General features: G+C 64.5%; 51 protein-coding genes and 1 pseudogene (1 of these 52 only partly in view). 27 read left to right on the top strand and 25 right to left on the bottom strand.

Going from position 1 to position 57,105, the window contains the following annotated elements:
* The 3 genes from H7A76_RS28070 to H7A76_RS28060 form a co-directional block, all read left to right on the top strand.
* Positions 1-1,576 carry the final stretch of a type I restriction endonuclease subunit R gene (locus H7A76_RS28070; protein ID WP_185701537.1) on the top strand. 1,628 nt of this gene lie to the left of the window's left edge, so the window shows 1,576 of its 3,204 coding nt (coding positions 1,629-3,204); its start codon lies off the left edge, out of view; its stop codon occupies positions 1,574-1,576.
* A gap of 2 nt (positions 1,577-1,578) precedes the next feature.
* Positions 1,579-1,755, top strand: coding sequence for a winged helix-turn-helix domain-containing protein (locus H7A76_RS28065; protein ID WP_185701536.1), 177 nt, complete (start codon positions 1,579-1,581; stop codon positions 1,753-1,755).
* A 316-nt stretch (positions 1,756-2,071) separates the two neighbouring features.
* On the top strand, positions 2,072-2,992 hold the full coding sequence (locus H7A76_RS28060) for a restriction endonuclease (protein ID WP_185701535.1): 921 nt from the start codon (positions 2,072-2,074) through the stop codon (positions 2,990-2,992).
* Between the two features lie 347 nt (positions 2,993-3,339).
* On the opposite strand, the gene sigJ is transcribed toward H7A76_RS28060, so the two are convergent.
* The 4 genes from sigJ to H7A76_RS28040 form a co-directional block, all read right to left on the bottom strand.
* A complete protein-coding gene (gene sigJ, locus H7A76_RS28055) occupies positions 3,340-4,230 on the bottom strand; it encodes an RNA polymerase sigma factor SigJ (protein ID WP_185701534.1) in 891 nt (296 codons plus the stop codon).
* 2 nt (positions 4,231-4,232) lie between these two features.
* Complete coding sequence (locus H7A76_RS28050) at positions 4,233-4,673, bottom strand: carboxymuconolactone decarboxylase family protein (RefSeq protein ID WP_185701533.1); 441 nt, start codon at positions 4,671-4,673, stop codon at positions 4,233-4,235.
* Positions 4,674-4,773: 100 nt separating this feature from the next.
* Positions 4,774-5,790 carry a YhcG family protein gene (locus tag H7A76_RS28045; RefSeq protein ID WP_085596365.1) on the bottom strand — a complete coding sequence of 339 codons (1,017 nt, stop codon included), beginning with the start codon at positions 5,788-5,790 and terminating at the stop codon, positions 4,774-4,776.
* Between the two features lie 123 nt (positions 5,791-5,913).
* Complete coding sequence (locus H7A76_RS28040) at positions 5,914-6,324, bottom strand: hypothetical protein (RefSeq protein ID WP_185701532.1); 411 nt, start codon at positions 6,322-6,324, stop codon at positions 5,914-5,916.
* 221 nt (positions 6,325-6,545) lie between these two features.
* Between H7A76_RS28040 and H7A76_RS28035 the strand changes: the two genes are divergently transcribed.
* From H7A76_RS28035 to H7A76_RS28020, 4 genes and pseudogenes are all read left to right on the top strand, one after another.
* Positions 6,546-9,767: an efflux RND transporter permease subunit gene (locus H7A76_RS28035; RefSeq protein WP_185701531.1), complete on the top strand. Its 3,222-nt coding sequence runs from the start codon at positions 6,546-6,548 to the stop codon at positions 9,765-9,767.
* Positions 9,757-10,923, top strand: coding sequence for an efflux RND transporter periplasmic adaptor subunit (locus H7A76_RS28030; protein ID WP_185701530.1), 1,167 nt, complete (start codon positions 9,757-9,759; stop codon positions 10,921-10,923). Before H7A76_RS28035 ends, H7A76_RS28030 begins: the two co-directional genes overlap by 11 nt.
* A complete protein-coding gene (locus H7A76_RS28025; RefSeq protein WP_185701529.1) occupies positions 10,907-12,322 on the top strand; it encodes an efflux transporter outer membrane subunit in 1,416 nt (471 codons plus the stop codon). The genes H7A76_RS28030 and H7A76_RS28025 overlap by 17 nt, the downstream gene beginning before the upstream one ends.
* 7 nt (positions 12,323-12,329) lie before the next feature.
* Positions 12,330-12,473: pseudogene (locus H7A76_RS28020) on the top strand (IS110 family transposase); the annotation flags it as partial.
* A gap of 124 nt (positions 12,474-12,597) precedes the next feature.
* Here the strand turns inward: H7A76_RS28020 and H7A76_RS28015 are convergent.
* The 7 genes from H7A76_RS28015 to H7A76_RS27985 all read right to left on the bottom strand — a co-directional run bounded on the left by H7A76_RS28015 (position 12,598) and on the right by H7A76_RS27985 (position 20,953).
* Positions 12,598-12,864: a hypothetical protein gene (locus H7A76_RS28015; RefSeq protein WP_185701528.1), complete on the bottom strand. Its 267-nt coding sequence runs from the start codon at positions 12,862-12,864 to the stop codon at positions 12,598-12,600.
* Positions 12,865-13,166: 302 nt separating this feature from the next.
* Positions 13,167-13,631 carry a peptide-methionine (S)-S-oxide reductase MsrA gene (msrA, locus tag H7A76_RS28010; RefSeq protein ID WP_260498099.1) on the bottom strand — a complete coding sequence of 155 codons (465 nt, stop codon included), beginning with the start codon at positions 13,629-13,631 and terminating at the stop codon, positions 13,167-13,169.
* Positions 13,628-14,671, bottom strand: coding sequence for a glycine betaine ABC transporter substrate-binding protein (locus H7A76_RS28005; protein WP_221775400.1), 1,044 nt, complete (start codon positions 14,669-14,671; stop codon positions 13,628-13,630). Before H7A76_RS28005 ends, msrA begins: the two co-directional genes overlap by 4 nt.
* A gap of 8 nt (positions 14,672-14,679) precedes the next feature.
* Positions 14,680-16,755 (bottom strand): ATP-binding cassette domain-containing protein, encoded by a 2,076-nt coding sequence (locus H7A76_RS28000; protein ID WP_185701526.1) that lies wholly within the window; start codon positions 16,753-16,755, stop codon positions 14,680-14,682.
* Between the two features lie 113 nt (positions 16,756-16,868).
* Positions 16,869-17,837: an aliphatic sulfonate ABC transporter substrate-binding protein gene (locus tag H7A76_RS27995; protein ID WP_185701525.1), complete on the bottom strand. Its 969-nt coding sequence runs from the start codon at positions 17,835-17,837 to the stop codon at positions 16,869-16,871.
* Positions 17,838-18,023: 186 nt separating this feature from the next.
* Positions 18,024-19,298 carry a Zn-dependent hydrolase gene (locus tag H7A76_RS27990; protein WP_185701524.1) on the bottom strand — a complete coding sequence of 425 codons (1,275 nt, stop codon included), beginning with the start codon at positions 19,296-19,298 and terminating at the stop codon, positions 18,024-18,026.
* A gap of 167 nt (positions 19,299-19,465) precedes the next feature.
* A complete protein-coding gene (locus H7A76_RS27985) occupies positions 19,466-20,953 on the bottom strand; it encodes an NCS1 family nucleobase:cation symporter-1 (RefSeq protein WP_185701523.1) in 1,488 nt (495 codons plus the stop codon).
* Positions 20,954-21,571: 618 nt separating this feature from the next.
* On the opposite strand from H7A76_RS27985, the gene hydA reads away from it, so the two are divergent.
* From hydA to preA, 3 genes are all read left to right on the top strand, one after another.
* Positions 21,572-23,011, top strand: coding sequence for a dihydropyrimidinase (gene hydA, locus H7A76_RS27980; RefSeq protein WP_185701522.1), 1,440 nt, complete (start codon positions 21,572-21,574; stop codon positions 23,009-23,011).
* Positions 23,012-23,166: 155 nt separating this feature from the next.
* Positions 23,167-24,534 carry an NAD(P)-dependent oxidoreductase gene (locus H7A76_RS27975; protein WP_185701521.1) on the top strand — a complete coding sequence of 456 codons (1,368 nt, stop codon included), beginning with the start codon at positions 23,167-23,169 and terminating at the stop codon, positions 24,532-24,534.
* A complete protein-coding gene (gene preA / locus H7A76_RS27970; RefSeq protein ID WP_185701520.1) occupies positions 24,531-25,832 on the top strand; it encodes an NAD-dependent dihydropyrimidine dehydrogenase subunit PreA in 1,302 nt (433 codons plus the stop codon). Before H7A76_RS27975 ends, preA begins: the two co-directional genes overlap by 4 nt.
* Positions 25,833-25,898: 66 nt before the next feature.
* Here preA and H7A76_RS27965 read toward each other — a convergent pair whose 3' ends face one another.
* Positions 25,899-26,519, bottom strand: a complete 621-nt coding sequence (locus tag H7A76_RS27965; RefSeq protein WP_185701519.1) for a TetR/AcrR family transcriptional regulator — start codon at positions 26,517-26,519, stop codon at positions 25,899-25,901.
* Positions 26,520-26,774: 255 nt separating this feature from the next.
* On the opposite strand from H7A76_RS27965, the gene H7A76_RS27960 reads away from it, so the two are divergent.
* Genes H7A76_RS27960 through copD form a run of 3 tightly spaced genes read left to right on the top strand, consistent with a single transcriptional unit; the run spans position 26,775 to position 28,493 of the window.
* A complete protein-coding gene (locus tag H7A76_RS27960; protein WP_185701518.1) occupies positions 26,775-27,209 on the top strand; it encodes a GNAT family N-acetyltransferase in 435 nt (144 codons plus the stop codon).
* Between the two features lie 57 nt (positions 27,210-27,266).
* A complete protein-coding gene (gene copC / locus H7A76_RS27955) occupies positions 27,267-27,635 on the top strand; it encodes a copper homeostasis periplasmic binding protein CopC (protein WP_185701517.1) in 369 nt (122 codons plus the stop codon).
* Positions 27,636-27,638: 3 nt separating this feature from the next.
* Positions 27,639-28,493: a copper homeostasis membrane protein CopD gene (gene copD, locus H7A76_RS27950; protein WP_185701516.1), complete on the top strand. Its 855-nt coding sequence runs from the start codon at positions 27,639-27,641 to the stop codon at positions 28,491-28,493.
* Between the two features lie 138 nt (positions 28,494-28,631).
* On the opposite strand, the gene H7A76_RS27945 is transcribed toward copD, so the two are convergent.
* Both H7A76_RS27945 and H7A76_RS27940 read right to left on the bottom strand, forming a co-directional pair.
* On the bottom strand, positions 28,632-29,762 hold the full coding sequence (locus H7A76_RS27945) for an HlyD family secretion protein (RefSeq protein ID WP_185701515.1): 1,131 nt from the start codon (positions 29,760-29,762) through the stop codon (positions 28,632-28,634).
* On the bottom strand, positions 29,759-31,414 hold the full coding sequence (locus H7A76_RS27940; RefSeq protein ID WP_185701514.1) for an MFS transporter: 1,656 nt from the start codon (positions 31,412-31,414) through the stop codon (positions 29,759-29,761). Before H7A76_RS27940 ends, H7A76_RS27945 begins: the two co-directional genes overlap by 4 nt.
* 234 nt (positions 31,415-31,648) lie before the next feature.
* On the opposite strand from H7A76_RS27940, the gene dapF reads away from it, so the two are divergent.
* Positions 31,649-32,443: a diaminopimelate epimerase gene (gene dapF / locus H7A76_RS27935; RefSeq protein WP_185701513.1), complete on the top strand. Its 795-nt coding sequence runs from the start codon at positions 31,649-31,651 to the stop codon at positions 32,441-32,443.
* A gap of 24 nt (positions 32,444-32,467) precedes the next feature.
* On the opposite strand, the gene H7A76_RS27930 is transcribed toward dapF, so the two are convergent.
* The gene (locus H7A76_RS27930) at positions 32,468-33,952 is read right to left on the bottom strand and encodes a DASS family sodium-coupled anion symporter (RefSeq protein ID WP_185701512.1); all 1,485 of its coding nucleotides are present in this window, start codon (positions 33,950-33,952) and stop codon (positions 32,468-32,470) included.
* 345 nt (positions 33,953-34,297) lie between these two features.
* Here H7A76_RS27930 and H7A76_RS27925 point away from each other — a divergent pair, with 345 nt between their 5' ends.
* The gene (locus H7A76_RS27925; RefSeq protein WP_185701511.1) at positions 34,298-35,920 is read left to right on the top strand and encodes a methyl-accepting chemotaxis protein; all 1,623 of its coding nucleotides are present in this window, start codon (positions 34,298-34,300) and stop codon (positions 35,918-35,920) included.
* 129 nt (positions 35,921-36,049) lie between these two features.
* Positions 36,050-37,264 (top strand): HD-GYP domain-containing protein, encoded by a 1,215-nt coding sequence (locus H7A76_RS27920; RefSeq protein WP_185701510.1) that lies wholly within the window; start codon positions 36,050-36,052, stop codon positions 37,262-37,264.
* Positions 37,265-37,267: 3 nt separating this feature from the next.
* Here H7A76_RS27920 and bkdR read toward each other — a convergent pair whose 3' ends face one another.
* Positions 37,268-37,756 carry a Bkd operon transcriptional regulator BkdR gene (gene bkdR, locus H7A76_RS27915; RefSeq protein WP_185701509.1) on the bottom strand — a complete coding sequence of 163 codons (489 nt, stop codon included), beginning with the start codon at positions 37,754-37,756 and terminating at the stop codon, positions 37,268-37,270.
* Positions 37,757-37,952: 196 nt separating this feature from the next.
* On the opposite strand from bkdR, the gene H7A76_RS27910 reads away from it, so the two are divergent.
* The 5 genes from H7A76_RS27910 to H7A76_RS27890 all read left to right on the top strand — a co-directional run bounded on the left by H7A76_RS27910 (position 37,953) and on the right by H7A76_RS27890 (position 44,255).
* Positions 37,953-39,188, top strand: coding sequence for a 3-methyl-2-oxobutanoate dehydrogenase (2-methylpropanoyl-transferring) subunit alpha (locus H7A76_RS27910; protein WP_185701508.1), 1,236 nt, complete (start codon positions 37,953-37,955; stop codon positions 39,186-39,188).
* 1 nt (position 39,189) lies between these two features.
* Positions 39,190-40,248 (top strand): alpha-ketoacid dehydrogenase subunit beta, encoded by a 1,059-nt coding sequence (locus H7A76_RS27905; protein WP_068584462.1) that lies wholly within the window; start codon positions 39,190-39,192, stop codon positions 40,246-40,248.
* Positions 40,249-41,547, top strand: coding sequence for a dihydrolipoamide acetyltransferase family protein (locus H7A76_RS27900; protein ID WP_185701507.1), 1,299 nt, complete (start codon positions 40,249-40,251; stop codon positions 41,545-41,547).
* A gap of 3 nt (positions 41,548-41,550) precedes the next feature.
* Positions 41,551-42,942, top strand: a complete 1,392-nt coding sequence (lpdA, locus tag H7A76_RS27895) for a dihydrolipoyl dehydrogenase (protein ID WP_185701506.1) — start codon at positions 41,551-41,553, stop codon at positions 42,940-42,942.
* Between the two features lie 293 nt (positions 42,943-43,235).
* Complete coding sequence (locus H7A76_RS27890) at positions 43,236-44,255, top strand: branched-chain amino acid aminotransferase (RefSeq protein ID WP_185701505.1); 1,020 nt, start codon at positions 43,236-43,238, stop codon at positions 44,253-44,255.
* Positions 44,256-44,323: 68 nt separating this feature from the next.
* Here H7A76_RS27890 and H7A76_RS27885 read toward each other — a convergent pair whose 3' ends face one another.
* Positions 44,324-45,157 (bottom strand): TIGR03915 family putative DNA repair protein, encoded by an 834-nt coding sequence (locus H7A76_RS27885; protein WP_185701504.1) that lies wholly within the window; start codon positions 45,155-45,157, stop codon positions 44,324-44,326.
* Positions 45,154-46,374, bottom strand: coding sequence for a putative DNA modification/repair radical SAM protein (locus tag H7A76_RS27880; protein WP_185701503.1), 1,221 nt, complete (start codon positions 46,372-46,374; stop codon positions 45,154-45,156). The genes H7A76_RS27885 and H7A76_RS27880 overlap by 4 nt, the downstream gene beginning before the upstream one ends.
* Positions 46,375-46,547: 173 nt before the next feature.
* Between H7A76_RS27880 and H7A76_RS27875 the strand changes: the two genes are divergently transcribed.
* Positions 46,548-47,195: a sel1 repeat family protein gene (locus tag H7A76_RS27875; protein ID WP_185701502.1), complete on the top strand. Its 648-nt coding sequence runs from the start codon at positions 46,548-46,550 to the stop codon at positions 47,193-47,195.
* Between the two features lie 9 nt (positions 47,196-47,204).
* Here H7A76_RS27875 and H7A76_RS27870 read toward each other — a convergent pair whose 3' ends face one another.
* Entirely contained in the window at positions 47,205-48,140 is a 936-nt protein-coding gene (locus H7A76_RS27870; protein ID WP_185701501.1) for a DMT family transporter, read from the bottom strand.
* Positions 48,141-48,260: 120 nt separating this feature from the next.
* Between H7A76_RS27870 and H7A76_RS27865 the strand changes: the two genes are divergently transcribed.
* On the top strand, positions 48,261-48,659 hold the full coding sequence (locus H7A76_RS27865) for a hypothetical protein (RefSeq protein WP_185701500.1): 399 nt from the start codon (positions 48,261-48,263) through the stop codon (positions 48,657-48,659).
* A 286-nt stretch (positions 48,660-48,945) separates the two neighbouring features.
* Here the strand turns inward: H7A76_RS27865 and H7A76_RS27860 are convergent, their stop codons facing one another.
* Together H7A76_RS27860 and H7A76_RS27855 are read right to left on the bottom strand one after the other, a co-directional pair.
* Positions 48,946-49,278, bottom strand: coding sequence for a hypothetical protein (locus tag H7A76_RS27860; protein ID WP_185701499.1), 333 nt, complete (start codon positions 49,276-49,278; stop codon positions 48,946-48,948).
* Positions 49,279-49,299: 21 nt separating this feature from the next.
* On the bottom strand, positions 49,300-50,322 hold the full coding sequence (locus H7A76_RS27855; protein WP_185701498.1) for a hypothetical protein: 1,023 nt from the start codon (positions 50,320-50,322) through the stop codon (positions 49,300-49,302).
* A 679-nt stretch (positions 50,323-51,001) separates the two neighbouring features.
* On the opposite strand from H7A76_RS27855, the gene H7A76_RS27850 reads away from it, so the two are divergent.
* Positions 51,002-51,799, top strand: a complete 798-nt coding sequence (locus H7A76_RS27850) for a helix-turn-helix domain-containing protein (protein ID WP_185701497.1) — start codon at positions 51,002-51,004, stop codon at positions 51,797-51,799.
* Positions 51,800-51,815: 16 nt separating this feature from the next.
* Here H7A76_RS27850 and H7A76_RS27845 read toward each other — a convergent pair whose 3' ends face one another.
* Positions 51,816-52,331 (bottom strand): AAA family ATPase, encoded by a 516-nt coding sequence (locus tag H7A76_RS27845; RefSeq protein ID WP_185701496.1) that lies wholly within the window; start codon positions 52,329-52,331, stop codon positions 51,816-51,818.
* A 32-nt stretch (positions 52,332-52,363) separates the two neighbouring features.
* On the bottom strand, positions 52,364-53,122 hold the full coding sequence (locus H7A76_RS27840; RefSeq protein WP_185701495.1) for an ArsR/SmtB family transcription factor: 759 nt from the start codon (positions 53,120-53,122) through the stop codon (positions 52,364-52,366).
* An 81-nt stretch (positions 53,123-53,203) separates the two neighbouring features.
* Between H7A76_RS27840 and H7A76_RS27835 the strand changes: the two genes are divergently transcribed.
* Entirely contained in the window at positions 53,204-54,322 is a 1,119-nt protein-coding gene (locus H7A76_RS27835) for a cytochrome P450 (RefSeq protein WP_185701494.1), read from the top strand.
* An 88-nt stretch (positions 54,323-54,410) separates the two neighbouring features.
* Positions 54,411-54,905 carry a DUF1543 domain-containing protein gene (locus H7A76_RS27830; RefSeq protein WP_185701493.1) on the top strand — a complete coding sequence of 165 codons (495 nt, stop codon included), beginning with the start codon at positions 54,411-54,413 and terminating at the stop codon, positions 54,903-54,905.
* A 15-nt stretch (positions 54,906-54,920) separates the two neighbouring features.
* On the opposite strand, the gene H7A76_RS27825 is transcribed toward H7A76_RS27830, so the two are convergent.
* The gene (locus H7A76_RS27825) at positions 54,921-55,868 is read right to left on the bottom strand and encodes a LysR substrate-binding domain-containing protein (protein WP_185701492.1); all 948 of its coding nucleotides are present in this window, start codon (positions 55,866-55,868) and stop codon (positions 54,921-54,923) included.
* A gap of 118 nt (positions 55,869-55,986) precedes the next feature.
* On the opposite strand from H7A76_RS27825, the gene H7A76_RS27820 reads away from it, so the two are divergent.
* Positions 55,987-56,622 (top strand): LysE family translocator, encoded by a 636-nt coding sequence (locus H7A76_RS27820; protein WP_185701547.1) that lies wholly within the window; start codon positions 55,987-55,989, stop codon positions 56,620-56,622.
* A 4-nt stretch (positions 56,623-56,626) separates the two neighbouring features.
* On the opposite strand, the gene H7A76_RS27815 is transcribed toward H7A76_RS27820, so the two are convergent.
* Positions 56,627-57,105, bottom strand: a 479-nt coding sequence (locus H7A76_RS27815) for a cation diffusion facilitator family transporter (protein ID WP_185701491.1), incomplete at its 5' end; no start/stop codon positions are given.

The raw sequence follows: 57,105 nt of genomic DNA, 5'->3' as shown, positions 1-57,105 counted from the left end.
GACCTACAGCACCGCCTGGAAGATCGCCCACCCGGAGGGCGAAGACGATGAGGTGGACAGCAAGAAAGCGCGTATCAAACTGGCGCGCTGGGTGCGTTTGCACCCGTACAACATCAGCCAAAAGGTGGAAGTGATCGTCGAGCACTTCCGCGCCAATATCCGCAAGCTGCTCAATGGCCAGGCCAAGGCCATGGTGGTCACCGGTAGCCGCCAGGAAGCGGTGCGCTACCAGTTGGCGGTGCGGGCCTACGTACAGCAGATGGGTTACAAGGATGTGCACCCGTTGGTGGCGTTCTCCGGCAGCGTGCTCGCGGATGAAGTGATCCCCGAAGAGGTCACGGAAAACAGCCACCTGCTTAACCCCGGCCTGAATGGCCGCGACCTGGCAGTGGCCTTCGACACCCAAGACTTCAACGTGATGATCGCCGCCAACAAGTACCAAACCGGTTTCGATCAGCCCAAGCTGTGCGCCATGTACGTAGACAAAAAGCTGCAAGGCGTGGACTGCGTGCAGACCTTGTCGCGGCTGAACCGCACTTTCGGTGACAGCAAAGAAACCTTCATCCTCGACTTCTTCAACGAGCCACAGGACATTCTCGATGCCTTCTTGCCTTACTACACCAAGGCCGAGCTGACCGATGTCACCGACCCGCAGATCATCTATGACCTGCAGAAAAAGCTGGATGCCGAGGGGATCTATCACTGGCAAGAGGTCGAGGCATTCGCCATGGCCTTCTTCGACCCCAAAGCGGCGGCCAGCAAGCTCAGCTACTACTGCACACCCGCCAAAGAACGCTTTGCCAAGCGCTACGCCTTTTCGCTGGAGTCGCACCAGCAAGCGCTTGATTACAAACGCACCGCCGAAGCCAATGGCGACAGTGCTGGCTTGAAAAAAGTCGAGCATGCGCTGAAAGAAGCCGGTGAACAGATCGATCAGCTCGACTTGTTCCGCAAGAACCTGCAGAGCTTTGTGCGCCTGTATGAGTTCCTCTCGCAAATCATCCCCTATGAGGATCGCGAACTGGAGCAGCTCTGCGTGTACGCCAAGCACCTGCATCCGCTGCTGCGCTTGGATCGCTTGCAACAAGACGATGTCGATGTGGGCGAGCTGCAACTAAGCCACTACCGCCTAAGCAAGCGTGCTGAGCACCAGTTGCGCCTGAGCGAAGAAAAAGGCGAATACATGCTCAAGCCCGGCAGTGATGTGGGCAGCGGCAAGCCCCACGACCCGGAGAAAAAGCGCCTGTCGGAAATTATCGATGCGCTGAACGATATCTTTGGTGCCGAAACGCAAGATGACGACCAACTGCATTTTGCTACGGGAATCACCCAACGCCTCCTGCGCCAAGATGATTTGATGGCTCAAATAAATAGCCACTCGGTGGACCAAGTGATGCACGGTCTGCTGCCCAAGCGCGTACTGGATACCGTATTGGACGCAATGACAGACAATGAAAAGTTGTCGTTGGAGGTGCTGGATAACGAAACCAAGAGCCGAGCGTTTGCCCTGGTGATTTTGAAGATGTTGAAGTCGGCGGCAGGCCTCGCTGAGAGCGACCAATGGGTTAAGGAGTGACCATGCCAATTCCGGACTTTCAAAGCGTGATGCGGCCGGTACTGGTCACCGGGCAGAATGGCCTAGCGCTGCCACTCAGCGAACTGCGCGAGCGCATTGCTGATCAGTTCCAACTGACCGAGGAAGAGCGCAAAGAGCACCTTCCTTTTGGGCGTCAGACGGTGATCAATAAGCGTTAAGCAGGTGTACGAGGTAAAAAAGCTAGACAGCGATTACTTTGCCGAGGAGTAAGTCACGACCGTTCGGCTGGCTCCCGAAATTCAACAGGCAGCCCAACACAGAGCTGAGAATGACTGGGCAGCAGGGACTGCCCAGATCACCATTTCGAATCAATAAAAGCTAACAGATCAATACAAGCCAAGACTTGAAGGTACGCAAAAACACTTTGACCGCAGAAGAGTAAGGTGCCTCAAACTTCAAATTTGATCAAAGCCTCAAGACTGAAGAATCACCGCCCAGCAAGCACTAGAGCATAGCCATCACAGGGAAGCGTCCATGTCCGTTCCAACTTACGACCAGTTCATCGAGCCTGTACTACGTTTTTTAGCGACCAAGCCTGAAGGAGCTCCTACTCGGGATGCACAAGAAGCAGCTGCGAAGATGCTGCATCTGAATGAAGAACAACGGCAGGAGTTGATCGCCAGCGGCCAAGCGACCTACAAAAACCGTGCAGGTTGGGCACATGACCGCCTCAAACGTGCGGGCCTCTCCAGCAGCGCAAAGCGAGGTTATTGGAAGCTGACCGATGCGGGGATCAGCTACGCAAAAGAACACGCGGCGCCTCTTCCTAACGATGAAGTCGAACATTTGGCTATTGGTTACATGAATGTGAAGCTTAAAGTCGCAACCGATGCAGCTCCGCTAGATGATCAGACTCCGATTGAACCTGATGCCACATCAGCCACCGCCAGCCCCGACGACCGACTTGAGCAAGCACTGCAAGAGCTACGTGAAGCTACCGCCGCCGATCTGCTGGATAACCTGTTACAGGTCACTCCTAATCGTTTTGAAGTGATAGTTCTGGATGTGCTGCATCGTCTGGGATATGGAGCCAGTCGCAATGATCTTCAGCGTGTTGGGGGCTCAGGTGACGCCGGTATCGACGGCATTATCTCGCTCGACAAACTTGGACTTGAGAAGGTCTATGTTCAGGCCAAGCGTTGGCAGAGCACTGTTGGTCGTCCTGAACTCCAAGCTTTCTATGGTGCCCTTGCAGGGCAGAAAGCAAAACGTGGAGTGTTCATCACAACTTCAGGTTTCACCGCTCATGCAATCGACTTTGCCAAATCAGTTGACGGAATTGTCTTGGTGGACGGTAACCGTCTGGTGAACTTGATGATGGACAACGAGGTTGGTGTTACCTCTCGACTACTGAGGCTTCCGACATTGGACCGTGATTACTTCGACGATGAATGAGGAAAGAGCAGTATTGAGCGCAATTTGGTCAGCTGACTGCTGACCAAATTAATTCTCCATCCAAGCGGGCTCACTTACCGCCCAGGACCTACGGCAATCGGGCTACTTGGTCGGTTACTTGATCGCTTACTTGGTCGCTTTGGCTGGGACCAGTCGACGCTCGACTGCCCGCGATGGGCTTGAAAACGTCGCGTTTATCCAGTCAATACACGGTTATCGTTAACGACCATCGCGAGCAATCGAGCGTCGACCGGCTGCTCCTACAGTGGATCACCTTCGCTTAACTGAATGGCATTAGTGGCCTCGGGTTTGTTGGCCCGCAGCCCCAGCGCTGCGCAATGTGAGCCTCACACCAACCCCCCCCTCCCCAACCCCACCAACTTATCCGGATTACGCATGATAAAGACGCGGTTCACCCTTCCCCCCGCGTCATACCCAAAACTCACCACCGCCACTACTTCCTCTCCCTCCCCCCGCAACACCACCCCACGCCCGCCATTGATCTCCACCTCCTGCCACTGATACTCCCGCCAGTACCGGCTCAAGGACTCACCCACAAACGCCAACACCGCCTCCAGCCCATACAGCGTCTCGCGAATGGCACTGGCCTTGCCGCCACCATCGGCGCACAGCTCAACGTCTTCGGACAACAACGCCGCCAACCCCTGGGTCGACCCACTGGCAATGGCAGCATGAAAGGCGCTCAGCAGTTCCTGCTGGCGGGACGGTTCCGGTTGGTGGCGGACCTGAGTATTACCCAGGCTGGCCTTGGCGCGGGACACCAGTTTGCGGCAGGTGGCTTCCTGAACATCGAGAGCAGCAGCGACCTGGGGGTAGTCCAGGTCGAAGATGTCATACAGCAGATAAGCAGCGCGTTCCTTGGGTGTCAGGCGCTCGAGCAATAGCAGAAAGGCGGTGGACAGCGACGAGGCCAGTTCATGGCTTTGTTCGGGGGATTCGTGGTGCAGGGTGTGGATCGGTTCCGGCAGCCAGGTGCCGATGTAGTCGACCCGGGCGCGGCGGGCGGAGCGCAGCAGGTCGATGCAGTGGCGGGTGCAGGCGGTGGTCAGCCAGGCGGCGGGGTTGGCGATGGAGGCCTGGTCGGCCTCCAGCCATTTGATGAACAGGTCTTGCACCACGTCTTCGGCTTCGGCGTGGGAGCCGAGGAGGCGGTAGGCCAGGCCCAGCAGGAAGCTGCGACGGCTTGCGAACACCGTCGCGTCATCGATTCGATCCATCCTCAGTGCCTCGACACCTGCATGCGATTCCACAGGTTGATCATGCCGATATCGGCCGTCAAGGCGGCGATCTGCGCGTCGCTGAAATGTTCGCGCAGGGCCGCGCGCAGCGGGCCGAAGTCGGTGCCTTCGTGCAGCACGGTGAGGGCTTCGGTCCAGGCCAGGGCGGCGCGTTCGGCGGCGCTGAAGTCGCTGACGCGGCGCCAGACCACCAGGCGGTCCAGGCGCTCGTTGCTTTCGCCGTCTTCCCGGGCTTCGCGGGTGTGCATCTTCACGCAGAAGCCGCACTGGTTGATCTGCGAGGCGCGCAGCACCACCAGGTGATGCAGCTTGCGATCCAGGCCATGGGCGTCGATCAGGCCGTGGATCTGGCCCAGGCTGTCGAAGATCTCGGGGATGGTTTGCAGCAGGTTGACGGCTTGGGTGGGGTGGCTGGATGACATGGGGTGGCTCCGTTAATTGAGGGATACATCGACATGACGGGCCAGCCGGGGGGGTTGTGACGGGGTGGCGGAAAAATAATTCGGGCGCCGATAACGCGATTCAATCCACCTGAGGATTCAGCGCATAAAACTCATGCAGCTTGGCCTGCAGCAGCTTCTTGTCCGGCAGTTGGGTCTGGTACTCGGCGATCAAGGCCGGTGAGAGTGAGCGGTTGAGGGCGTACTCGACCACCTCATCGTCCTTGCTGGCGCAGAGCAACACGCCCAGGGCCGGGTTTTCATGGGGTTTGCGCACCTGGCGGTCCAGGGCCTCGAGGTAGAAATCCAGCTTGCCAAGGTATTCAGGTTCGAAACGCCCGACCTTGAGCTCAATGGCCACCAGGCAATTCAGTCCGCGGTGGAACAGCAGCAAATCCAGCACGAAATCGCGCCCGCCGACTTGCAGGGGATAGCGCGAGGCGACAAAGCAGAAGTCACGCCCCATTTCGATCAGAAAGTCTTTGAGTTGCCGCACCAGCCCTTGATGCAAGTCGGCTTCGTTATGCCCCTGGGCCAGGTCGAGAAACTCCACCACATAGGCATCCTTGAACACCTGTAGCGCCTCGGGATGAAATTGTCTCAACGCTGTCGAGACTTTTGCCGGGCGGGTCAGCGAGCGTTCAAAGAGGGCTGATTTGATCTGGCGCTCCAGTTCCCGGGTTGACCACCGTTCCTGGATTGTCATGCGCAGATAAAACTCGCGCTCTTCTGGGCGTTTTCCTTGCGCAAGAATGATCAGGTTTTGGGTCCAGGATAATTGTGTCAGCAGTGCTGACACTTTCTCCTCGTCTCGATAAGCCTCATAGAACTGACGCATGCGGAACAGGTTGCGCCGGGTAAACCCTCGCAGCCCCGGCTGCTGCCGCGCCAGATAATCCGCCAGTTGCGGCACCACCCCATCGCCCCACTCCGCCGTCTCGATCTTGCGACTGATATAGGCACCGACCTGCCAATACAACTCCAGCAGCTCGGTATTCACCGCCCGCACCGCGCGTTGGCGCGCGGCGGCGATCATTTGCGCCACTTCGCTGAAGGCCGCATCGGTGGAAGTCGGCTTGGCTCCGGCGGGTTGAGTCATAAACAGGGCTCCGCTTGAAGGATTCAGGTCCTCATCATTGGACCTCCCTCCCTGAACGTGCAGTCAGCCGCTTCTCTTTCTATTGAGCGAAATGTCCTGGTTTGCGCAGTGCCAGAGGCGCCGTCACCCCGGCATACACCTGAACCCACTCGTACTGGCCACTTGCTTGCCCTGCCCGTCATACAGCCGCGCCCGCACTTCGGTGCCCAGGGTCGATTCCACCAGTTTGTAGTGCTCGCCGGCCTTGAAGCCGCTGTAGCTGACATGCCCATTGCAGTCTTGCTGGTTGGAGTCGCCGGTGCTGTCTTCGAACAGGGTCACGTCCAGGCGGTGGGCGCCGGGGCGGACCTGGAAGTAGCGGCCGTCGTCGACGTTCTTGCCGTCCACGCGTTCGGCCATCAGGTCGCTGGGGGCTTCTTCCTCGAGGCTGATCCAGGCGTCGTTGGGGTCGGCCTTGGGCATCGGGCCGGCGCAGGCGGAAAGCGCCAGCACCAGGCTCAGGGCGGGAATCAGCAGCAGCGGTTTGGCATTCATGGCAGGTACCTCGGCAGTGAGAAGGAACACGGGGTGCGACCGCAAACGCCAGCCGCGCCGGATTGCCATCCAGCTTGTCGAGGCCCGGCAACGAGGACAAATGAATCCCCATGAAAGGAAGTTAAGGCCCAACCTAAAACTTCCTTCACCTGGCTGAAAGCCGCGTGTTAGGTGGGTCGCCGGAGACTGCCGAGCCTCGTTTCCGTCTCGGAGGTCCACCCATGCTCGGGCTGGTCAAGACCGCTCTGCTCAAGCCCTACACGTTTATCGTGCTGGCGATCTTCATCTGCATCATCGGGCCGCTGGCGGCCCTGCGTACGCCCACCGACGTATTCCCGGATATCGGCATCCCGGTGGTGGCGGTGGTCTGGCAGTACAACGGCTTGTCGCCGGACGCCATGGCCGGCCGGGTGATCTACACCTACGAGCGCTCGCTGAGCACCACGGTCAACGACATCGAACACATCGAGTCGCAGTCGCTGCCGGGCATGGGCATCGTCAAGATCTTCTTCCAGCCGGGGGTGGACATCCGCACCGCCAACGCCCAGGTCACCGCGGTGTCGCAGACGGTGCTCAAGCAGATGCCGCCGGGCATCACTCCGCCGCTGATCCTCAACTACAGCGCCTCGACGGTGCCGATTTTGCAGATGGCGTTTTCCAGCCCGACCCTGTCCGAAGCGAAGATTCGCGACCTGGTGCAGAACAATATCCGCCTGCCCCTGAGCGCCCTGCCGGGTCTGGCGATGCCCACGCCCATGGGCGGCAAGCAGCGGCAAATCACCCTCGACCTCGATCCCCAGGCGCTGGCGGCCAAGGGCCTGTCCGCCCAGGACGTGGGCAACGCCCTGGCGGCGCAGAACCAGATCATCCCGGTGGGCACCGCCAAGCTCGGTGGCAATGAATACACGGTGCTGCTGAACAACAGCCCCACTGCCATCGACGAGCTCAACGACCTGCCGATCAAAACCGTCGACGGCGCCTTGATCACCATCGGCCAGGTGGCCCACGTGCGTGACGGCTCGCCGCCGCAGACCAATATCGTGCGGGTCGACGGCCACCGCGCGGTGCTGATGCCGGCGCTGAAGAACGGCAATATCTCCACCCTGTCGATCGTCGATGGCATCCGCCAGATGCTGCCGCGCATCGACGAAACCCTGCCGCCCGCGCTGAAGACTTCGCTCTTGGGCGATGCCTCGGTGTTCGTCAAGCAGTCGGTGGGCAGCGTGGCCCAGGAAGGCATCATCGCCGCGCTGCTGACCAGCGCGATGATCCTGCTGTTCCTCGGCAGTTGGCGCTCGACGCTGATCATCGCCGCCTCGATTCCCCTGGCGGTGCTCGCCGCCATCGCCCTGCTGGCCGCCAGCGGCCAGACCCTCAACGTGATGACCCTGGGCGGCCTGGCCCTGGCGGTGGGGATCCTGGTGGACGACGCCACGGTGACCATCGAGAACATCAACTGGCACCTGGAACAGGGCAAGACGGTGAAGGACGCGATCCTCGACGGCGCCAAACAGATCGTCGGCCCGGCGTTCGTCTCGCTGCTGTGCATCTGCATCGTCTTCGTGCCGATGTTCCTGCTGCAGGGCATCGCCGGCTACCTGTTCCGGCCCATGGCCCTGGCGGTGATCTTCGCCATGGCCAGCTCCTTCCTGCTGTCGCGGACCCTGGTGCCGACCCTGGCCCTGTACCTGCTCAAGCCCCACGTGCCGGAAGCCGGCCCAGGCCATCACCCGGAAGATGCCTTCATCAACCACCACGAAGGCGAGCAGCACGCCCCGCCCCGGCATGCCCTGGTACGCGCGCTGCTGGGGTTCCAGCAAGGCTTCGAGCGGCGCTTTTCCAATGTGCGCGACACCTACCACGGCCTGCTGCGACTGGCCTTGGCCAGGCGTCGGCCGTTCCTCCTGGGTTTCCTCGCCTGTGTGCTGGCCTCCTTCGCCCTGCTGCCGAGCCTGGGCCAGGACTTCTTCCCCGCCACCGATGCCGGGGCCCTGGCCTTGCATGTGCGCCTGCCCCTGGGCACGCGGATCGAGGAAAGCGCGGCGGCCTTCGACCGCATCGAAGCGCGGATCCGCGAGGTGATCCCGCCCGAGGAGCTGGACAGCGTGATCGACAACATCGGCATCCCCCTGAGCGGCATCGACATGGCCTACAGCAACAGCGGCACCATCGGCCCCCAGGATGGCGATATCCAGGTCACCCTCAAGCCCGGCCACGCCCCCACCGCCGATTACGTGAAGCGCTTGCGCGAGGCCTTACCGGAGAGTTTCCCCGGTAGCCAGTTCGCCTTCCTGCCGGCGGACATCAGCAGCCAGATCCTCAATTTCGGCGCACCGGCCCCGTTGGACGTGAAGGTCTCCGGGCCTGACGATGCAGCCAACCGCGCCTACGCCCTGGAGCTGCAACGGCGCCTGCGCCATGTGCCGGGCATCGCCGACTTGCGCCTGCAGCAGCCCACCGGCTATCCGTCCCTGGCGGTCAAGGTCGATCGCCTGCGGGCCAATGGCCTGGGGATCACCGAGCGCGACGTGACCAACAGCATGGTCGCCTCCCTGGCCGGCAGTTCACAGGTGGCGCCGACCTTCTGGCTCAACCCGAAGAACGGCGTGTCCTACTCCATCGTCGCCGCCACCCCGCAGTACCGCCTGGACAGCCTGCCAGCCCTGGAGGCCTTGCCGGTCACCGGCAGCAACGGCCAGGCGCAGATCCTCGGTGGCCTGGCGAATATCTCCCGCGTTGACAGCCCGGCGGTGGTGAGCCACTACAACATCCAGCCGACCCTGGACCTGTACGCCAACGTCCAGGGCCGCGACCTGGGCGCGGTGGCCCACGACATGCAACAGGCGCTGGACGACGCCGCGGCCCTGCGGCCCAAGGGCGCCACGGTCAGCCTGCACGGGCAGATCGACGCCCTGCACCAGGCCTTCAGCGGCCTGAGCCTGGGGCTGCTGGGTGCTGTGGTGCTGATCTACCTGCTGATCGTGGTCAACTTCCAATCCTGGCTCGACCCGCTGGTGATCATCAGCGCGCTACCGGCGGCCCTGGCCGGCATCGTGTGGATGCTGTTCCTCAGCGGCACCTCGCTGTCGGTGCCGGCGCTGACCGGGGCCATCCTGTGCATGGGCGTGGCCACCGCCAACTCGATCCTGGTGGTGAGCTTCTGCCGCGAGCGCCTGGCGGAACACGGCGATGCCCTGCTGGCCGCCCTGGAAGCCGGCTACACGCGCTTTCGCCCGGTGTGCATGACCGCCCTGGCGATGATCATCGGCATGCTGCCCCTGGCCCTGTCCGAGGAGCAGAACGCGCCCCTGGGCCGGGCGGTGATCGGCGGCCTGCTGCTGGCCACCGTCGCCACCCTGATCTTCGTCCCCGTGGTCTTCAGCCTGGTCCACGGTCGCCGTTCCCACCCCGCTGTCGCTGGAGAAACCACCCATGTCGCCTGACCACACCCCTTCGCGCAAACGCCTGATGCTGCTGGGCATCGGCGGCTTGAGCCTGGCCGCCCTGCTGGTGGCGAGCGGCCTGGCCGCGCGCACCCGGCATGAGCGGGCCGTCGCCGCCTGGACCGAAACCGCCGCCGTGCCCCAAGTGCTGGCGGTGCAACCACAACCCAACGCCCAGGGCGACAGCCTGCGCCTGCCGGCCCACCTGGAAGCCTGGAGCAAGGCGCCGATCCACGCCCGGGTCAGCGGCTACCTCAAGGACTGGAGCGCCGACATCGGCACCCAGGTCGCCGCCGGCCAGGTGCTGGCCCACATCGACAGCCCCGACCTGGACCAGCAAGTGGCCCAGGCCCGGGCACGGATGCTCCAGCAGCAAGCCACCGCGCGGCTGGCGCAGACCACCGCCGCACGCTGGCAGAACCTGGTGGCCAGCCACTCGGTATCGCGCCAGGAAGCCGACGAAAAACGCGCCAACGCCACCGCCGCCCAGGCCAGTGCCGCAGCGGCCGCCGCCGACTACGCGCGGCTCTCGGCCCTGGAGGACTACAAGACCATCCGCGCACCGTTCGCCGGCGTGGTCACGGCCCGCCATACCGACATCGGCCAGCTGGTCAAGGCCGACAGCGACAGCGATCCGCAACTGTTCGACCTGTCCGATACCCACAAGCTGCGGCTGTACGTGCCCATTGCGCAAAACTACGCCAGCGTGATCCGCCCCGGCCTCACGGCCCGGCTGACGGTGCCCGAGCACCCCGGCCAGCAGTTCAGCGCCCAGTTGGTGGGCGACTCCTGCGCCGTCGATCCGCGCTCCGGCACGCTGCTGGCGCAGTTCGTCGCCGCCAACCCCGACGGCGCCCTGCATCCTGGCGACTACGCCGAAGCGAGCCTGGCGCTGGCGGCCGACACCCATGGCCTGAGCATCCCCGCCAGCGCCCTGATCTTCCGCGCCCAGGGCACCCAGGTGGCGCTCATCGACAGCGCAAAACACGTGCACCTGCGCAGTATTCATATCGGCCTCGACCTGGGCGACCGCCTGGTGATCGACCAGGGCCTGCAAGCCACGGATCAGGTCATCGACAACCCGCCCGATGCCCTGCGCGAAGGCGACCGGGTGCAACTGGCCGACGCCGGAGGTGCCCATGGGCCCAAGGCTTAAACCCCTCGCCGCGCTGGTGCTGCTGACGCTGCACGGCTGCTCCCTGGCGCCGCATTACCAGGCGCCGGAGGTGGCGTTGCCAGCGCAGTTTCGCGAACAGAGCGCCGCCGGGCCCTGGCACCCGGCCACGCCCCAGGTCCTCGACGCACACTGGTGGCGGCTCTACCACGACCCACGGCTCGACGACCTGCAACAGCGCCTGCTCCAGGCCAACCCGGACCTCGCCGCGGCCCTGGCCCACTATGACGGCGCCCAGGCCTACGCCAGCCAGCTGCATGCCGGGCTGTTCCCGCAGATCAGCGCCAGCGCCCAGCCCTTGCGCCAGCGCCAGTCGGACAGCCGACCGCTGCGCGGCGGCAGCCAGCCCTCGGTGTACAACAGCAACAGCGCCGGCTTTACATTGGACTTCGACCTCGATCTCTGGGGCCGGCTGCGCAACCAGGCGCTGGCGGGCGATGCCCAGGCCCAGGCGTCCGGTGATGACCTGGCGGCGGCGCGCCTGAGCCTGCAACGCCAGCTGGCCCTGCTCTATGTGCAACTGGTCGGCCTGGACGCGCAAAGCCGGATTCTCAGCCGCTCCCTGGAGGACTACGGCCAGGCCCTGCAACTGACCCGTGACCGCTACCAGGGGCAGATCGCCTCGGAGCTGGACCTGACCCGGGCCCAGAGCCAGCTGGCCAATGCCGAGGCCGACCTGGACGAAGTCCGGGCCCAGCGCAACCTCACGGAACACGCCATCGGCGAGCTGGTGGGCGAACCGGCCAGCCAGTTCCGCCTGGCGCCCACCACCCAGGCGCTGGGCCTGCCGGAAGTCCCCCGGCAACTGCCCAGCAGCCTACTGCAACGCCGGCCGGACATCGCCGCCGCCGAACGCCGGGTATTCGCCGCCAATGCCGGCATCGGCGTGGCACGAGCGGCCTGGTACCCGGACTTCAGCCTCACCGGCCTGCTCGGCGGCCAGACCCAAGGCAGCGGCAACCTACTGGCGGCGGGCAATCGCTACTGGGCCCTGGGGCCGCTGATGACCCTGCCGCTTTTCGACGGTGGCAGGCTCAGTGCCAACGAGCGCCAGGCCCATGCCGAATTCGAGGAGGCCGCCGCGCATTACCGTGGGCAAGTGCTGCGAGCGGTGCGCGAGGTGGAAGACAACCTGGGGCAACTGCGTGACCTGCAACAACAAGCGCTGGATCGGCAAGCGGCGGTGAATGCGGCGCTGCACACCCAGTCCCTGGCGATGAACAGCTACCAGGCCGGTGCCGTGAGCTACCTGGATGTGGTCACCGCGCAAACCGCCGCGTTGCAAGCCCAACGCAGCCTGCAAGCCCTGCAGACAAGGCAGTTGCAGGCGAGCGTGGGGTTGGTGGTGGCGTTGGGAGGTGGGTGGGAGGGTGGGGCCTGAGGCCCGCATGGCGATGAAAGAGCGGCTGCGCGCCAAGGGTAAAGCGGGCGAGCAGATCGTCTGTGCGGTGATGCGCAAGATGCTGCATATCGTGTTTGGCGTGCTGAAATCGGGCCATCCTTATGACCCGAAATTGGCGCTTGCCTGGTAACGGGCAAGACGGTATCTACACAAAGTGTGTCAGACGGAAGAGTCATCATATGGCGAAAGGTTGTGCCTGGGCTTCGACCTTGCTCTTGAGCTACCGGCCCGTCCCAAAAACAACACAAAAACATCTACCTGAGGGGCAAAAGCAGCCAGCTGTACCTTGCCTTTGCCTTTGCCTTAGCCTTTGCCTTTGCCTTAGCCTTAGCCTTTGCCTTTGCCTTTGCCTTGGCCTTGGCCTTGGCCTTGGCCTTTGCCTTGGCCTTGGCCTTGGCCTTGGCCTTTGCCTTTGCCTTTGCCTTTGCCTTGGCCTTGGCCTTGGCCTTGGCTTTGGCTTGTGATCTTGATCCACCCGCCCCGTTCCCAGAGGCCGAACGCAGGTCTTGCGCAGGGGGCAACTCGGCAGGGATGCCGAGTTAGCCGCACGGGGCCAGGGATGGCCCCTTGCGGCGGCCCCCGGAGCCAGACCGGAGTGAGGGTATACCGAGCCTAGGCGAGGCACCGAATGGAGGGGCAAGCGTTTTTTTTTCCTTTTTTTGGCGTTTGAAAAAAAGGGACTCGCCGTAAGGGCGAAACCATAAGCAGCCGTGACCGCAGCAACGGATATGTACCCCATCCAAAAAATGCAGCGCCAGAGCCGACACCATCGCGGGCAAGTCGGATCGCCGCCCGCTCGCTCCTACAGAGGCGTCCCACCCACTCAGATATGGCAACTGCTCAACCCATTCTTCTCCAGATACCGCTGGTGCGCTTCATCCGCCAGGTCGAAGCGGCCCAGGGGCACGATCACCGTGGCCACAGGCTTACCCAAACGCCCCGACTCGTGCAGGGCCAACTTGGCCAACTGCGCCTGTTCCGCCTGCACGGTATTGGCATAGAAGATCGCCGAGCGGTACTTCACTCCGCCATGCTCGCCTTGGCGATCCACCGAGGTCGGATCATGCAGGCCCCAGAAGTGTTCGATCAGGCGGCTGTAAGCCAGCAGTCGCGGGTCGAAGTCCACCTGCACCACCTCGATCTGCACCGCCTCGTCGCCCGCCTCCACGGCATAACCCACCCGGGTATCCAGCACTCCCGGCAGTGCGCGGAACGCCGCTTCCGCGCCCCAGAAGCAGCCGGCACCGAAGGTCGCCTGTTCCAGGCTATTCAGCGGCGCTCCGCTCATTGCGCCACCCCCACCTTCTCGCCGCTGGCGCCCAGCCAGCCGTCGACGACCTGCGGGTGCGCCGCCACCCAGGCCTTGGCCGCCTGCGCCGGCGGTTGCTGCTCTTTCTCGATCTTCAGAATCAGGTCGTTGAGCGCCTGCGGGTCAATGCTGAAGTTCTCCAGGAACGCCGCGATCCGTGGCGCGCGTTTTTGCAGGGCGGTGGACGCCAGCACATACACCCGGGCATCGGGGTAGGCACAGGTGATCTTGCTCTGGGCCAGCCAGTCGGCGCTCACCGTCGGGCTGATGAATTTCCAGCAGCCGTCGGCCTTGTACAGCGGGTCGCCCTTCTTGTTGTCCTGGGCGTAGCCGTCGAACGCCGGTTCTTCCAGGCGCCGAAGGTCGAAGGCGGAGAAGATCCAGTCCGGGGTGTAGGCGTAGAACACCACGCCGCGCTGGGCCTTGTAGGCGCTGGCGAGCTTGGCGTAGGTCACCGCGGCTTCGGTGGACACCGATTCGAATTTATCGGCGAAACCGAAATCCTTGGCCTTGACCTGGCCGATATAGGTCGACTCCCAGCCCGCCGGGCCCACCAGCAACTGCGCCTTGCCGCCGCCCAGGGGCTCGAAGAGTTTCGCCACCTCGGGTTTCTGCAGGTCGTAGACCGACTTCACCCCGTACTTGTCTTGCAGGTAACCGGGGATATAGAAGCCCTGCACCCCGAGGTACGGCTGCTTGTTCGGCACCAGGGAACGGCTGCCGCCGCTGACGTACTTGGCCCAGGCGGCGGACTGATTGGGCAGCCAGATATCGGTCAGCACGTCCACCGAGCCGTCGCCCTTGGCCGCGGCGGCGAACAGCACCGGTACGTCGCCGGCCAGGTACGACACATCGCCGTCGAGGCGGGTCTTGATCACCTCGCCGAGGATGTTCTGGATGGCGATGGCGCCGGTCCAGTTCTGCTCGCCGATGACGATCTTGTCCTTGGCCAGGGCTGGCAGGGCAAGCCCCAGTGCCAGGGTGGCGGCGCCGAGGGTACGGAAAAGGGAATGACTCAAGGAACACCTCACTTGTGCTGGAAGGCGCGATCCCGCTGGCGCAGGGTCGCTTGAATGATGCGGTCGGGAATCAGCGCGCAGAACACGATGGCCGCGCCGGCCAACATGCCCTCGCCGCCCTTGATGTTGCGCAGCGCGGTCATCACGTCGTAGCCCAGGCCGCCGGCGCCGATCAGCGCCGCGACCACCACCATCGACAGGCTCATCACCAGGGTCTGGTTGATCCCCAGCAGCAGCGAGCCGGCGGCCAGGGGCAGCTCGACCTTGGTCAGGATCTGCCACGGCGTGGCGCCATGGGCCAGGGCCGCTTCGACGGCGGTCCGGGGCACTTCCTGGATGCCCAGGGCGGTGAGACGAATCATCGGCGCCAGGGCGAAGATCACCGTGGCGATCACCGCCGGGGTCTTGCCCACCGAGAAGAACGCCACCGCCGGAATCAGGTACACGAAGGTCGGCAGGGTCTGCATCACGTCCAGCAACGGCGTGATCAGGCGCCGGGCCAGGGCGCGCTTGGCCAGGAGGATGCCGGCGGGAACGCCGATCAGCAGCGACAGCAGCACCGAGGAACCCACCAGGGCCAGGGTGGCGATGGTGCGCTCCCAGAAACCGAACAGGCCGATATAGAGCAAGGCCGCCGCGCTGGTCAGGGCCAGGGCCGCGCCGGCCGAGCGCCAGGCCAGCAGCACCAGGGCCAGCGCCGGCACCGGCCAGGGCAGCCAGCCGAGCAGGCTTTCGGTGCTTTCGATCACCGTGCGCACGGCGACTATCACGCCGACGAAGGTGCTTTCGAAGGTGACCTGGGACCAGCCGATCAACTGGTCGATGGCCGCCGCGGTACTCAGCAGGGCCTGGCGATCGGCGGGAAATTGCAGCCAGGGCCCGCTGGCGTCGACCGCCAGCACGCGCCACAGCACCAGGCCCTGGCACAGCAGCAACACCAGCCACGGCAGGCGCCAGTCGGAGCGCCCCTGGCGGCTCGGACGGCGGGCCAGGGTCACGCTGAGCAGGCGGCTGAGCAGCAGGCCGAGCAGCGCCAGCCCGGCCCAGCCCAGGCCGGCGGTTGCCAGCCACTGGCCCAGGGCGCTGGCCGCCGCCAGTTCCAGGGCGAAGCCCAGCCAATACAAGGCGCCATGCCCGCTGGCGGCCAGGGCCGCCGGCCCCAGCAGCAACGCCTGCCAGAAGGCAAAGCCCGGACGCACCGGCGCCGGCGCGAGCGTGGCTTGCCGCGCCGCCAGCGGCGTTGCCGCCACGGTATCGCTGCGCGCGCCATGCTCCTGGAAGAAGTCCGCCACCTCGGCATCCGCCGGGTGTTCGAGCAACTCATCGGGCGTGCCCAACTGGATCAGCCGGCCCTGGCGCAGCACCGCGATGCGGTCGGCCAGGCGCAGGGCCTCGGCGGGGTCGTGGGTCACCAGCAAGGTGGTGATGCCACGCTCGCGCACCAGGCCCAGGAAGTGCCCCTGCAACTCGCGGCGGATGGTCGGGTCCAGCGCGCTGAAGGGCTCGTCCATCAGCAGGATGTCCGGTTCGCTGACCAGCGCCCGGGCCAGGCCGACCCGCTGCTGCATGCCGCCGGACAGTTCATGGGGGTAATGCTCGCCCCAGCCCGCCAGGCCCATGGCGTGCAGTTGCACATCGGCCGCGGCCTGGCGCAGCGCCTCGGGTTCGCCGCGCAGTTCCAGGGGCAAGGCGACGTTGTCGCGCACGTTGCGATGGGGCAGCAGGCCAAAGTGCTGGAACACCATGCCGATGCGCCGCGAGCGCAGGGTGCGCAGGTCCCGGGGCACCAGTTGGCCGATGGCGGTGCCGTCGATCAGCACCTCGCCGCTGCCGGGTTCGATCAGGCGATTGATATGGCGCAACAGCGTCGACTTGCCGCTGCCGGAGGTGCCCATCAGGCACAGCAGCTCGCCACGCCGCACGCTGAGGCTGACCTGCTGCACCGCCGGCGCGCTGCTTCGGTCGCGGCGGCTGGCGTAGGTCTTGGTCAGGTTGCGCAGCTCCAGCACCACTTCGGCGTTGTCCGCAAGGAGGGTGGACGAGGCTGGAACGGCAAAAGCCTCTTGGGGTTGAACGGCAGACACGGGAACTCCTGGCGCCGGGCGCGGGATGGCGTGGCCGGCGGTGACAAAGAAAAAGGGAGGGACCTGCTTGGCTGTAGGCGCCGGCCTGTCGGCGAAAGCGGCCTAACGCCCCACTACAAGGATGTGGGACTCCACAATTGCACCGCCCGGGCATCCACCGGCTTGGGCAGGAGCTTTTCCTGGTAGAAGGCATCGGCGATCTTCTGCTGCTCGCCCAGGGCGTCGGGCTTGACCGCTTCCACCTGATAGGTGCGGCGGCTGTTGGCCAGCTCCACCGTGGGCACGTCGAGGTTGCCCCACAGCGGCCCGAGCAACTGCGCCGCCTGTTGCGGGTGCGCCTTGACCCAGGTGCCGGTCTTCTGCAACTCGCTGAACACCTGCCGCAGGACTTCGGGATGGGCCTTGGCATAGTCACTGGACGCCAGGTAGTAGCGGCGGTAGCTGGCCAGCCCCTGGCCGTCGTGCAGCACCCGTGCGCCTTGCTGGCGCTCGGCGCTGGCGACGAAGGGTTCCCAGGTGACCCAGGCATCGACCTTGGCGGTTTCCAGGGCGGCGCGGCCATCGGCGGGGGTCAGGTACACCGGCTGGATATCGGCGAAGCTCAAGCCCGCCTCGCGCAATGCGGCGATCAGCAGGTAATGGCTGCCGGCGGCCTTGGTCACGGCGATGCGCTTGCCCTTGAGATCGGCCAGGGACTTGAGCGGCGAATCCTTGCCGATGACGATGGACTGGGCCGCGGGCGATGGGGTCTCGGTGGCGAAGTAGGTCAACCGGGCGCCGGCGGCCTGGGCGAACACCGGCACGGTGTCGGCGACATCGGCGCTGATATCGACATTGCCCACGTTCAGCGATTCGGCCAGGGGCAGGCCGCTGGTGAACTCATGCCAGGTAATGTTCACCCCCTGCCCCGCCAGTTGTTTTTCCAGGGTGCCCTGGGCCTTGAGCACCGCCAGCAGGGTCGAGGATTTCTGGTAGCCGATGCGCAGGCTGGTGTCGGCCAGGGCGTTGCAGGCCATGCCCAGCGCCAGCACGGCAAGGACGGAGAGCGACAAGCGACGAGGCGAAACATGGGGCTGGCGCATGGGGGCGGACCTTCTGGGAGAGGAAAGTCACTAAAAGCTAATCGATCTAATAAATCTAAAATAAATAATTTTTAGGAATTAGCTTAGTGTCAGCCAAACGTTCGTCACCCATGCAAACCTGTAGCCGCTGCTGAGCCTGCGAAGCTGCGCACGAGGACGCAGTCCTCGCAGGCCGGGAATCGGCAGTCAGGATTTCAGACTGACGGCCTGGGAGGCGGCGAGCATGGCGCGTAGCAGCACCGCGCAGCCGGCGGCCAGGTCGTCGGGGTCGGCGTTCTCGATTTCGTTGTGGCTGATGCCGCCTTCGCAGGGCACGAAGATCATCCCCGCCGGGCCCAGTTCGGCGACGAAGATCGCGTCGTGCCCGGCGCCACTGACGATGTCCATATGCGACAGGCCCAGGCCCTCGGCGGCGTCGCGCACGGCCTCGACGCACTCCTTGTGGAAGTACAGCGGCGGGAAGTCCGCCGTCGGGGTCAGCTCGAAACTCAGGCCATGTTCCTCGCACGTGTGCTCGATCACCTGGCGCACCTCGGCGATCATCGAGTCCAGGCGCGCGGGCTCCAAGTGCCGGAAGTCCAGGGTCATGCGCACCTCGCCGGGAATCACGTTGCGCGAGCCCGGGTAGGCCTGCAGGCAACCGACGGTGCCGCAGGCGTGAGGCTGATGGCCGAGGGCCGCGCGGTTGACCGCCGCCACCACCTGCGCGGCACCGACCAGGGCGTCCTTGCGCAGGTGCATCGGGGTCGGGCCGGCATGGGCCTCGACCCCGCGCAGCTTGAGGTCGAACCACTTCTGCCCGAGGGCGCCGAGCACCACGCCGATGGTCTTGCGCTCGTCTTCGAGAATCGGCCCCTGCTCGATGTGCGCCTCGAAATAGGCCCCCACCGGATGCCCGCTCACCGGCCGGCTGCCGGCATAACCGATGGCGTCCAGCGCCGCGCCGACGCTGATGCCCTCGGCATCGGTCCTGGCCAGGGTGTCCTGCAGGGTGAACTTCTCGGCGAACACCCCGGAGCCCATCATGCACGGCGGGAAGCGCGAGCCTTCCTCGTTGGTCCACACCACCACTTCCAGGGGCGCTTCGGTTTCCAGCTTGAGGTCGTTGAGGGTGCGCAACACCTCCAGCCCGGCCAGCACGCCAAAGCAACCATCGAACTTGCCCCCGGTGGGCTGGGTGTCGATATGGCTGCCGGTCATCACCGGTGGCAACTGCGGATTGCGCCCGGGACGGCGGGCGAAGATGTTGCCGATGCCGTCCACGCTGACCGTGCACCCGGCCTCCTCGCACCAGGTGACGAACAGGTCGCGGGCCTGGCGGTCGAGGTCGGTCAGGGCCAGGCGGCAGACCCCGCCCTTGACCGTGGCGCCGAGCCGGGCGAGCTCCATGAGCGACTGCCACAGGCGGTCGCGGTTGATGTGCTGATGGCTGGATTGCAGAACGTCGACGGCAGCGTTCATGGTGATCTCCTCAGGCTTTTCGGGTTGTGGTGGACGAGGTTGGGCTCGTCGGAAATGCGCCGGTGGTAGATAGATCCCATCGCGGGCAAGCCTCGCTCCTACAGGTATGTGCAATCTGTAGGAGCGAGCGCGCGGCGATGCGACTTGCCCGCGATGCTCTCAATGCATCACACCGGCGTCTTGGCGCTCACGCCCTGCGGGCTGCGCAGGTTGCACAGGCCGTAGTAGATGAGCCCGCCCAGGGCCGAACCGGTGAACCAGCCGTAGCTGTAGAACCAGTTGAAGGCACTGCTGCCCAGCGACATCAGGGTCAGCGCCACCGGGATGGCGAAGGCGATGAAGCCGTGCCAGTTCCACGCCGGGTACACGTCATCGCGGTACAACCCGGCCAAGTCCAGGCGTTGCCGGCGGATGACGAAGTAGTCCACCACCATGATCCCGGCGATCGGCCCCAGGAGGCTGGAGTAGCCCAGCAGCCAGTTGGAGTACACGGTTTCCAGGCTCACGTCGGACACCAGCAGGCCGAGCTTCTTGAGCAGTTCGTGGCCCATCAGCGCCAGCCCCACCAGGCCGGTGAGGATCACCGCCGTGGTGCGGCCGATCAGCTTGGGGGCGATGTTCTGGAAGTCGTTGGTGGGCGAAACGATGTTGGCCGCGGTGTTGGTCGACAGCGTGGCGATGATGATCAGCGCCATGGCCACGGCCACCCAGCCCGGGCTCTGGATATGCCCGATCAGGCTTACCGGGTCGGAGACCGTGACCCCCACCAGCTTGGCCGAGGCCGCGGTCATCACCACGCCCAGGGCGGCGAACAGGAACATGGTCAGCGGCAGGCCGAAGATCTGCCCCAGCACCTGGTCCTTCTGGCTCTTGGCGTAGCGGCTGAAGTCCGGGATGTTCAGCGACAAGGTGGCCCAGAAACCGACCATGGCCGTCAGCCCGGCCATGAAGTAGCCGGTGACGCTGGCGCCTTCGGGACGCTTGGGCGGGATCGCCAGCAACTCACCGAGCGACACGCTGGGCAAGGCCCACACCAGCAGCCCGAGGCCCACGGCCACCAACAGCGGCGCCGACAAGGTCTCCAGCCACTTGATCGATTCCGCGCCGCGCAGCACCACCCACAGGTTGAGGGTCCAGAACAGCATGAAGCCGATCACCTCGCCAGTGCCGCCCAGGGCCTTCCAATCCGCAAAGATCGAGCCGAGGAACAGGTGGATGGCCAGGCCGCCGAACAGGGTCTGGATGCCGAACCAGCCGCAGGCCACCAGGGCGCGAATCAGGCACGGCACGTTGGAGCCGATGATGCCGAACGACGAGCGCAGCAGCACCGGGAACGGAATGCCGTACTGGGTGCCGGCGAAGGCATTGAGGGTCAGCGGCAGCAACACCACGATGTTGGCCAAGAGGATCGCCAGCAGCGCCTCGCCGACGCTCAGGCCGAAGTAGGCGGTGAGCACCCCGCCCAGGGTGTAGGTCGGCACGCAGATCGACATGCCGATCCACAGCGCGGTGATGTGCCACTTGTTCCAGGTGCGGTCCTGGACCTTGGTCGGGGCGATGTCGTGGTTGTAACGGGGGCTGTCGAGTACGTCGCTGCCGGCGTCCAGCTCGTACAAGCCGGCGCGCTCGGTCACCTGGGATCTGATCTGTTGCATGGCCGCTCCACTGTTGTTCTGGTTATTGTGCTCATCGGCCAGCGACCCCTGGATCGGGCGCCGGACGATGGCCGGAGAACTGACACTTCCACCCTCCGGCGTGACGATCCGTGGCGGCACTCAATAAGTGTGCCGGTAAGCCCAGGTTCGTGACTGACCCGTTGATGGAATCCATGTAAGCAACTGATGTAACTCAGCTTTGTTCAAATAACTTTCAGGTCTTCGGTTAGTTGCCAGGCCACTCAGGCAAGGTAGCTGGCAAGTTGCCACTTAGATCAAGACCCAAATAGGTGCACCGCACTTTCAACAACGATATCCGATTCGTTCTCGTACCTCTTCAAGCCGCTGATAGGACATGGAAAATCTCGACTATTTTTCGATCCTGTCAAGTGCGTCAAAATGGTGAACGCCTGCACAATTTCAGGGATTTTTATTTTTTATCGTTAAATTTCAATAAGTTATTTTAAATTTAAGCTTATAAAAAATATTCTTGATGTTTCCTTGAAGTAAGACTAGCGTTTAATCCTGACACCGCTGACAGGATTATTTAGTTGTCAGTGCGTTCAATAAAAAAGTTAGAACCGGCAAGCAGCCGGTCATGCCTGCGAGGAACTCGGAATGTCTCTGTTGATTCGTGGCGCCACCGTTATTACCCATGACGAAAGTTATAAAGCCGATGTCTTGTGCGCAGAGGGCCTGATTAGAGCCATCGGCACTCATCTGGACATTCCCGCAGGCTGCGAAGTGCTCGACGGCAGCGGCCAGTACCTGATGCCCGGCGGCATCGATCCCCACACCCACATGCAACTGCCCTTCATGGGCACCGTGGCCAGCGAGGACTTCTTCAGCGGGACGGCGGCGGGCCTGGCCGGCGGCACCACCTCGATCATCGACTTCGTGATTCCCAACCCCCGGCAATCGCTGTTGGAAGCCTTCCACCAGTGGCGCGGCTGGGCCGAGAAATCGGCCAGCGACTATGGCTTCCACGTGGCCGTGACCTGGTGGAGCGAGCAGGTGCGCGAGGAAATGGCCGAGCTGGTGCGGCATCACGGGGTCAACAGCTTCAAGCATTTCATGGCCTACAAGAACGCCATCATGGCCGCCGACGACACCCTGGTGGCCAGCTTCGAGCGCTGCCTGGAACTGGGCGCGGTGCCCACGGTGCACGCCGAGAACGGCGAGCTGGTGGACCACCTGCAGCGCAAGCTGCTGGCCCAGGGCATCACCGGGCCGGAAGCCCATCCACTGTCGCGGCCATCCCAGGTCGAGGGCGAAGCCGCCAGCCGGGCGATCCGCATCGCCCAGACCCTGGGCACGCCGCTGTACCTGGTGCACGTGTCCACCCGCGAGGCCCTGGACGAAATCACCTATGCCCGGGCCCAGGGCCAACCGGTCTACGGCGAGGTGCTGGCCGGGCACCTGCTGCTGGACGACAGCGTGTACCGCAACCCGGACTGGCAGACCGCCGCCGGCTACGTGATGAGCCCGCCCTTCCGCCCGCGCGGCCACCAGGAGGCGCTGTGGCATGGCCTGCAAGCGGGCAACCTGCACACCACCGCCACCGACCATTGCTGCTTCTGCGCCGAGCAGAAGGCCGCCGGGCGCGAGGACTTCAGCAAGATCCCCAACGGCACCGCCGGCATCGAGGACCGCATGGCCGTGCTGTGGGACGAAGGGGTCAACAGCGGGCGCCTGTCGATGCAGGAGTTCGTCGCCCTGACCTCCACCAACACCGCCAAGATCTTCAACCTCTACCCGCGCAAGGGGGCGATCCGCGTCGGCGCCGATGCCGACCTGGTGCTGTGGGACCCGGCCGGCACCCGGACCCTTTCCGCCAAGACCCACCACCAGCAGGTGGACTTCAACATCTTCGAAGGCAAGACCGTGCGTGGCATCCCCAGCCACACCATCAGCCAGGGCCGGCTGGTGTGGGCCGACGGCGACCTGCGGGCCGAGCGCGGCGCCGGGCGCTACGTCGAGCGCCCGGCCTACCCGACGGTGTTCGACCTGCTGAGCAAGCGCGCCGAAGCCCACAGGCCCACTGCCGTCAAACGCTGAGATCAGGGGGCGCTGCCCCCTATCGCGAGCAAGCTCGCGCCTACAAGAACGCAGCCCCCTGTAGGAGCGAGCTTGCTCGCGATCCGGGCGCTCGCGCCCGGTTGAAAAACAATGCCCATCAGAGGCATTCGATAAAAAAACCTGAGGCCAGAACCGTGATCCAGACCCTGAACCACTTGCCCCGTCCGACCCTGGACGGCGCCACCCTCGCCGAGCATTTCAGCGACCTGGCGCCCCCCCTGACCCCACGCCAGGCGCAGCTGGAAGCTTCGCGCTGCCTGTACTGCTACGACGCGCCGTGCGTCAACGCCTGCCCCAGCGAGATCGACATCCCCTCGTTCATCCGTCACCTCCACACCGACAACGTCCAGGGCGCGGCGCAGAAGATCCTCGCGGCGAACATCCTCGGCGGCAGCTGCGCCCGGGTCTGCCCCACCGAGGTCTTGTGCCAGCAGGCCTGCGTGCGCAACAACGCCCAGGAATGCGCGCCGGTGCTGATCGGCCAACTGCAGCGCTACGCCCTGGACAATGCGCAGTTCAGCCAGCATCCGTTCCAGCGCGCCGCCGCCACCGGCAAGCGGATTGCCGTGGTCGGGGCCGGCCCGGCCGGACTGTCCTGCGCCCACCGCTGCGCCTTGCACGGCCATGAGGTAGTGATCTTCGAGGCGCGGGAAAAAGCCGGCGGCCTCAACGAATACGGGATCGCCAAGTACAAGCTGGTGGACGATTTCGCCCAGCGCGAACTGGAGTTCCTGCTCGACGTCGGCGGCATCGAGATCCGCCATGGCCAGGTACTGGGCGACAACTTGAGCCTGAGCGAACTGCACCAAGAGTTCGACGCGGTATTCCTCGGCCTGGGCCTGGCGGCCAGCAAGCGCCTGGGCCTGGAGCACGAGGACGCCCCCGGGCTGCTGGCGGCCACCGACTACATCCGCGAGCTGCGCCAGGCCGACGACCTTGGCCAGTTGCCCCTGGCCGAGCGCTGCATCGTCATCGGCGCCGGCAATACCGCCATCGACATGGCGGTGCAGATGGCCCGCCTCGGCGCCCGCGACGTCAACCTGGTGTACCGCCGTGGCGCCGCCGACATGGGCGCCACCGGCCATGAGCAGGACCTCGCCAAGGCCAACCAGGTGCGGTTGCTGACCTGGGCCGCTCCCGAGCAGGTGCTGCTGGACGATCAGGGCCGGGTGCGCGGCATGCGCTTCGCCCGGACCCAGCTGGTGGAGGGCCGCCTGCACACCACCGGCGAAACCTTCGAGCTGGCCGCCGACGCGATCTTCAAGGCCATCGGCCAGGCGTTCGACAGCGCCAGCCTGGGCGATCCACTGGCCCGGGAGCTCAAGCGCAGCGGCGATCGCATCGCCGTGGACGAGCAACTGCGCACCAGCATTCCCGGGGTCTACGCCGGTGGCGACTGCACCAGCCTCGGCCAGGACCTCACCGTCCAGGCCGTGCAGCACGGCAAGCTGGCCGCCGAGGCCATGCATGCCCAACTCATGCTCAACGTGGAGGCTGCGTGATGGCCGATCTGTCGATTGTGTTCGCAGGAATCAAGGCGCCCAACCCGTTCTGGCTGGCCTCCGCGCCGCCCACCGACAAAGCCTACAACGTGGTCCGCGCCTTCGAGGCGGGCTGGGGCGGCGTGGTCTGGAAAACCCTCGGCGAAGACCCGGCGGCGGTCAACGTGTCGTCGCGCTACTCGGCGCATTTCGGCGCCAACCGCGAGGTGCTGGGGATCAACAACATCGAGCTGATCACCGACCGTTCCCTGGAGATCAACCTCAGGGAAATCACCCAGGTGAAGAAGGACTGGCCGGACCGGGCGCTGATCGTCTCGCTGATGGTGCCTTGCGTCGAGGATTCGTGGAAACACATCCTGCCGCTGGTGCAGGCCACCGGCGCCGATGGCATCGAGCTGAACTTCGGCTGCCCCCACGGCATGCCGGAACGCGGCATGGGCGCGGCGGTGGGCCAGGTGCCGGAGTACGTCGAGCAGGTGACCCGCTGGTGCAAGACGTACTGCTCGCTGCCGGTGATCGTCAAGCTGACGCCGAACATCACCGACATCCGCCAGTCGGCCCGCGCCGCCCATCGTGGCGGGGCCGATGCGGTGTCGTTGATCAACACCATCAACTCCATCACCAGCGTCGACCTGGAACGCATGGTGGCCCACCCGATGGTGGGCAGCCAGAGCACCCACGGCGGCTACTGCGGCTCGGCGGTCAAGCCGATCGCCCTGAACATGGTGGCCGAGATCGCCCGCGACCCGCAGACCCATGGCCTGCCGATCTGCGGCATCGGCGGTATCGGCAACTGGCGCGATGCCGCGGAGTTCGTGGCCCTGGGCTGCGGCGCGGTGCAGGTGTGCACGGCGGCGATGCTGCATGGCTTTCGTATCGTCGACGAGATGCAGGATGGCCTCTCGCGCTGGATGGACAGCCAGGGCTACCACAGCCTGCAGGACTTCTCCGGGCGGGCGGTGGGCAACACCACAGACTGGAAGTACCTGGATATCAACTACCAGGTGATCGCTAAAATTGACCAGGAGGCGTGCATCGGTTGCGGCCGTTGTCATATCGCCTGCGAAGACACTTCGCACCAGGCCATCGCCAGCCTCAGGCAAGCGGACGGCACCCATAGATATGAAGTGATCGACGACGAATGCGTGGGCTGCAACCTGTGCCAGATCACCTGCCCAGTGCAGGATTGCATCGAGATGGTGCCGCAGCAGACCGGCAAGCCGTTCCTCGACTGGCTGCACGACCCCCGCAACCCCCACCGCGAGACCACAGAAGCAGCCACAAGCGGCAAGTTTTAAGCGACAAGTCGCAAGCTTCAAGCTCCTAGCTTGAAGCTTGCTCCTGCTTGCAGCTTGTAGCTGCCTCTATGGTTCGAGGCCGATGCCGCGCAGGATCACGCTGGTGACGGTCTGCACCGCCCGTTCGAATTGCAGGTCCGACAGCGGTTGGTGGTCGTTGAGGATGTTCACCTGGTGGTCGAAGTCGGCGTAATGCTGGGTCGAGGCCCAGATCAGGTACAGCAGCGCCGAAGGTTCCACCGCGAGGATCCGCCCGTCCTCGACCCATTGGCGGATCTTGGCTTCCTTCATCTTCGCCCAGTCGTACAGGCTCTCGTCCAACGCGGTGCCCAGGCTTGGCGCGCCATGCATGATCTCATTGGCCCAGACCTTGGAACCGTGGGGGCGAGTGCGCGAATGCTGCATCTTGGCGCGGATGTAGCTGCTGAGCACCACCCGCGGGTCGTCGAACATCTCGAAGCACAGGGCGTCCTGCTTCCACACGTCCAGCAGGTCCAGCAGCACCGCGCTATAGAGTTCGTGCTTGGTGCTGAAGTAGTAATGCAGGTTGGAACGCGGCAGTTGCACCTCTTCGGCGATGTCGGCCATGGCGGTGCCGGCGTAACCCTTTTCGGCGAAGACTTTCTCGGCACCCAGGAGGATCTTCTCCACGTTGTTGCGACGAATCTCGATCTTGTGATTGCCCATGAGGGCTCCCTAAAAACAGTCTTCGGCAAGACTAGCATCCGCCCACGGGCCAATCGATCCCTGGGCTGACGGTGCTATTTCGGGGTTTCGCCGGCCGGCCTGTTTGGGTAGGATCGGCCTCCCGCTCATTTGCAGCCGTCACTGCGGTGCTCCGTCCAAGCGTTGATTCGCGACACGGGCATACAGGTCTCTGCCCAAATGCCGGCCCTGCCCTACCGCCGGCCATCTAATCAGTTACCAAGATGGATCATCCCCATGAAGATTCGCCCTCGCGTCGCTGCGGACGACGCCTCGCTCACCGCGCTCTGGGAGCGTTCGGTACGCGCCACCCATGACTTCATCAGCGAAGACGACATCCAGCGCCTCTACCCGCTGATACGCGACAGCTACCTGCCGGCCCTGCGTGTGCTGGTGTGGGAGAACCCCGATGCCACGCCCGGCGGTTTCATCGCCATTGACGAGGACACCGTGCAGATGCTGTTCATCGAACCGGCCCAGCGTGGCCAGGGCATCGGTCGCCAGCTGTTGGACCAGGTCCGGCAGCCAGGCCTGAAGGTCGATGTCAACGAGCAGAACCCCCAGGCCCACGGTTTCTACCGTCACTACGGGTTCGTCGACTACGGTCGCTCGCAAACCGATGGCGAAGGCAAGCCGTACCCCATCATCCACATGCAGTTGCAACACGCTTGAACCCATACCGGCGCCCCAACGGCGCCGGCTCCCTGGCTTTTCCAGAGGTAACCTGCCATGTCGCTGAAAACACTCTGCACCACCTGCGCCCTTCTCGCCTCGCTGCTGGCCACCGGCTCGGCGCTGGCCCACGCCCACCTGAAATCCACCACGCCCGCCGCCGACAGCAGCGCCAGCGCCCCCAGCGAACTGCGCCTGGAGTTCAGCGAAGGCGTGGAAGCGGCCTTCACCAAGATCGAGCTGAGCAAGGACGGCGCCCCCGTCGCGCTCAAGGGCCTGGCCACCGAAGGCGCGGACAAGAAGACCCTGGTCGTCACCCCCGCCAGCGCTCCATTGCCGGCCGGCCGCTACAAGGTGCAATGGCACGCAGTGTCGGTGGACACCCACAAGAGCGAAGGCAGCTACAGTTTCAAGGTGAGCCCGTAATCCATGGCGTCATGGCTGGTGCTGTGCCGCTTCGTGCATTTCGCCGCGATCCTGACCTTGGTCGGGGCCTGGGGCTTGCGCCCGCTGCTGCTGGGCCAAGGTCATGAAATGGTGCAGCAGCGGCTGGATCGCGTGGCTCGCTGGCTGACCCTGGTCGGGCTTGGCAGCGGCCTGGCCTGGCTGCTGCTGATCAGCGCCAGCATGGCCGGCTCCTGGTCCGCCGCCCTGGACCCGGCGACGGTTGGGCTGGTGCTGGGCAAGACGTTCTTCGGCCAGGTCTGGACCTGGCACCTGGCGCTCAACCTGTTGCTGCTGGGCTTGCTGCTGGCGCCCCTGGGCCGTTCCCTGCCGCTGCGCCTGGGACTGGCCGCCCTGCTCCTGGGCACCCTGGCCCCGGTGGGCCACGGCGCCATGTTCGATGGCCTCAAGGGGCGATTGCTGATACTCAACCAGATCGTCCACCTGGGCTGCGTCGGCCTGTGGCTGGGCGGTTTGCTGGTATTGCTGATGGTCCTGCGCCAGCCGCAGGCGTCCCTGGAGCCGTTGCTGCGGCGCTTCAGCGGCGTGGGCTACATGCTGGTGGCGGGCCTGCTGGCCAGCGGCCTGGTCAACGTACGGATGCTCACTGGCCAATGGTGGCCGACTCCGCTGTTCAGCGGTTTCGCCCTGGTGCTGCTGGTGAAAGCCCTGCTGGTGGCCGGCATGCTGGCCCTGGCCCTGTTCAATCGCCTGCGCATCCGGGGCTGCGACCAGCGCCTGGACAGCCTGCGCCGCAGCGTGGGCCTGGAATGGTCACTGGGCATCGCCGCCGTCGCCGCCGTCGCCCTGTTGGGCACCCTACCGCCGCTGCAAGCCTGAACCGCCCTGTAGCCGCTGCCCAGCGCCCGTAGAAGCAGGCACCGCGATTATCCAGATGGAACGCATGGGCCGGTTTGGCGAGGACTGCGTCCTCGTGCGCAGCCTCGCGGGCTCGACAGCGGCTACAGGGAGGTAGCGCTAGGGGGTGACGGAGGTGTCGATGCTGACCACCACCGACAGCCCCGGACGCAGGCGATCCAGCTCTTGCTGGCCGGGATCGACGATGATCCGCACTGGCACCCGCTGGGCGATCTTGACGAAGTTGCCGGTGGCGTTGTCCGCCTGCAGCAAGGCGAATTCCGAGCCGGTGGCCGGCGAGATCAACTGCACCTTGCCGGTGAACTTGCGGTGGTTCAGCGCATCCACGGTGAAGCTCACCGGCTGCCCCAGCCGGACGTTGTCCATCTGGGTTTCCTTCATGTTGGCGATCACCCACAGCTGGTCCGGCACCAGGGCCATCAACTGCGCCCCGGAGTTGACGTAGGCCCCCAGGCGCACGCCGATCTGCCCCAGCTGGCCATCGCGCGGGGCGAGGATCCGAGTGTTGGACAAGTCGATGCGCGCCAGTTGCACCGCCGCTTCGGCATTGGCCACCGCCGCCTCCAGGGAGCCGCGATTGACGATCACGGTCTGCAGGTCCTGGCGGGCGATTTCCAGCTGGGCCTGGGCCTGGGCCACCGCCGCCACGGTCTGGGCATTGGCGGCGCGGGTCACGTCCAGCTCACGCCGGGACACCGAACCATCGGCGATCAACGCCTCGTTGCGCGCAAGGTCCGCGGCGCTCTTGCGCGCCTGGGCCTGGCTGTCGGCCAGGGCCGCCTGGCGCAGCTTGATGGTGGCTTCGGCGCTGTTGCGCTGTTGCAGGTTATTGGCCAGGGAGGCCTTCTGCACCGCCAGCTGGGCCAGGGACTGGTCCAGGCGCTGCTGGTAGATGCGGTCGTCCAGGCGCACCAGCAGGTCGCCGGCCTTGACGTGCTGGAAGTCCTGCACCGGCACTTCGAACACATAACCGCTGAGCTGCGGCCCGATGATCGTCACCTGGCCGCGCACCAGGGCGTTCTCGGTGCTTTCGATGGCGCTGGAAAACGGCGGCAATTGCCAGGCGTAGAGCACGATCAGCACGCCGACGATGGCGATCGCGGCGAACCCCAGGGACGAGATGATCCGCACCGCCAACGGCCGTGGCTCGGTGGCAGGAATGGTCGGCGGGCCATTGGGCTCGGGGCTCGAGGCGATGGCATTGGTGGTGGGATTGACGGTTTCGCTCATGAAGAAGGGGCACCACTGGGTTGGACGGGAGGCTGGGGCGCGACGGGCTTGGTGGTGCTCATCAGCCACAGGCTGCGGATGAAGATCCAGATCATGGTCAGCACGGCGATCACCGCGATCAGCATGAACACATCGTTGTAGGCCATCACGTTGGCTTCGCGGGTGGCCGCCGAGGCCAGGCTGCGCATGCCTTGCAGGGTGCGCAGGTCAGGGTCGGCGATGACCTTGCCATAGGCCGCCGCGCCGCTCTGCACCCGGGCCAGGACCTGGGGGTCGAGCAAGGTCAGCTGCTCGACGATAAGACTGGAATGGTATTTCTCGCGCACGATCTGGAAGGTCCCCAGCAGGGCCGAGCCGATCAGCCCGCCGAGGTTCTGGCAGATGCCGAACAGCACCGAGAAGCTCACCAGGTTGCGTGGGTTGGTCAGTACGTTGCGGGTACCCAGGACCATGGTCGGGCCAAGGAAGAAGGTGCCGCCGAAAGCCAGCAGGAACTGGCTGATGTACATGTTGGCCGGGCGCGTGAGGTTGCTGGAGAAACTGTCCATCACCGAGCCGACGGCCATCAGCGCCAGGGAAATGACCAGGGGCATGAACAGGTGCGCCGGGTTGATGGTCAGGGCACTGGTGGCCAGCCCCGCGATGCTGCCCAGCAGCATCACCCCGTAAAGCAGGCGCATCTGTTCGCTGCTCATGTTCAGCGCCTGGAGGAAACCCACCGCGCCGGTGGACTGCTCCGAGAGCACCATGCGGATCAGGATCACCGCCAGGGCCAGGCGGATCATCGCCCCGCTACCCAGCCAGCGGGTCATCAGCATCGGGTTGCGGCGGTTATGTTCGATGCACAGGCCGGCGAGGATCAGCAGGATCGAGGCGGCGCTGGCGTAGCCGATCCACGGCGCCTCCAGCCACCAGTCGATGCGCCCCAGGGACAGCACCGCGCACAGCAGCGCCACGCCGGTGGCCAGCAAGGCGAAGGTCAGGAAATCGAGTTTCTCGAAGGTGCGAAAGCGGTCCCCGGGTGGCAACTTGAGCATGAACACGCAGCCCAGGGAGGCCAGCGCCAGGCCCAGCTCGAACAGGTACAGGCCGCGCCATTCGGCGATCTGCAACAAGTCTTCGGAGAACAGCCGGGCCAGGGGCAAGGCCAGCTGCGAGGTGCCCAGGCCCAGCACCAGGGCCTTGAGCCGCCACTTGGCCGGAAAGGCCTGGACCATGTAGTACAGGCCCAGCGAGCTCAGGGCCGCGCCCACCATGCCGTGGGCCGCGCGCACGGCGATGGCCGAGCTCAGGTCGTTGACGAACAGGTGGCCGAAGGTCACCAGGGCATAGAGCACCAGGAACACCTCGGTAAAGGCCCGCAGGCCGAACTGCTGGCGAAACTTCACCAGCAGCAGGTTCATCGACACGTTGGTCATGACATACGCGGCCGGCAGCCAGGCCATTTCCGCGCTGGTGGCCCCCAGGGCGCCTTGCAGATAAGGCAGGTTGGCGATCACCAGGGAGTTGCCCAAGCCGCCGGTGATGGCCACCAGAAGGCCCACCAAGGCATAGGCCAGGCGCTTGTGGGTGGGGTGCAGCGGTGTCGAGGGCGAGCCGGGCAAGCTGGGCTTTTCGTGGGGCTGCCAGTTGCGCGGGGCGTAGTGATCCATGCAGTGACCTTAGTGGTGTTCTGGTCCGTACCGGGACGGTCGATGCGGGCTGTGTGACCGGCAGCCTGCCATGCTCCAGGCCCAGACACGCCCGGAGTAGGTTGGGTGAATTTTATTTCAAGACGCTGGCGTCGCCGCAGTTTTTTCGAAATCCTGCAACGGATGACGACTGGGGCCGCGGCCCGGTCGCTCCTCGCCTGGTGGCATACCTTGTCTGGTCCCTGTGGAGTTTCAATGGCGCTTAATTTCGTGAAGATGCATGCCAATGGCGACGATTTCGTGGTGATCGACGCCCGCGGTCGCGGCCAGCCGATCACCGCCGAACGCGCCAGGGCCTTGGGCGACCGGCGACGCGGCATAGGTTTCAATCAACTGGTGGTGCTGGGCGATTGTCGCCAGAGCGCGGCGCAACTGACCTTCTTCAATGCCGATGGTTCCAGCCTCGATGCCTGCGGCAGTGCCACCCGGGGTGCCGCCGAGCTGTTGCTGCGCGAAAGCGGCGCCAGTTCGCTGCGCCTGAAGACCGCCCGCGGCCTGCAAGAGTGCCGGCGCCTGGCCGACGACAGCGTGTCGGTGGAGATGGGCGTTCCCGGGCTCGCCTGGCAGGACATTCCCCTGGCCCGGGAGCTGGACAGCCTGCGCCTGCCGCTGCCGGGGGAGCCGGCGGCGTGCAGCATGGGCAACCCGCATTGCAGTTTTTTCGTCGACGACCTGCAGCAGTTGGACATCGCCGTCCTCGGACCGGCGATCGAGACCCATCCGCTGTTCGTGCACCAGACCAACGTGCATTTCATCCAGGTCATCGACCGCCAGACCATTCGCCTGCGAATATGGGAACGCCACGGCGGCATTCCCCTGGGCTCCGGTTCCTGCTCCTGCGGCGCTGTGGTCAATGGCATCCGCCGGGGCCTGCTGGACAGCGAGGTGACGGTGCTGTGCGACGGCGGACCGGTGAGCGTGAGCTGGGACGGCCAGGGCAAGGTGCGCCTGGCCGGTAGCGTGACCCGGGTGTTCAGCGGCTGGCTGTAGCGCCAGCCCTGCCCCGCTCCGGGCCTACAGCCAGCCCAGCCATTGCCACCAGGTCATGGCGAACACCAGCATCAGCAGGTAGCCGACCAGCGTCACCACCAGCCCGACCTTGGCGAACTGGCGCGCGGTGAAGGTCTCGGTGCCCAGGCACACCATGTTCTGCGGGGCGTTGATCGGCAGGATGAAGCCGTAGCTGACCACGAACCCCAGGAGCATGGTCATGCCCAGCCGGCTGAACTCGCCCGGCAGGGTCTGCAGCACCGCGATGAGGATCGGCAGCAACGCCGAGGTCAGCGCCGTGGCGCTGGCGAACCCCAGGTGAATCAGGATCAGGAAGGCGCCGAGGATGGCGAAGACCGCCAGCGGGCCTACCTGGTCCAGTCCGGTGTGGGCCACCACCTGGGTGCCCAGCCATTGCCCGGCCTGGGTACTGAGCAGCGCCGAACCGAGGCTGATGCCGACCCCGAAGACGATCACCGTGCCCCAGGGAATGCGCGACTGCACATCCTTCCAGGTCATGATGCCGATCCGTGGCAGCAGCAGGATCACCAGCCCGGCATAGGTGGTGGTCGTGGTGTCGAACGGGTGCAGCTTGCCTTCGGTGGACCAGGCCAGCAGCAACAGCAGCGACACCGCCAGCAGGCGTTTCTGCGGCCCGGTCATGGGGCCGATATCCGCCAGGGACCTGGCCACCGCTTCCTTGCCGCCGGGAATGCTGTCGCTCTCCGGGGGCAGCATCTTGAGCACCAGCCACAGCAGCACCAGGGACATGATCAGCGCCCAGGGCGCACCGGCGATCAGCCAGTCGAGCCAGGCCACGCGCTGGCCGAGCATCTTGTCCATGAACCCCACGGTCAACAGGTTCTGCGCGGCGGCGGTCTGGATCCCGACGTTCCAGATGCTGGTGCCCTGGGCCACCACGATCATCAGCCCGGCGGCGATGTTCGAGCGCTTGTCGACGCCGAACGCGGCGATCACCCCCATCATGATCGGCACCACGCAGGCACTGCGGGCGGTGGCGCTGGGCACCAGCAGGCTGAGGAGGATAGTCACGGCGATGGCGCCCAGGAGAATGCGCCGGGTACTGGTGCCGACCCGGGCCAGGGTCACCAGGGCGATGCGCCGGTCCAGGCCGGTGTGGGTCATGGCGGCAGCGATGAACAAGGCGCCGGCCACCAGGGCCAGGGCCGAATTGGAAAACCCGGTCAGGGCCAGGCCGATGGCCGCCGAGCTGCCATACAGCTGGCCGGGGTCGTGCAAGGTTGGCGCGGTGCCGATGAGGATCGCCATCAGGGCGGTGATCATGATCGCGCTGGCCTCGTAGGACACCGCTTCGCTGATCCACACCACCACGGCGAATGCCAGGATCGCCAGCATCCGGTGCCCCGCCACGGGCAGATCGGCGGGCAGCGGCAGGAACAACACGCCGATCATGGCCAGCACGGCGACCAGCAATCCAATCGGTAATACGGCCTTGGCCGCGGGCGCCGTTGTCACAGGCGTAGTCATGGGCCTTTTCCTTCTCCATTGGACAGGCGCCAAGCATGGTGCAAAAGCGCAAAAGGCGCGTTGATGGGAGTCAAGCCAGGGCCGCGTATCGCGCCTCGTGCAGCCGCTGGCGCAGGCTGCGCACGGAGCGGCGCGAGCCGCAGAACCCGCATGCGCGGCGAGCCTGCCGGAACGTGTCGTTCGGTTTGCGAGGGTTAGTGCGCTGGGTGAAACGGAGAAGCGTTTACAGAAATATTTTTTAACATTTCTACAGATTTTTCATCATTTAGGAGTCAGAGTGATATCAAGGGCGACAAGGAGTCGACACAAACCTGGCTGTATCACTCCAACCTGCAAGGTGCCTCCATGGTGATAAGAAACTTGAAGCTGACTTCCAGGGCGCTGCTGAGCTTCGGCGCCATTTGTGTACTCCTGATCGGCCTGGGGGGGCTGGCACTGTGGAAGATGGGACAGATTCATGACGCCGCGCTGGATTTGCAGGCCAACTGGCTGCCCAGCGTCCGCCAAGCCGCGAAAATCGAATCCGGCACCTTGCGCGTGCGCCTGGAGGCCCTGCACTACGCCACTGAAGGAGACAGCCAGAAGCCCGCGTCGCTGGACAAGCTGAACACCTTGAAGACCACCCTGGTCGAGGCCATCAAAGGCTATGAGCCGCTGGTATCCGGCCCCGAGGAAAAGGCCGCCTACGAGCAGGTCAAGCGTGGCGCCCGGGACTACCTCGACAAGCTGGCGGTGATGATCGACTCCACCAAGACCAATACCGCCCAGCAGACCGCCGACTACATCAACCAGGTCACGGTGCCTCTGGCCAACACCCTGCAAGCGTCCATCGAGGAGCTGCTTCGCATCAACGAGAGCGGGGCCGAGCAATCCGCGGTCGTCGCTGGCGAGCAATTCAGCGGCGGCCTGACCGTGACCTGGGTAATCATCATCCTGGCCATCGTCCTGACCGTCCTGATCGCCACCTTGTTCACCCGCAGCATCACCCATCCGGTACTGTCGTTGCTGGCCAGCACCCGCAAGATCGCCGAGGGCGACCTGCGTACCCAGGTGGACGTCAGCGGGCGCGACGAGTTGACCGACCTGCAAGCGGCGACCCAGGCCATGCTCGACAGTCTCAAGTCGACCATCCGCCATATCAGCGATTCCTCGACCCAACTGGCCTCGGCCGCCGAGGAAATGAGCGCCATCACCCGTGAGTCCAACGCCGGCATCCAGCAACAGAGCATGGAGACCGACCAGGCCGCCACGGCGGTCAACCAGATGACCGCGGCGGTGGAGGAAGTGGCGCGCAACGCGGTGTCCGCCTCGCAGTCCACCCAAGCGTCGGAGCGTTCGGCGGGCCTGGGCAAGGAACGAGTCGAGCAGACCATCCATGCCATCGAGAAGCTCACCGGCACCGTGGAGAACACCCGGGTAGAGATGGCCGGGCTGGCCCAGCAGGCCCAGGACATCACCAAGGTCCTGGACGTGATCCGTGCCATCGCCGAGCAGACCAACCTGCTGGCCCTGAATGCGGCCATCGAAGCGGCGCGGGCCGGGGATGCCGGGCGCGGTTTCGCGGTGGTGGCCGACGAGGTGCGGGCCCTGGCCCATCGTACCCAGTTGTCGACCCAGGAAATCGAGCAGATGATCCAGGGCATCCAGAACGGCTCGAGCAAGGCCATGCTGTCCATGCAGCAGAGCAGCGAGGACGCCAACCAGACCCTGGCCATCGCCCACGAGGCCGGCAGTGCCATCGGCCATATCACCGAAGCCATCAGCGACATCAACGAGCGCAACCTGATGATCGCCACCGCCTCGGAAGAACAGGCCCAGGTGGCCCGCTCGGTGGACCAGAACCTGATGAGCATCCGCGACCTGGCGTTGCAGAGCTCGTCCGCCGCCAGCCAGACCTCGCTGGCCAGCAGCGAACTGTCGTCCCTGGCGGTGGGTCTGAACAAGCTGGTGGCACGCTTCGCCCTGTGACGCGTGTCGTGGGGTCGTAGCGAAACGCGTGGGTAAAAACGCTCGTGTGATCCGCAGTTCCCCGCTGCAACGGCTGCCGTCCAGCCGTTGCAGCGGCGAGAGTCGAGCGCCCCGTGGGGAGTACTGGTGATGCTGAAGTTGATCTCGCTGCAACAACTGCAAATGGGCATGTACATCCACCAGTTCTGTGGTTCCTGGCTGGACCACTCGTTCTGGAAAGCCGGTTTCGTTCTCAACAGCCGCGAAGACCTGCGGCGCCTGCAACGCTCGAACCTGAGCGGCTTGTGGATCGACTCGGCCAAGGGCCGCGACCTGCCCGAACCTGGCGAGCCGCAAGCGGCCCCGCCACCCGCCCCCGAACCGCCCTCGCCTGCCGCCGCCCCAACGACTGCGCCGCGGGCCAGCATGGGCGAGGAGCTGCAACGGGCCATCAAGGTCTGTGCCCATTCACGCCAGGCGGTGATGGACATGTTCCAGGAAGTACGCATGGGCCAGGTGATCCAGGTGCAACAGGTCAACGAGCTGGTGGGCATGATCACCGATTCGCTGTTGCGCCATCCCCACGCGCTGATCAGCCTGGCCCGACTCAAGCGCGCCGACGACTACACCTACATGCACTCGGTGGCGGTGTGCGCGCTGATGCTGGCCACCGCCCGCCAACTGGGCCTGTCGGAGCACTTCGTGCGACTGGCCGGGGTGGCCGGGCTGCTGCACGACGTGGGCAAGCTGACCATCCCCGATGCCATCCTCAACAAACCGCAAAAGCTGTCGGACAGCGAGTTCGAACAGGTCAAGCTGCACCCCGAGGCTGGCGGCAGCATCCTGCGCCAGAACGGTGCGGTGGATGCCCTGGTGCTGGATGTGTGCCTGCACCACCATGAAAAGGCCGACGGCTCGGGTTATCCGCACCGCCTGAAGGGCGAGCAGATCAGCCTGTTCGCGCGGATGGGCGCGGTGTGCGATGTGTACGACGCAGTGACCTCCAACCGCCCCTACAACCGCGGCTGGGACCCGGCCGAGGCGATCCAGCGCATGTCCACCTGGACCGGCCACTTCGACCAGCGGGTGTTCCAGGCCTTCGTCAAGAGTGTCGGGATCTACCCGGTGGGCTCCCTGGTGCGGCTGGAGAGCGGGCGCCTGGCGGTGGTGCTGGAGCAACACCCGGATGCGTTGCTGACCCCCAAGGTCAAGGTGTTCTTCTCCACTCGCTCCAACCTGCCGCTGGAGCAGAGCGTGGTGGACCTGGCCCGGGTCCAGGGCCAGGAACGCATCGTCGGCCGCGAAGCCCCGGATAACTGGGACTTCAAGGAACTCGACAGGTTGTGGCGCGAAGTACCGGCCTGAGCCTCAGTTGCCCAGGGTCAGGCCATTGGCCGGCAGCGGCAGCGCGGTCTTGTAGCGTACCTGCTTGAGGGCGAAGCTGGAGCGGATATTGGCCACTCCCGGCACCTTGGTCAGGAAGTCCATCATGAAGCGCTCCAGGGCCTGGATGCTGGGCACCAGCACGCGGATCAGGTAGTCCGGGTCGCCGGCCATCAGGTAGCACTCCATCACTTCCGGACGATCGGAAATGGCCTCTTCGAAATGCTGCAGGGCCTCTTCCACCTGTTTCTCCAGGCTGACATGGATGAACACGTTGACGTGCAGGCCCAGGAGCTCGGCATCCAGCAGGGTCACCTGCTCGCGGATCAGTCCCAGGTCCTCCATGGCCCTGACCCGATTGAAGCAGGGGGTTGGCGAAAGGTTCACCGAACGGGCCAGGTCGGCGTTGGTGATGCGAGCGTTCTCTTGCAGGCTGTTGAGAATGCCGATATCGGTACGGTCCAGTTTACGCATGAGATAAAACAACCTTTTTTTTATGTTTATAAAGATTTTTTATCTCTAAATGACTTTGCGTGCAACGAAACACAGATAAATATTCTCCTTATCCCGGCCTATGATGTTTGTAGGACAAGATTTCCCTTACCCAGGGAAGGACTGTCAGCTAGCGCGCCCAAATACAAGAAATCCACAAGATCGAGCGTAGAAAGCCATGACCCCAGCGTATGCACCGCTACGCCTGCACGTTCCCGAACCCTCGGGCCGTCCCGGCTGCAAGACCGATTTCACCTACCTGCGCCTGAACGACGCCGGCCTGGTGCGCAAACCCCCGATCGATGTAGAACCCGCCGATACCGCCGACCTCGCTCGTGGCCTGATCCGAGTACTCGATGACCAGGGCAACGCTCTGGGCGAATGGGCCCAGGACGTGCCCGTGGAGATCCTCCGCCAGGGCATGCGGGCCATGCTCAAGACCCGCATCTTCGACAACCGCATGGTGGTCGCCCAGCGCCAGAAGAAGATGTCGTTCTACATGCAGAGCCTCGGCGAGGAAGCCATCGGCAGCGCCCAGGCGCTGGCCCTGAATGTCGACGACATGTGCTTCCCCACCTATCGCCAGCAAAGCATCCTGATGGCCCGCGAAGTGCCGCTGGTGGACATGATCTGCCAGCTGCTGTCCAACGAGCGCGACCCGCTCAAGGGGCGCCAGCTGCCGATCATGTACTCGGTGAAAGAATCCGGGTTCTTCACCATCTCCGGCAACCTGGCGACCCAGTTCGTGCAGGGCGTAGGCTGGGGCATGGCCTCGGCGATCAAGGGCGATACCAAGATCGCCTCGGCCTGGATCGGCGACGGCGCCACCGCCGAGTCGGACTTCCACACCGCCCTGACCTTCGCCCACGTCTACCGGGCGCCGGTGATCCTCAACGTGGTCAACAACCAGTGGGCGATCTCCACCTTCCAGGCCATCGCCGGTGGTGAAGCCACCACCTTCGCCGGACGCGGCGTGGGTTGCGGCATCGCCTCGCTGCGGGTCGACGGCAACGACTTCATCGCCGTCTACGCCGCCTCGCGCTGGGCCGCCGAACGCGCCCGCCGCAACCTCGGCCCGACCCTGATCGAGTGGGTCACCTACCGTGCCGGACCGCACTCCACCTCCGACGACCCGTCCAAGTACCGGCCGGCCGACGACTGGAGCCACTTCCCCCTGGGCGACCCGATCGCTCGCCTCAAGCAGCACCTGATCAAGCTCGGCCACTGGTCCGAAGAGGAACACGCCGCGCTCAGCGCCGAACTCGAAGCCCAGGTCATCGCCGCGCAGAAGGAAGCCGAGCAGTTCGGCACCCTCGCCGGCGGCCAGATCCCCAGCGCCGCGACCATGTTCGAGGATGTCTACAAGGACATGCCCGAGCACCTGAAACGCCAACGCCAGCAACTGGGGGTTTGAGATGAACGATCACAACAACAATATCCAGCTGGACACCGCCATGACCACCACCACCATGACCATGATCCAGGCCCTGCGCTCGGCCATGGATGTGATGCTCGAGCGTGACGACAACGTCGTGGTGTTCGGTCAGGACGTGGGGTATTTCGGCGGCGTATTCCGCTGCACCGAAGGCCTGCAAGCCAAGTACGGCACCTCGCGGGTGTTCGATGCCCCGATTTCGGAAAGCGGCATCATCGGCACCGCCGTCGGCATGGGGGCCTACGGCCTGCGGCCGGTGGCGGAAATCCAGTTCGCCGACTACGTCTACCCGGCCACCGACCAGATCATTTCCGAAGCCGCGCGCCTGCGTTATCGCTCGGCCGGCCAGTTCACCGCGCCGCTGACCATGCGCATGCCGTGCGGCGGCGGCATCTATGGCGGCCAGACCCACAGCCAGAGCATCGAGGCGGTGTTCACCCAGGTCTGCGGCCTGCGTACCGTAATGCCGTCCAACCCCTACGACGCCAAGGGCCTGCTGATCGCCTCCATCGAGAACGATGACCCGGTGATCTTCCTGGAGCCCAAGCGCCTGTACAACGGCCCGTTCGACGGCCACCACGACCGCCCGGTAACCCCCTGGTCGAAGCACCCTTCGGCCCAGGTGCCGGACGGCTACTACAAGGTCCCGCTGGACGTGGCCGCCATCGCCCGTCCGGGCAAGGACGTCACCGTGCTGACCTACGGCACCACGGTCTATGTCTCGCAAGTGGCGGCCGAGGAAACCGGTATCGACGCCGAGGTCATCGACCTGCGCAGCCTGTGGCCGCTGGACCTGGACACCATCGTCAAGTCGGTGAAGAAGACCGGCCGCTGCGTGGTGGTGCACGAGGCCACCCGGACCTGCGGTTTCGGCGCCGAGCTGGTGTCGTTGGTGCAAGAGCATTGCTTCCATCACCTGGAGGCCCCGATCGAGCGCGTCACCGGTTGGGATACGCCGTATCCCCATGCGCAAGAGTGGGCATATTTCCCAGGGCCGTCCCGAGTGGGCGCGGCGCTGCAACGGGTCATGGAGGTCTGAATGGGCACGCACGTTATCAAGATGCCGGACATCGGCGAAGGCATCGCAGAAGTAGAACTGTCGCAGTGGCACGTGAAAGTCGGCGACCTGGTGGTCGAAGACCAGGTACTGGCAGACGTGATGACCGACAAGGCCATGGTCGACATCCCCTCCCCGGTCCACGGCAAAGTGCTGGCCCTGGGCGGCGAGCCGGGTGAAGTGATGGCGGTGGGCAGCATCCTGATCAGCATCGAGGTCGAGGGCGCGGGCAACCTCAAGGACTCCGACCAGCTGCCGACGCCGAGCAAGGCGCCAGCCGCCGCGGAAACACCGGCCGCCGCGCCGGTGGCCGCCGCCCCTCAAGTGGACAAGCCGGCACCTGCCTGCCAGGCCGCCGCCAACCGTCCGGCCCAGGCTCCGGTCGCCCGGGAAGCCAACGAGCGCCCGCTGGCCTCGCCGGCGGTGCGCAAGCATGCCCTGGACCTGGGCATCCAGCTGCGCCTGGTACAAGGCAGCGGCCCTGCCGGGCGCGTCCTGCATGAAGACCTGGACGCCTACCTGGCCCAGGGCAGCCAGGCACCGCGCAGCCATTCGGCGCCATCTGCCGGTTATGCCGAGCGCCACGACGAAGAGCAGATCCAGGTGATCGGCATGCGTCGCAAGATCGCCCAGCGCATGCAGGAATCCAAGCACCGCGCCGCGCACTTCAGCTATGTCGAGGAAGTGGACGTCACCGCCCTGGAAGAACTGCGCATCCACCTCAACGAGAAGCATGGCGCCACCCGCGGCAAGCTGACCCTGCTGCCGTTCCTGGTACGGGCGATGGTCGTGGCCCTGCGCGACTTCCCGCAGATCAACGCGCGCTACGACGATGAAGCCCAGGTCGTCACCCGCCACGGCGCGGTGCACGTCGGGGTCGCCACCCAGAGCGACGTTGGCCTGATGGTCCCGGTGGTGCGCCACGCCGAAGCCCGCAGCCTGTGGGGCAACGCCGAGGAGATCGTGCGCCTGGCCAAGGCCGCCCGCGCCGGCAAGGCCGCGCGTGAAGAACTGTCCGGCTCGACCATCACCCTCACCAGCCTCGGCGCCCTGGGCGGTATCGTCAGCACGCCGGTGCTGAACCTGCCGGAAGTGGCCATCGTCGGGGTCAACAAGATCGTCGAGCGGCCCATGGTGATCAAGGGCCAGATCGTGATCCGCAAGATGATGAACCTCTCCAGCTCCTTCGATCACCGGGTGGTCGACGGCATGGACGCCGCGCAATTCATCCAGGCCATCCGCGGCCTGCTCGAACAACCCGCCACGCTGTTTGTGGAGTAAGACATGCAACAGACTCTCAACACCCAACTGCTGATCATCGGTGGCGGCCCTGGCGGCTATGTCGCAGCGATCCGCGCCGGCCAGCTGGGGATCTCCACCATCCTGGTGGAAGGCCAGGCCCTGGGCGGCACCTGCCTGAACATCGGCTGCATCCCGTCCAAGGCCCTGATCCACGTAGCCGAACAGTTCCACCAGACCCGCCACCACAGCCAGGGCTCGGCCCTGGGCATCGAAGTGGCGGCGCCGACCCTGAACATCGGCAAGAGCGTGGAATGGAAGGACGGCATCGTCGACCGCCTGACCACCGGGGTCGCGGCCCTGCTGAAAAAGAACAAGGTCCAGGTGATCCATGGCTGGGCCCGGGTGATCGACGGCAAGACCGTGGAAATCGACGGCGCCGACACCCGCATCCAGTGCGAGCACCTGCTGCTGGCCACCGGCTCCAAGAGCGTCAACCTGCCGATGCTGCCCCTCGGCGGGCCGATCATCTCCTCCACCGAGGCCCTGGCGCCCAAGGTCCTGCCCAAGCGCCTGGCCGTGGTCGGCGGTGGCTACATCGGCCTGGAACTGGGCATCGCCTACCGCAAGCTGGGGGTCGACGTCAGCGTGGTCGAGGCCCAGGAGCGCATCCTGCCGGCCTATGACGCCGAGCTGACCCAGCCGGTGCTGGAGTCGGTCAAGCAACTGGGGATCAAGCTCTACCTCAAGCACAGCGTACTGGGCTTCGATGCCGGCACCAGCAGCCTGCAGGTACGCGACCCCAACGGCGACACCCTGGACCTGGCAACCGACCAGGTACTGGTGGCGGTGGGCCGCAAGCCCAACACCCAGGGCTGGAACCTGGAGGCGTTGAACCTGGACATGAACGGCTCGGCGATCAAGATCGACGCACGCTGCCAGACCAGCATGCGCAACGTCTGGGCCATCGGCGACCTGAGCGGCGAGCCGATGCTGGCCCACCGGGCCATGGCCCAGGGCGAGATGGTGGCCGAGCTGATCGCCGGCAAGCGCCGGGAGTTCACCCCGGCGGCGATCCCGGCGGTGTGCTTCACCGACCCGGAAGTGGTGGTGGTCGGCAAGACCCCGGACGAAGCCAAGGCCGCCGGCCTGGACTGCATCGTCGCCAGCTTCCCGTTCGCCGCCAACGGCCGGGCCATGACCCTGGAATCCAAGGGTGGCTTCGTGCGCGTGGTGGCACGGCGTGACAACCACCTGGTGCTGGGTTGGCAGGCAGTGGGCGTCGGGGTTTCCGAATTGGCCACGGCGTTCGGCCAATCCCTGGAGATGGGCGCGCGCCTGGAAGACATCGGCGGCACCATCCACGCCCACCCGACCCTGGGCGAGGCGGTCCAGGAAGCCGCATTGCGAGCCCTGGGCCACGCGTTGCATATGTAAAGCCGGACCGTAGGAGCGAGGCTTGCCCGCGATAAAGCCGGCAGGCACGCCAGAGATGTCGAGCCGTCTGCACCGACGCTTCGCGAGCAAGCTTCGCTCCTACAGAAAAGCTCCTACGCAGATCGCTATCCCCGAGGTGACGGGAGGGTTCATGAGCAGGCTAAGTTTTTTTGCTCCCCCTCCCATCGTCCGGGGTGCGGCCTGCCCTCGGAATGCAGTATTGTTGTGCCCATCCAATAAAAACGTCAGAAGCCTTGAGCCGTTCCGACGGTAGTTAAGAAATAGAGGGTGTCATGGGTAACGAAAGCATCAATTGGGACAAGCTGGGTTTTGACTACATCAAGACAGACAAGCGCTATCTGTCGTACTGGCGCAACGGCGAGTGGGACGCAGGCACCCTGACCGAAGACAACGTGCTGCACATCAGCGAGGGCTCCACCGCCCTGCACTATGGCCAGCAGTGCTTCGAGGGCCTCAAGGCCTACCGCTGCAAGGACGGTTCGATCAACCTGTTCCGCCCGGACCAGAACGCCGCCCGCATGCAGCGCAGCTGCGCTCGCCTGCTGATGCCACAGGTACCGACCGAACAATTCATCGAAGCGTGCAAGGCCGTGGTCAAGGCCAACGAACGCTTCATCCCGCCCTACGGCACCGGCGGCGCGCTGTACCTGCGTCCGTTCGTGATCGGCGTGGGCGACAACATCGGCGTGCGGACCGCACCCGAGTTCATCTTCTCGATCTTCGCCATTCCGGTCGGTGCCTACTTCAAGGGCGGCCTGACCCCGCACAACTTCCTGATCTCCAGCTATGACCGTGCGGCGCCACAAGGCACCGGCGCGGCCAAGGTCGGTGGCAACTACGCCGCCAGCCTGATGCCCGGCTCCCAGGCCAAGAAGGCCAGCTTCGCCGACTGCATCTACCTGGACCCGCTGACCCACAGCAAGATCGAGGAAGTCGGCTCGGCCAACTTCTTCGGGATCACCCATGACGACAAGTTCGTCACCCCGAACTCGCCATCGGTACTGCCGGGCATCACCCGCCTGTCGCTGATCGAACTGGCCAAGAGCCGCCTGGGCCTGGAAGTGGTCGAAGGCGACGTGTTCATCGACAAGCTCGCCGACTTCAAGGAAGCCGGCGCCTGCGGTACCGCCGCGGTGATCACCCCGATCGGCGGCATCGAGTACCAGAACAAGCTGCACGTGTTCTACAGCGAAAAAGAAGTCGGTCCGATCACCCAGAAGCTCTACAAGGAGCTGACTGGCGTGCAGACCGGCGAAGTCGAGGCTCCGGCCGGCTGGATCGTCAAGGTCTGACCCGCCCCGCTTCACCCGAGCCCGCCCCTGCTTGCCAGCGGCGGGCTTTTCATTGCCCGGCGCCTGGCTCAGTTGCTGCCGATGCGCTTGCCCGGCCGCACCGCCACCTGGCTGGCCTGGCCATCGCGTTGCTTGCCGTGGCGGGCCTGGGCGATCAACGCGGGAATCAGCGGCCCCTCCGGCAAGTGCTTCCAGAACCGCGCCGGCAAGTGCCCCTGCATGACCTTGGGGTTGAGCCGCGCCGGATTGAAGATATGGCTGTAGTAGGTCAACAACAGCTCGCCGCCGGGGTCCTCCATGCCCTGGGCCAGCTGTTGCCAGCCCAGCGGACACTGGCGCTGGTACAACAGGCGTTCGCCATCGAAATACACCCCGTCGCGGGGCGTGGCGATCAGCCAGCGCTGGCGCCCCATGCGCCCGATGAAGTGTTCGCTGGCGCTGGCCAGGATGTCGTGGGCCGGCTCGTGCCAGGCCACGAACTGCGGCTGCTCGGCCAGGGCCGAACGTCCGGGCGGCACCGCGATAAAGCGCACGAAGGCGTGCAAGTGATGAGCCTCGCGATCCACCTGGCGAATGCGCCGTTGCAACTCGCTGCCCAACGGGTCGCCGCTGAGCATGGCGGTGCGGTCACCATGGCTGACCCGCCACAGCACCTCGTACAACAGGCTCCAACGCTGCTCGCCACGATAGCTCGCCGCCCGCTGCAACAGGCCCAGCAGCGCCAGGGGAATGCGCGCCTGGAACGGCCCGGGCTGCTGCGGATAGTCCTGCGGCCGGCCGAACAGGTCGGCCTCGCGGGCGCCGGACCAACTGACCTGGCTGGGGTCGATGCCATGGCTGAGCAAGCGCCGGGCCTGCTCGCGCCAGGTGTCGAACGACTCGTGGCAGTCCAGGTCGATCATCCCCACAGCCCCATCTGCTGCGGCTGCGGGCGATCGCGCAGTTGCTGGTAGAGCTGCGCGCTGCTGGTCTCGGCCTGGCGCGGGTGATAGTCGCTGGTGATCAGGAACGGCTTGGCCTTGCCCAGCACGCAGCGCATGCGCGCCAGGTCCTCGAAGCGGATGCGCCGCTCCCGCCGCAGCTCCACCAGGCGCTGGGTGGTACGCAGGCCGATCCCCGGGATACGCGCGATCAACGCTGGCTCGGCGCGGTTCAGGTCCAGGGGAAACAGGCTGCGGTTCTCCAGGGCCCAGGCCAGCTTGGGGTCGATGTCCAGGGCCAGGTGCCCCGGCCCCTTGAACAGCTCATTGGCGCTGAAGCCGTAACCGCGCAACAGGAAGTCGGCCTGGTACAGGCGGTGCTCGCGCATCAGCGGCGGCGCGGCCAGGGGCACGCTCTTCGGGCTGTTGGGAATTGGACTGAAGGCCGAGTAATAGACCCGGCGCAAGCGGAAGTTGCCGTACAGGGCCTCGGCGCTGTGCAAGAGGGTGCTGTCGTCGGTGTCGTCGGCGCCGACGATCATCTGCGTGCTCTGCCCGGCCGGGGCGAAACGCGGTGCCCGGGGCTCGTTGAGCACCGTCTGCTCGCCGGTGTGGATGGTGCGCATGGCCTGCTTGATCGAACCCAGCTGCTTCTCCGGGGCCAGGGTCTTGAGGCCCCGGTCGGTGGGCAACTCGACATTCACGCTCAGGCGGTCGGCGTAGCGCCCGGCCTGCTCGATCAACGCGGGGTCGGCATCGGGGATGGTCTTGAGGTGGATGTAGCCACGGAACTCGTGCTCCTCGCGCAAGAGCCTGGCCACCTGCACCAGTTGTTCCATGGTGTAGTCCGCCGAGCGGATGATCCCGGAACTAAGGAACAGCCCGCTGACGCAGTTGCGCCGGTAGAAGTCCAGGGTCAGGCGCACCACTTCCTCGGGGGTGAAACGGGCCCGAGGCACATCGCTGGAACGGCGGTTGACGCAATACTGGCAGTCGTAGAGGCAGAAGTTGGTCAGGAGGATCTTCAGCAACGAGACGCAGCGCCCGTCCGGCGTGTAGCTATGGCAGATGCCCATGCCGTTGGTCGAGCCCAGCCCTTCCTTGCCCTGGGAGCTGCGCTTGGGGGCGCCACTGCTGGCGCAGGAAGCGTCGTACTTGGCGGCATCGGCGAGGATGCCCAGCTTGTCGATCAGTTGCATGGCCGGACCCATATACTGTTTTTATATACAGTACAGAGTTCGCACCCGGCACTTCAAGGGGGCGTCTGACCAGCGTCACAGAAATATCCCTGGCCGCTTGGGATAAAACCCTGGCCTGGTGGGTAAAAGTCCTTAAGATACGCGCGCTTATCCATGCCGCTAAAGGTTTGCCCATGCGCCCCTTCTATTTCCCCTGGCTGCTTGCCATGACCCTGCTGCCGGCCTCGCAGGTCCTGGCCGCACCAGCCCCTGCAACCCCGGTCGAAGCCGTGTCGGCCCGGGTCCTGGCGCAACCGCAATGGCAGAGCCTGGCCCGGCAATGCCCGGCGACGCTGGTGCCACGAAGGGAGACGCCGACAGAGCCCGACCGCTGCAGCGAGCCCGAGCAGATGGAAGACTGCCTGCAAAGCTGCAAGCGCGGCGATGGCAATGACTGCTACTGGCTGGGCATCAATGTGCAAAAGGCCAAGGGCCCGGCCATGGGTTATGAGCCGCTGTTCCAGCGGGCCTGCAGCCTGGGCGTGGCATCTGGCTGCACCAACCGGGCGGCCGGGATGTACGTGGCCACCCCCGACGACGAATCCGTGCGCCAGTGCGTGACCAAGACCTATGCCAAGGTCTGTGAGCTGGACGACCCCTGGGCCTGCACCATGTACGGGTTCAACCTGAGCCAGGGCATCGGCACCCCGCCGGACAACGCCAAGGCCCTCAAGGTGCTGGGCAGGTCCTGCAACAAGCACGGTACCAAGGACCCGGCCTGCACCGCCGCCATCCAGCTCCAGCAGAAGATCCAGGACAAGCTCGCGGAGCCCAAGCCCTGAGGCACTGCCTCAGGAACCCAGGGCCCGCCGCGGGCCATGGCCCAGGCGCTGGCGCAGCCATTCATAACCGCTGACCAGCACGATGCCCGCCAGCACCAGCGCTGCGCCGAAGATGAAGCTCGGCTCCAGGGGCTCGTGCAACAGCCACACGCCGAAGCCGATGCCGAACAGTGGCGTCATGAACGACAACACCCCCAGGCGCGAAGCCAGGTAGCGGCGCAACAGGCCGAACCAGATCAGGAAGCTGGCAAAAGACACCACCAGCACCTGGAAGCCCAGGCTGGTGATGACCAACGGGGTGAAGCGGATGGAGGTTTGCCCGGACAGCCAGGCCGCCAGCCCCAGCCAGGCGCAGGCCCCCAGCAACTGGTACTGCAAGGTCCGGGTGGTGGGGCTCGAGGCCAGCCGCGAACAGCGCACCACCACCGTGGTCGCGCCCCAGGCGGCACCGCCCAGCAGGCCGAGGAAATCCCCCAGCAATGCATTGCCCCCGGCGCCCTGGGACGAAGGCCCGCTGAAAGCCACGACGATACCGGCGAAAGCCACGCCGATCCCCAGCCATTGCATTGGTTTGAGACGCTCGGCGGGCAGCCGCCAATGCAGGCCCAGGGCGGCGAAGATCGGCGCGGTATACAGGAAGATCGCCATGTGCGAAGCGCTGGTATGGCGCAGGCCCTCGCCCACCAGCAGGAACTCCAAAGCAAACAGCGCGCCCACCAGCAGCCCGGGGCGCCAGTGGCCTTCGCGCAGCCCCAGGCGCTCACCGCGCCAGCGCATCAGCAGGCCCACCAGTAATGCAGCGCCAGCGGAGCGCAGGGCGATCTGCATGATGGGTGCGATGTCCTGGGCGGTGGCCTTGAGCGCCACCTGTTGCAGGCCCCAGACGGCACAGAGGCCGACCATCAGGCTGCAAGCCGTGGCATCGAGGGGTTGGCGTGCAGCCATGGCGGTTCCTTGGATCAATAATCGGGACGCGCTATTGTCCGCCTGACAGAATTGCTAGATATAGCTCGCTTACGCCAATCCATAGCGAGTTAAAGACAACGGCACCGGAAATTTCCAGGAATGGGCTTTAAAGGCAAACCCACTCCACTCGACGAGCCCCTGTGTCTAGTAGCACGCGACATACTGCTCGGAAAGGCAAAAGCCAAAGTCGAACCCAGCTTCAAGGAGATGACTGTCGACATGCAGACTTGCCTACCTGGCTGCCGCTTCAAGCAGAAGATGCAGTTCGATCTCAACACGCCATCCGTGGGGCTGAACACCCCTGGCCATCTCCATTTCTGCGACCCGAAGACCTCGGTACTCCTCAAGGTCGAAGGTATCGCCCATTACGTGTCTGACGAGCACAACCACGATGGCTGCATGGCTGATCAAGCGCCTCATGTGAAGAGGGAGGACGAGAGAGCTGGCACGATGTACTACGCGATTAATTTAGAAATAGCTAATCAGAACGGACTCTAATATGTTGATTGGAAAGAAGAGCAATCATCCTCGATTACTGGCGATCCAGTATTGGAAGCAGAGCGTTAGCGCATAAGCGGAGTTAGAGCCCACATCACCCTGATTGGTAGCGACACACTCACAAAGAATCAGAAGGCTTTAGCCAGCGTCAGGTCAGTCTGAACTCATCAAGCTTGAGAGTCAGCAGGAGACACTAACTAAAACGATAGTCGCGGCTACCATCTAGAAAAATGAGCCGCCTGCAGCGCCGACGGCTCTAAAAGAAATTTCAGGCGCACTGAAAAACTTAAGAATTCACACCCAGTGCATTGTTTATTGCAGTTGCCGCATCCCAGAGTTCTTTTGCAGCAACATGCACAGAGTTATCATCAACTGCGGCCTCCGCGGCATCAACTGCTTGACCCATCTCGCTCACGGCAGTGTTAACCAGGCCGGACGGTATTGGGGTGAAGTCCCTATTAACAGCGCTTCCCAAGCGAGAGTTAAACATAAGAACTGCCGTTAAAAAAGTTGCTCTTTGATCTAACGTCAAACCTCCATCATTAGATTTTGCATTACAGCCCTGGACAAGCTGATAAATTGAATTTATAAAACTATTTTTCTCAACAGCCGTAGCCATCTCAATGATCTCCACTATCGATTAAAGCGCAAGCGACATTGCAAACTGCACCAGACTCGCCAACCGTTCAAGACCATCCTTAAGCTCCTTGGTGTTCTCATCAACAAGAAATGCTCTTTGTTCTTCAGAATAGTTTCCCGAAATAGCATTTCGTAATTTCACATGAGCTGCCACAAATTTTCTAATTGCAATTGCACCCGGTGATGACGACATCTGGAGCCGACTATCCAACTGTTTCTGCCTAAACAAAGCCGATAAGAAACTCTGCCTCTTCTCTACGCTACCAAACTCCTTGGAGTTTACATTTCTGTTATAATAATCACCCAGCACACTGGTTAAAGTCGAACTCATGGAAGATACATAATACATATTGACTCTATCTACCTCTGCTGCTATCGCCAAAAGATTCGCTTCCTGTTTGGCGCCATCAGTCTCTACAATTTTCCTGATTTCACGCGCGTCACGACTATTGTTTTTCAACTTTTCAAAATACGCTATAAGATCCGTCACCGCCGTGCTTTGGCTCAATATTGAATCTGCCCCCTTGGGCAGCAACTTGACTTTCTCATCGACTGCCTTGAGCTCAACAATTGCTTCCTCCAGTGCACCTGCTATTGGGGTATCGGGAGAAGAGGTATATTTAGAAAGTGCCTCCAAGTACACAGAAAAAGCATCCAGAATATCCATAGATAACTGAAGCGAGGAGCGTTCCAAAGGAGCCATATAAACTCTAAAACCAATAGACTTATCTGACTGCCATTGATGAACCTCCAGCTCAGACAAACAGAGTGATTTTTTCTCACCATAATATCTACGAATAACAATATAGTCTCCATACTTGCATTCTGGATGCCTTGCCAAAAGCGAAGCAGCAAACTCAGTCTGCCTATCGAAAACCGTATCGTAGTACTTCTTTACTTCTTCAGTAGCAGTTTTTCCCGCCACTACAGAATTTGCTGCCTCCTGCTTTATTAGAACTGAAGAACCGCAACCTTGTAGGGCCATTGCAAAAAATAAAAATGCAACCGCTAAATTATTTTTCATATCCCACCCCTATTTAGCAAATCACTAAAAGTCCATAACGACAGTATAACGAACACAACAGCAACCGAATTCAAACAGAGAAAATTCGACTATAGGATTTCCCCAGATAGACGCCCCATAACTGCGGCAGCCTAATATCCGGTCACGCGTTACTGCATATGCACATTGCCACTACTGAGCGTAGCAGGGGTAAGATTACATGCCAGCACTGGATCGATAGCACGTCGAAGCTAGAACAGTTTTATTTATTCCAAACAGAGGTTTCCAGGCCACTAACGACTCAGAACGAAAATTACATCCTAATTAATCATTTCCTACTGCTTCATATTTTTGACTGTTATTGTGAGCCAGACAACTAAAGGGGCCAGATGATCAAGAAACTTACACTTTCTCGTTTAAAGCACTCATCGCAGGCTAGCCAGCCAGAAAGCTGAATCATCCAAATCAAAGTCCGCGTTCACCAGCCTGGCAGGTGAAAGTCGCTGAATTGAGCAGGAAGGTCTGTTTCGTGCTGCGCCCGGGGTATCAGCTACCAGATCTGGTCGCTCCATCACGACAGCAAGACTGACGGAATGACCCTGGCAGCCCCCTTTCCTGTTACCGCCTCCAGCGATGACTCCAGTGGGTCGTGTAGGATTCGCACCTACCCCTTTTGCTTTTCCGCCCACCGGTGCCTGCCATGCCCAAAGCCGCGCAACACCTGCACCTGCCACCGTTCAGCCAGGAGTTGCCGGCGCCGGTGTTCTTTCGCACGGCCAACCTGCCCGCCCACGCCACCTACCCCCGGCACAGCCATGCCTGGGGCGAGTTCGTCTATGCCTACAGCGGGGTGATGGAGATCGAGCTGGACGACCACCATTACCTGGCGCCGCCGCAGTACGGCATCTGGTTGCCACCGAATGTCGAGCATGTGGGGTTCAACCATCAGGAGGCCTGCCACTGCTCGTTGTACCTGAGCCCGGAGTTGTGCGGCGCCCTGCCCGCGCGACACTGTGCCCTGAGCCTCAGCCCGCTGGTGCTGGCGCTGCTGGACGACCTGCGCCAAGACCCGCCCGGCCTGCCGCAAAGCCCGGAGCAACAGCGCCTGCTGCAAGTGCTGGTGGACAAGCTCGGCCAGGCGTCCTGCGCCGGCAGCTACCTGCCCTCCTCCGATGATCCGCTGCTGGGGCCGGTGCTGCACAGGCTCAAGGCCAACCCTGGCGATCCACGTTCGCTGGCGGAACTGGCCCATGCCGCCAATACCAGCGAGCGCACCCTGGTGCGCCGCAGCCAGAAGGAGCTGGGCATGTCGCTGCTCGAATGGCGCCAGCGGCTGAAGGTGGTCCAGGCCCTGGCCTTGCTGGAACGCGGCCAGACCGTGGAGACCATCGGCCTGGACCTGGGCTACAGCAGCGCCTCGGCCTTCATCAGCATGTTCCGGCGGATGATGGGCACCACCCCGGACGAATACCGCCGACAGTGCATGGGCCGGGGCTGAGCCCACCCGCTGTGCTTCAGCGAGCCGGCGGCAGGAACGCGCCAGGCAACTGCGCGAGGATCCGCTGTACCGCTTGCTCCGGCGCCAGCCGCGCAGTGTCCAGCACCAGTCGCGGTCGGTCCCACGCCTGGTAGTCGTGGGCCAGTACCGATTGCCAGCTCGGGGGCGCAAGACCCGGGACATCCGAGCAGCGGCCCTCGACCCGGCGCCGGTGCTGGTCGCGGTCGGAACACACCACTTCGATTTCCAGCAGGCCGACCTCCAGCTGGCACGCCAGGGCTTGCCAGGCCGCGCGGCTCTCGGCCACCGGGTTGACGCAGTCGGCCAGCACCCGGTTGCCCAGGGCCAGGTTGGCCTCGGCCAGTTGCAAGGCAATCCGATAGCCCGCGCTGCCGACCTGCGCCAGGCCGGCATCACGCAGGCCCTGTTCGATACTGTCGATGCGCAGGTAGGTGGCTCCCAGGCATGGGGCCAGGGTGCGGGCGATGGTGGTCTTGCCAGTGCCAGGCAAACCGCCGAACACGATGAGCATGGGGCGCTTCTCCTGGTTACGGGTACAGGTCGTCATGTGTCGTTGCCGCCAAGGCCTTGCAGTTCCAGGCTGGCCGAGGCCGAGAGCGGCCGGGCCGGCTGGATCAGGGCCAGGCCGAAACGCTTGCTGATGGCTCGCCCACCGGGGCCGGTCAGGGCCAGGGCGCGGCTGTCCAGGTCGCGGACCAGCCATTTGCGCTGCACCAGGGCTTGCAGCAGGGCCGCGCCCAAAGCGCCGCCCAGGTGCGGACGACGCACGCTCCAGTCCAGGCAACCGCAGGCAAAACGCCGACGCAGGCCGGCCAACGCAGCGACATCGATGTCCAGTCCACGGAAGAATTCACTGCCACTGTCGCTGACCCGGTAGCCATCCCCATCCTCCAGCAGCCAACCGGCCTCGAACAAGCGGTCGTGCAACTGCACGCCCAAGGTGCCCGCCAGGTGGTCGTAGCAGGTCCGGGCGAACTGCAGACGATCCGGGGTGCGCGGGCTGAAGCGCTGCTCGCGGCCCTGGCCGATCACCATCAGCGCCTCCAGGGCCCGGGCCACCAGCGGATCGCCAAGGCCGTAGTAGCGGTGCCGGCCCTGGACCTGAACCCGCAGCAGGCCCGCGTCCTTGAGCTTGGCCAAATGCACGCTGGCCGTGGAGGTACTGACCTCGGCGATGGCCGCCAGCTCGGTGCTGGTGCGCGCATGGCCGTCCATCAAGGCACACAGCATGCGGGTGCGGGCCGGTTCGGCGATGGCGGCCGCCACCCGGGACACGCCGCGGTCGTTCTGCTCAGCATTCATATTTCGCTCCCTGACGAATCATGCCTTCGGAAGGCTGAGGATAGTAGCAACCGACACGCTTGGCTCACACAGAGATAAATCATGGACTTGATCAGCACTATCACCCATCCCGATCCCTACCGGCATTGCTATGCCCCGCTCCGGGCCGGGTCCGGCCTGGCCTACGACGCCGCGCTCGGGCTATGGATCGCCAGCAGCGCCGAGGCCGTGACGGCGGCCCTCGAACATCCGGCCTGCCGGGTGCGGCCCCTTCACGAGCCGGTGCCGGCGGCGCTGGCGAACGGCCCCGCCGCAGCGCTGTTCGCCCGCCTGATGCGAATGAACGACGGTCCCCGCCACAGCTGCCCCCGCGCCACCATCGAGCCGGGCTTGCGGGCCATGGCCGGCATCGACCTGATGCTTGCCCTGGAACACCGGCGGCCACCGCTGGATATGCCGAGCGACGCCGCCGGAGTGCGCCGCTGGCAATTCCAGTTGCCAGTGGCGATGGTCGCCGGCTCGCTCGGCGTGGCGACAGCCCAGCAACCCGAGATCGCCCGGCGCACGGGCGAGCTGGCGGCCGGGTTGTCGCCCCTGGGCGATGCTTCCCAGCGCCAGGCCGCCCATCAGGCAGCGCATTACCTGGACCAGCAGATGCAGGCCCTGATGCAGGCCGATGCTCCCGGACCGCTGCTGCAAGCGATCCGGCAACAGCAAAGGAGCCTGGGGCCGGCAGACCTGCGGGCCAACCTGGTGGGTTTGCTGGTCCAGGCCCATGACGCCTGTGCCGGGCTGTTCGGCAATGCCCTGCTGGCCTTGCTCGACCAACCGGCGCTGGTCCAGCGCCTGCGCCACGACCCGGCGCAGCTCGGCACCTGGTTGCGCCAACAACAGAAGCTCGACCCACCGGTGCACAACACCCGGCGTTTCGTCGCCGAGCCCTGCACCCTGGCCGGAGTAGCGCTACAACCCGGCGACACGCTGCTGGTACTGCTGGCCGCGGCCAACCACGACCCGGCCCTGCCCGCGGACCAGGACCTGAGTTTCGGCGCCGGCCGCCACCAGTGCCCCGGCCGGGGCCTGGCGCTGAACATAGTCACCAGCCTGCTCCAGGCCCTGCTGGGCACGCCGGCTCTGGCCGAGCTGCGGCTACGCTGGCACTACCTGCCGTCGCTCAATGGCCGTATCCCGTGGTTCGACGATGCATTGCCGCCCCACTGAGCCAGGCCCCCTTGGCAGCGCTCCGGGCTTGCGGTAAAACCTGCGGCCCACGCGGTGCCCGGCACCGATCCCGGAACAAGGAACGCCCATGCTGTTTGTAGTGATGCTGGGGGGCAAGCACCCCCAGGCGAAGATCGAGGTCCACGACGTCCAGTTCGTGGTGGCCGACACCCTGGAAGCGGCCTACCCGCAACTGCGCGAGGGCTGGTTCGGCAGCCCCGCCGGCCTGCACATCGACTCATGGATGCAGGTCGATGGCGTCGAAGGCTACAAGCTCGAGCTCAGCCCCCTGGCCCCCGCGGCCGGCGCGCCCCGGCTGTTCTTCATCAACCTGGGCGGCTACGAGAGCGCCACCTTCGGCGAGGCCCATCGCTACCTGCTGGTGGTGGCCTCGGACAAGCAGCAAGCCAAGGCCAGGGGCAAGCAGCAGATGCTCGCCCATTGGCACAAGGCCCATACCGATGCCCTGCTGGATGTCGACGACTGCCTGCCGATCGACCTGTTGCAAGGACGCTACGTGCACCTGGTGCCAGGCCCGCACCGGGGCATCACGCAGCACAATGACTACATCATCCTCGGCTAGGCCCGTAGCGGCGACCTAGGCTCGCGGCGCACCGGGCACCAGATAGTCCAGGGCCAGGTCGTCGATCGGCACCACCCGCTCCAGCAGGTACTGGCGCAAGCGCGCGATCCTCTCCTGCTGGAGGCTGCCGCGCAGCCACACCAGGTAGTAACCGTCTCCCGAGGCCACCGCCCGGGGGAACGGCACCCCAACCCGACCACGCCGAATGTCCTCGGCCACCAGGTGCAGGTCGCCCACCGACAGCCCGTGCCCGGCCATGGCGGCGGAAATTGCCTGGTCCAGGGTGTCGAAGACCGTACCCCGGTCCAGCCGCAGCGCCTGTGCCATGCCCCGCTCCGGCTGGGCCTGCAGCCAGCGGCGCCAGTCGCGGCGATCCGCCGAGGGGTGGATCAGCTCGGCCTGCGCCAGGCGCTCCAGGGTCCAGGCCGGCGCCTCCGCAGGTTGCGGCGGGCCGATGGGGATCAGCCACTCGTCGAACAGCTTGCAAGCCTCGACCCCGGCCCCGAAGTGGCCATTGCCCAGCAGGATCGCGCAGTCGTAGGGCTCGGCGTGCAGGTCCGCATGATCGACATCCATCCACACGCTGGCCAGCTGCACCGGCAGTTCCGGGCAGTCGCCCTTGAATTGCTCCAGCACCCGCAGCAGCCAGCGCATGGTCAGGGTCGAAGGCGCTTTCAGGCGCAGCTGGCCGCTGTTGGCGCGCAGGGGCAGGCAGGCGTCCTCGATGATCCGAAAGCCGCTCTTGAGCTCGCGGGCCAAACGCTGGCCGACGTCGGTCAGCACCAGCCGTGGCCCATGACGCTCGAACAGGCGGCAGCCGAACTGGCTTTCCAGGGTACGGATATGCCGGCTGATGGCGCTCTGGGTCAGGGACAGTTCTTCTGCCGCGCGGGTGAAGGAGCTGGAACGAGCGGCCACTTCGAACGCGCGCAAGGCATAGAGCGGCGGCAGGGACTCGACCATCGGCGGGCACTCATCATGATAAAAAATCATAGTAGGTCACAGCTTTTTGCGTTTTTCAACGCCGGCAAAAGCCCCCAAGCTGCGCGCCTGTCAATTGCCGGGAGCCTGGTCCGTGGAGCTGAATCTGTCGTTGTTGCTGGTGTACATGCTGAGCGTGCTGATGCTGGTGGCGACCCCGGGACCGGTGGTGGCGCTGATCATCAATACCAGCATGAACGCCGGCCCGCGCCAGGCGCTGCTGACCGCGGTGGGCACCAACGCCGCCTCGCTGCTGCTGGCCCTGGTGGCGGTGCTGATGCTGACCACCGGCCTGTCCCTGGACCCGCGCCTGATCAGTTGGGTCAGCCTGCTGGGCTGCTGCTTCATCGGCTGGCTGGCGCTCCAGGGCCTGCGGGAAGCCGCCGCCGCGCCCGGCACCGAACCTGAGGCCACTGGCCCACGGCGCCGTGGCCAGGGGCTGGCCACCGGCTTCCTGGTGGGGATCGGCAACCCCAAGGACATCATCTTCTTCGTCTCGTTCTTTCCCCAGTTCATCCAGGTCGGGCGCTCCCTGCAACACAGCGCCCTGCTGCTGACCCTGGTCTGGGCGCTGATCGACTTCGCCGTGCTGGGGGCCTACATCCTCGTCGCACGCCATGGCTTCTCGCTGAAGTACAAGCGCCTGGTCACCGGCCTGTCGAGCCTGGTGCTGCTGGGCGTGGCCCTGGTGGGGCTGGTCTATTCGGTGCTGGAGTTGCTGCGCCCGGCGGCCTGAGACGTCAGACGCTGCGCAGCTCCAGGGTCAGGTGCGCCAGCCCGGGCACCGGCGCCAGCCGCCCACGCAAGGCCTCGGCATCCAGGGACGCGCGGGCCACCACGCTGACGATCGCCGCCCGCGCCCCGGGGCCCACCTGCCACACATGCAGGTCGACGATATTGGCGTCTCCCGGCGCTTCCACCGAACGGCGGATCTGCTCGGCCACCTGCTCGTCGCTGGCATCGAGCAGTACCGCGGCGCTGGACTTGATCAAGGTGTAGGACCAGCGCGCGATCACCAGGGCGCCGACGATGCCCATCGCCGGGTCGAGCCAGACCCACCCCAGGTAGCGCCCGGCCAGCAAGGCGACGATGGCCAGTACCGAAGTCAGGGCGTCGGCCAGGACGTGGACATAGGCCGAGTGCAGGTTGTTGTCACCATGGGCAGCGTGCTGCCGTCGATGTTCGTGATGTTCGTGATGTTCGTGATGTTCGTGATGTT

The sequence above is a fragment of the Pseudomonas sp. MSSRFD41 genome (assembly GCF_014230245.1).
Lineage (GTDB): Bacteria > Pseudomonadota > Gammaproteobacteria > Pseudomonadales > Pseudomonadaceae > Aquipseudomonas > Aquipseudomonas piscis.
The sequence above is the reverse complement of the archived record's forward strand: the minus strand, read 5'-3'. Positions and strand labels throughout refer to the sequence as shown.

Coding starts and splice junctions, on each gene's coding strand:
- H7A76_RS27965 (WP_185701519.1), bottom strand. CDS start 26,519: ATGGGCAATCACAAGATCGAGATTCGTCGCAACAACGTGGAGAAGATC.
- bkdR (WP_185701509.1), bottom strand. CDS start 37,756: ATGCGTAAACTGGACCGTACCGATATCGGCATTCTCAACAGCCTGCAA.
- copD (WP_185701516.1), top strand. CDS start 27,639: ATGGCGTCATGGCTGGTGCTGTGCCGCTTCGTGCATTTCGCCGCGATC.
- H7A76_RS27840 (WP_185701495.1), bottom strand. CDS start 53,122: ATGAATGCTGAGCAGAACGACCGCGGCGTGTCCCGGGTGGCGGCCGCC.
- H7A76_RS27985 (WP_185701523.1), bottom strand. CDS start 20,953: ATGCAACAGATCAGATCCCAGGTGACCGAGCGCGCCGGCTTGTACGAG.
- H7A76_RS27835 (WP_185701494.1), top strand. CDS start 53,204: ATGGACTTGATCAGCACTATCACCCATCCCGATCCCTACCGGCATTGC.
- H7A76_RS28045 (WP_085596365.1), bottom strand. CDS start 5,790: ATGACTCAACCCGCCGGAGCCAAGCCGACTTCCACCGATGCGGCCTTC.
- H7A76_RS27995 (WP_185701525.1), bottom strand. CDS start 17,837: ATGCGCCAGCCCCATGTTTCGCCTCGTCGCTTGTCGCTCTCCGTCCTT.
- H7A76_RS28040 (WP_185701532.1), bottom strand. CDS start 6,324: ATGAATGCCAAACCGCTGCTGCTGATTCCCGCCCTGAGCCTGGTGCTG.
- dapF (WP_185701513.1), top strand. CDS start 31,649: ATGGCGCTTAATTTCGTGAAGATGCATGCCAATGGCGACGATTTCGTG.
- H7A76_RS28050 (WP_185701533.1), bottom strand. CDS start 4,673: ATGTCATCCAGCCACCCCACCCAAGCCGTCAACCTGCTGCAAACCATC.
- H7A76_RS27960 (WP_185701518.1), top strand. CDS start 26,775: ATGAAGATTCGCCCTCGCGTCGCTGCGGACGACGCCTCGCTCACCGCG.
- H7A76_RS27905 (WP_068584462.1), top strand. CDS start 39,190: ATGAACGATCACAACAACAATATCCAGCTGGACACCGCCATGACCACC.
- H7A76_RS27865 (WP_185701500.1), top strand. CDS start 48,261: ATGGGCTTTAAAGGCAAACCCACTCCACTCGACGAGCCCCTGTGTCTA.
- H7A76_RS28025 (WP_185701529.1), top strand. CDS start 10,907: ATGGGCCCAAGGCTTAAACCCCTCGCCGCGCTGGTGCTGCTGACGCTG.
- H7A76_RS27920 (WP_185701510.1), top strand. CDS start 36,050: ATGCTGAAGTTGATCTCGCTGCAACAACTGCAAATGGGCATGTACATC.
- H7A76_RS27870 (WP_185701501.1), bottom strand. CDS start 48,140: ATGGCTGCACGCCAACCCCTCGATGCCACGGCTTGCAGCCTGATGGTC.
- H7A76_RS27890 (WP_185701505.1), top strand. CDS start 43,236: ATGGGTAACGAAAGCATCAATTGGGACAAGCTGGGTTTTGACTACATC.
- H7A76_RS28035 (WP_185701531.1), top strand. CDS start 6,546: ATGCTCGGGCTGGTCAAGACCGCTCTGCTCAAGCCCTACACGTTTATC.
- H7A76_RS27900 (WP_185701507.1), top strand. CDS start 40,249: ATGGGCACGCACGTTATCAAGATGCCGGACATCGGCGAAGGCATCGCA.
- H7A76_RS28065 (WP_185701536.1), top strand. CDS start 1,579: ATGCCAATTCCGGACTTTCAAAGCGTGATGCGGCCGGTACTGGTCACC.
- H7A76_RS27875 (WP_185701502.1), top strand. CDS start 46,548: ATGCGCCCCTTCTATTTCCCCTGGCTGCTTGCCATGACCCTGCTGCCG.
- H7A76_RS27990 (WP_185701524.1), bottom strand. CDS start 19,298: ATGAACGCTGCCGTCGACGTTCTGCAATCCAGCCATCAGCACATCAAC.
- H7A76_RS27940 (WP_185701514.1), bottom strand. CDS start 31,414: ATGGATCACTACGCCCCGCGCAACTGGCAGCCCCACGAAAAGCCCAGC.
- hydA (WP_185701522.1), top strand. CDS start 21,572: ATGTCTCTGTTGATTCGTGGCGCCACCGTTATTACCCATGACGAAAGT.
- H7A76_RS27880 (WP_185701503.1), bottom strand. CDS start 46,374: ATGCAACTGATCGACAAGCTGGGCATCCTCGCCGATGCCGCCAAGTAC.
- H7A76_RS28060 (WP_185701535.1), top strand. CDS start 2,072: ATGTCCGTTCCAACTTACGACCAGTTCATCGAGCCTGTACTACGTTTT.
- H7A76_RS27930 (WP_185701512.1), bottom strand. CDS start 33,952: ATGACTACGCCTGTGACAACGGCGCCCGCGGCCAAGGCCGTATTACCG.
- H7A76_RS27825 (WP_185701492.1), bottom strand. CDS start 55,868: ATGGTCGAGTCCCTGCCGCCGCTCTATGCCTTGCGCGCGTTCGAAGTG.
- lpdA (WP_185701506.1), top strand. CDS start 41,551: ATGCAACAGACTCTCAACACCCAACTGCTGATCATCGGTGGCGGCCCT.
- copC (WP_185701517.1), top strand. CDS start 27,267: ATGTCGCTGAAAACACTCTGCACCACCTGCGCCCTTCTCGCCTCGCTG.
- H7A76_RS27830 (WP_185701493.1), top strand. CDS start 54,411: ATGCTGTTTGTAGTGATGCTGGGGGGCAAGCACCCCCAGGCGAAGATC.
- H7A76_RS27925 (WP_185701511.1), top strand. CDS start 34,298: ATGGTGATAAGAAACTTGAAGCTGACTTCCAGGGCGCTGCTGAGCTTC.
- H7A76_RS27855 (WP_185701498.1), bottom strand. CDS start 50,322: ATGAAAAATAATTTAGCGGTTGCATTTTTATTTTTTGCAATGGCCCTA.
- sigJ (WP_185701534.1), bottom strand. CDS start 4,230: ATGGATCGAATCGATGACGCGACGGTGTTCGCAAGCCGTCGCAGCTTC.
- H7A76_RS28030 (WP_185701530.1), top strand. CDS start 9,757: ATGTCGCCTGACCACACCCCTTCGCGCAAACGCCTGATGCTGCTGGGC.
- H7A76_RS27860 (WP_185701499.1), bottom strand. CDS start 49,278: ATGGCTACGGCTGTTGAGAAAAATAGTTTTATAAATTCAATTTATCAG.
- H7A76_RS27850 (WP_185701497.1), top strand. CDS start 51,002: ATGCCCAAAGCCGCGCAACACCTGCACCTGCCACCGTTCAGCCAGGAG.
- H7A76_RS27945 (WP_185701515.1), bottom strand. CDS start 29,762: ATGAGCGAAACCGTCAATCCCACCACCAATGCCATCGCCTCGAGCCCC.
- H7A76_RS27885 (WP_185701504.1), bottom strand. CDS start 45,157: ATGATCGACCTGGACTGCCACGAGTCGTTCGACACCTGGCGCGAGCAG.
- H7A76_RS27910 (WP_185701508.1), top strand. CDS start 37,953: ATGACCCCAGCGTATGCACCGCTACGCCTGCACGTTCCCGAACCCTCG.
- H7A76_RS27845 (WP_185701496.1), bottom strand. CDS start 52,331: ATGCTCATCGTGTTCGGCGGTTTGCCTGGCACTGGCAAGACCACCATC.
- msrA (WP_260498099.1), bottom strand. CDS start 13,631: ATGAGCGGAGCGCCGCTGAATAGCCTGGAACAGGCGACCTTCGGTGCC.